The sequence below is a fragment of the Exiguobacterium sp. s46 genome, assembly GCF_018618875.1.
Lineage (GTDB): Bacteria > Bacillota > Bacilli > Exiguobacteriales > Exiguobacteriaceae > Exiguobacterium_A > Exiguobacterium_A abrahamii.
In genome coordinates, this window is the sequence record NZ_JACSMY010000001.1 from 804,883 (window position 1) to 858,714 (window position 53,832).

Consider the following 53,832-nt stretch of genomic DNA (forward strand, 5'->3'; position numbering starts at 1 on the left):
CTCATGATGTGTTCCTCCTTTTTCGTTTGCCGATTGGCTACGTGATTAGAATACGCCCAACTCTAACGAAAAACAAATTAATAAAAATGAGCTTATCGATAAATAAATTTATACATAAAAATAAAAACTGCTTCCTACCATGATGGCGGAAGCAGTTTGAAAGATAGATTAACGTACGTCAGAAGAATAGTTAGCTAACATCGAGTGACTTCGTACCGTCACGATGACACTGGCAAGACTCGCGACTGTTCCGAGGACGGCGACGATGATCGTCGAGGAACCGTTCGGAATCAAGAAGCCGACCGGAATTAGTCCGACGAAGCTAAAAACGATCAGTGATTGATAAATGACATTGACGATCTTCAGTACAGGGTGTTCGAAAAACGATAGGACGAGCGGTGGTAAGAATAAGAAGACAATTAGTCCAATCGCGATGTAAACCGATAACGGCTCTTCAAACGAAATGGTGTTTCCAGTTGAGTGGCGTGCAGCGACAAGGGTGGCGACGATCGCGACGCATAAGGTCACACAAACGAACGTTAGCCGTTTTAACATATGAACCCCTCCTTTTTACTTTAATTCCATAATAAACCATTTTTCAAATGGAAGACAATCTTTTTCCGGACGTCCAGTAGTGACGAATCGCTTCGATGATGACGTCAGGACGATCCCAGTGTAATAGATGTCCTGTCTCGGGGACGAAATGGACCGTCGCTTGCGTCATCTCATGTAATAGATCCGTCGCATGCTGACGGATCGATGCTTGATCTGTCGGTAACGTAGCGACGTACAACTGAATGTCCACTGGTGGAACGTCCGGGAGGAAATCAAGAACATCCTCGTAGTGAAGCGCGCGTACGATCGCAGCAGCCGTCTCTCCTCGCGCATGCCAGTGGTATCGTCCTTGCTCCATCCGAAGAAGATCGGCACCAGCTAGATCGAGGGAGGGCGAGCGACGTGCATCCGGAGCATAGACGGCAACATCCAAAAATTCGTCCCATGTTGAAACGGAATCCTCGAAATCTTGTTCATAAAAGGCGACTTCTTCCTCTACAGAACGACCGTAAAGTCGTTTACTGTGATAGCCGCCGTCAATTAAAATCGTGCCGAGCACACGATCCGCATGTTCAATCAAATAATAGAGCGAGAGTACACTGCCCCACGAGTGCGACAAGGCATAGCACCGCTTGATATCAAGGATGTGTAAGACTTCGTCGATCCAGCCCGTAAAGGGTTTCATGCGATAGTGTAGGGGATCTGAGAAAGCTGGTGTTTTGCCGTGACCGGGTAAATCAATCGCAATCAGACGGAATTCGTCCGCGAGCGCTTCAGCGATTTCGATGAAGCTGAGACTCGTACTGCCGAGTCCGTGCAGACAGACGATCGTCGGAAGCTGTTCGTTTCCCCATTCCGTAATATGAACGGATTGATGCTGACAGGTGATCGTATAACGTTTCATTTGCCGTCTCCTTTTTTCTTTTTACTGTACCATGAGGAGAATATTGGGAATTGAAAAATAAGGAAACTTTCTTCAAAGAGTAGCGTAGAGTAAGATGACACGTCATTTACATAGAGGAGAATTCACATGGAAACCATCATCACGATGTTCTTAACAGCCGTTACCTTATATGGACTCGGTGTCCTTGTCACGAAAGTAAAAGAACGCTTGCGTTAATCAAAAATATGTCCGAAGGAGTCCGTTATGTTTCCAATCGTAAAACAAGAATTCACGAGCAGCTTCAAAAGCGTCAAAGCGATTCTATTGATTCTTTTTCTGACGATCACGTCTGTCTTCACAGCATCGTATTTGACGAGACATCCGGAACTGCTTGCTGGCGTTAATCAACCGTCTGCTTATACTTCAAGCATTAAGTTCTTCATCCTGTTCTTCGGTTTTCTGTTCGTGGCTGCGTTATCACACGACATCATCAATCGTGAAATCGAGACGCGGACGATTCGTTTACTGGTCACGAAGACGTCGCGTCTGCGAATCGTTTTGGAGAAGTTTCTCGGTTCATTGTTGTTCTGGTGCGCGACGCTTACGATCAATTTTCTGATTGTCTCGCTCTATGCGCAGCAATGGTTCTGGATCGATTATCTGACGGTTCTTATCGTCATCCTATATATCACCAGTTTCAACATCTTTTTATCTACGATGATTGCGAAGCCTGGTTTGACGATGTTTCTCGGTATTTTTCTCGGGATCGTCGTACCGATCATCGGTCTTTGGTCAGCGTTCTCAGAAAAATGGTATCTGGTACCGTTTCAATACATCTTGCCGTACCATGCCGTCATTATGTCTGGAACGTTATTACTGTTACCTGTTTTATGGAGTGGATTGTTTTTGACGATCTCCTATCTCACGTTAAAGCGAAAGGATTTGTAACATGAAAGCGATTGAAGTAAAAGGGTTGAAGAAATCGTTCGGTGCGAAGGAAGTCTTACGAGAAGTGAATTTGACGGTCGAACGAGGAGAAATCTTTGGTTTTTTAGGTCGTAATGGTGCTGGGAAATCGACGTGCATTCAGATTATGACCGGAATCACACAAGCGACAGGCGGAACTGTCGCACTTCTCGGTGAACCCGCTGATCAACTGGATGCCATCAAACAACGGATCGGGGTCATGCCGGATACATCAAATTTGTATCATGATATGACGGCACGTGCGTTTCTTAACTATATGGCAGGATTATCAGGAGTTCGCATCACGAAGCAAGAAGTTAGAAAATTGCTTGAACAAGTCGGATTAAGCGGGACGGAGCGACAAAAAATCGGGAGCTTCTCGTTCGGGATGAAGAAAAAGATCAGTATCGCACAAGCGCTCACCGGAAATCCGGAATTACTCTTTTTAGATGAACCGACGTCCGGTCTTGATCCAGAATCGGCGATCGAGATCCAGCGATTGTTGCTTGCATTAAAAGCGGACGGAAAAACGATTTTCTTAACCTCGCATAACTTGAATGAGATCGAAAAGATGTGTGACCGTGTCGCCATCATGACGGAGGGAAGAATCGTCCGCTATGGAACCGTTGCGTCCTTACAAGAAGCAATGAGGCAGGAGATTAAAATCCGTATTCGGACTGTTCCGCGATTAGAGCCATCGCATCTGCCAGCATACGCTCGGCTTTTGTCGCAAGCTGATGATTTTACACGGCTTGATTTATCGACGGAAGAAGATATTCCAGAGTTACTCGTCATGCTTGCGAAACAAGACGTCAAAGTCTACGAGGTGCAGATCGAACGCCAATCATTAGAAGAGATTTTCTTAGCGGTCTGACCGACTAGCCTCTGATTCCGTCTCCGGAACATCTTCGAGTAAAAGACGACCCCCGTCATTCCACTGACCGTACATCTGATTCCGTTTCGTTTTTTCAATCAACGTTTGCAGACGTTTTTCATAGAGAACGGGATCCTTGCGTACACTTTGAATCGTATCAATCCGGATCCGTCGATAGAGCTCCGGGAAGTCATTAAACTGTTCATAGACGATCGGGTCTTCTTGTAGACGCGCCTGAATGGCGTCATCGATGACGAACGCATCAGTGCGCATGTCTGGTAGAACCTGTCGTCCGGACGGTTGCATCAAGCCGAGACGTTCCAAGCGGCGGACCCGTTCCTTGTTCAGTTCGGTCCAGTTGCTGTTCTTTCGTCGCGGAGTGAACCGTTGCGCCAGTTCACCGTCTTCGGTCTTTTTTGCAATGCCATCAATCCAGCCGAAGCAAAGTGCCTCTTCGACGGCATCGAGATAAAGTAACCCGTCCCCGATTTGTTTTCGACTGAGAATCACCCAACAGAAGGCCGCGTGATCTGCGTGTTTCGTCAGCCACTGTCGAAAGCCATCGCGATCGGTAAAGCGTAAGACATTCGTGATTTCCACGTTCGTTCCTCCATTTCAGATAGCAGTGCCCCCTTCACGTCACGCGAGGGGGCACTTTTTTTCTTTAACGTAACGGGTCATGATGAAAGACACAATTCCGACCACTCTTCTTCGCTTGATAGAGGGCAGCGTCTGCCTGCTGGATCGTCTGCAGAAAATTATGGGTCTCAGACGGTTGATGAGTTTGGCGAGACACACCAATCGATAACGTCACTTGCAGCGGTTCTGTCGCTGATAACTCATACGTCCGTTTGGCACTGGCTTCACAGATTTGTTCCGCGAGTCGACGCGTCTCCGGCAACGAATGCTCCGGCAACAACATCATGAACTCTTCGCCGCCGAATCGTCCGAGCACACACGTTGGGGGACAATACGATGCAAGCAAAGAGCTGATTTGCCGTAAGATATGATCACCGCGGTCATGACCGTAAGTATCATTGACCTGTTTGAAATGATCGACATCGATGATCATGATTGAAAAATCCGTTTGTTGTGATTTGTACCGTTGGACGGTCTCTTCTAGACGACGTCGATTATCAAGCCCTGTCAATGTATCCGTCAAGGCAAGACGCCGATGCATCCGGACTTGATTGAAGTGCCAGCGGACTTGATGCAAGATGCTGTGCAAGAGAAAACCAGCGCAGCCATTCCCGACGAGAAAGATCGTCATCGCTGTCACGTCATTCGGTTGAACATGTTGAACGCATGGTAAACAGAGAATGAGTGCAATCGTGAAGATGACCGGAAACGAGATGAATCGATCCGGTGCTTCATTTTGTAAGTACAAGACAACGATGCTGACGATCAGATACGTACCGATCAGCCAATAGGCATGAGCGGAATCAAAAACGAACGTTTGAAGGGAAGCGAAGACGAGGGTCGTGATGAAGCCGCTACTGATACCTCCATAAATGAAAGCGATGACGATCAAGGTAATCGACAAATCGAAACGGAATCCCTCATAGGTGATGGCGTTATGGATGACCCAGTAGCCGGCACCTGTCGCAAGGATCAGTACTAACAGATTTTTCTTCAACCAGCTGTCGAACGTGTTTCGAAACTGAAATCGTTTAAAAAAGAACAGGGAGATGAGCACGAAGAAAAAAGTCAGAGCGACGTTGAGGATTAGATGGTTCAGTATATTCCACATATTCGTGTTCCTCTCAAATGAGTTCTGAAAAATAACTACAAAAAAATGTTTCATTCAATGAATATTTATTCTATATAGCCAACGATACCCTAAAGATGTATGAAAATATCTTGATTTCCGTATATTTTAAAAAAGATTAGATTTCTTCAACTAAATCAATAATACTCTGAGATTTTTTCACGTGAAGACTCGACGAGATAATCAAGTGAGACGAAATTGCGAATGAATGCATACGAGCCAATTTCCTCGATGGATACGCCTAATCTCTCTGCCTGGTGACTGCGGTCATCTTCTTGCGATTGCAGCATCTCGAAGCCTGCTGCTTGCATCCGCTCCCCATCGAATTCGAGTGTAACGACATCTCCATCCTGCCAATCATTTTTTAATTGATGAAAGTGCGTTTGATACGCTGCGCTTGGAGGATCCACTTCAAAGGCGATCCAGCCTGTTGGTGCATCGATTTGGAATGTTGGTGACAATCCACCGCGTGTCACGATTGATTTCATGTGATGCCGATGTGTCATATGGCGTAATAGCATGGTCAGACCACTCCTTTTTTTATCTATTATTACGCGACAGCGTCAGAATATCGAGAAAAATTTTCAAAAGAGATGGAAGACTATTGGATTTTTCTGGTATACTACGTTTTCGGAAAGCGTTTGCACAAAAGGGGGAGAATACATGCAACCATATGCCGTCAAAGCAACAGGACTGACGAAACACTATCAAATCCTACAACGGGAACCGGGACTACGTGGAGCGATCAAAGCGTTATTTCACCGGACATATCGGACGAAAGAGGCAGTCAAAGCAATTGATTTGACGATTGCGCCAGGAGAACGGGTCGGCTATATCGGTTTTAATGGCGCCGGGAAATCAACGACGATCAAGATGCTCGCTGGTGTCCTGCGTCCGGATGCGGGGAACGTCCGGGTGTTCGGACTTGATCCACATGCCGACCGCGTCAAGAACGCGTCGCAAATCGGAGCCGTCTTCGGTCAGCGGACGCAACTGTTCTGGGACATTCCGGTCCAAGAATCGTTTGAGCTGTTGAAGGAAATCTATCAAGTGCCGACGTCAGAGTTTGCCGAGACGCTCGCGTGGTTTCGGGAGAAGCTCGATCTCGCACCGCTTCTAGACGTACCGGTCCGACAACTGTCGCTCGGACAAAAGATGCGCTGTGAACTAGCCGCAGCCTTCCTGCATCGACCAAAAGTCGTCTATCTCGACGAACCGACGATCGGACTTGATATTGAAATTAAGGAGACAATCCGTCACTTCATCCGCGAGATGAGTGATCGCTGGGGAACGACCGTCATCTTGACGACGCACGACATGCAGGACATCGAGGAAGTTTGTGACCGGGTGATCGTCCTCGACGACGGCAAAATCATCTATGACGATACGATCGATCAGTTAAAGGCATCGTTCAGTCACGAGCGAACACTTCGAATCACGCTCGAAGAACCGGTGCCGTTCGTTTTACCGACGGCATTGATCAATCGTGTGATCATGTTTGAGACGGATGAACTAACGTATGAGCTCGCCTTCGACGACCGAGAACTGTCAAGCGGTCAAGTCATCAAGGAAATCGTTTCGCTGTACGCCGTTCGGGACGTCTCCGTGTCCGTACCGAAGATGGAGACGTTAATCCGCAAGCTCTACCAAGCGGGGATCAGTGCATGAGAATCCGTAAATATACCGCGTTGATGCGGTCCCAAATCAAAGTTGATCTCGCCTATACAGCCTGGTACTGGGCAAGCATGTTTAGCGTGACGATGCGTCTGTTCATCCTCTATTTCTTCTGGCAAGCCGTGTATGCCAATAAGACCGATGTTTCCGGTATCTCGCTGTCAACGATGCTGACGTATGCGGTGCTTGCGACGATGATCGATCAGTTCCGCGGGGGTGCCGGACGCGATCTCGCCCGGATGATCAAACAAGGGGCAATTGCGATCGAGTTACTCCGTCCGTATCACTTGCTCGATAAGTTACTCGCCCAAGACATCGGCTCAAAAGTCTCGGTTTTGTTCCGCTCGATCCTGCCACTCGTCCTCGTCTCGATTTTGTTCATCGGCGTGGATCGACCACAGTCATGGCTAGCTGGCATTGCCTTCGTCGGTAGCGTGATTTGTGCCGTGTTGCTCGCGACATTGATTGATCTGCTCGTCGGCATCTTTGCCTTCTATACCGTCAACATTTGGGGACTATCCGTCTTACAAGACGCCATCATCACGATCATGTCCGGTGCAATCGTCCCGTTGACGCTGTTCCCGGACTGGTTTCAGACGATCAGTCTGTACTTACCGTTTGCTTCACTCGTCTACGTCCCGGTTGCGATCTATACGGGAGAAATTGGCGCAAGCGGTATCCTGCAGGCGTTACTGATTCAAATCGGCTGGTTGATTGGATTCTTCGTCATCTTGCGAATCACGTTCGCGCTCGCGATCCGGAAAGTGACGGTGTTCGGCGGATGAAACGATACATAAAACTCTACTGGCTATATGCCAAAAGTCATTTTAAAGTCATGATGGAATACCGGATTGATTTCCTGATCGGTGTCTTGTCAGTCTTCGGTCAACAGTTCGCCTCACTCTTTTTCCTGTCGGTCGTCTTTCAGCATATCGAGACGCTAAACGGTTGGGACTTTTACGAGATCCTATTCATTTACGGGATTGCCTTTTTAGGACGAGCCTTACACCATATCTTCTTTGATAACTTGTGGACGATCGGCTGGCAGTACATCCGGACCGGGAATCTGGATCGGTTGTTGATGCGCCCGGTCAATCCACTGTTTCAAATCGTCGCTGAGCGCGTTCAGCAAGACGGGTTCGGTCAACTATTGATTGGCGGTGGGGTGCTCTATGTTGCTTCCGATCACCTCGACATGATCTGGAGCTTCGGTGATGTCTTGATGTTAATCGTACTTGTTCTTTCGAGCGGATTGCTCTATATCGCGATCAACCTGTTTTTTGCGACGTTCTCGTTCTGGATGGTCGACAGTTTACCGGTCGTCTCAGCGGTCTTCAGTCTGAGTGATTTCGCCCGTTATCCGATGACGATCTACTCGAAGGTGTTGATGTTCGTCTTGACCTACATCATCCCGTTCGGATTTACTGCCTTTTATCCGGCGATGTATTTCTTTGATGGAAAAGGCTATGGAGTGATGGCGATTGCGACACCACTTGTCGCGATCATCGCCTGTTTGATTGCTTATCGGTTCTGGTTGTTCGGACTGAAGGCATTTGCGAGTACGGGATCATGAAAGAAGGAGAACCTTGAAGTGTTGCGACGCTTCAAGGTTCTTTTTGTTTCTAATCAATTTAGATATGGATTTCTTTATGTAAAATATGAAACTTTTGTTATTAAATGACAGTATAAAATATTGAAACATGAATCTGAGGGAGGGGTTATATTGAAAAAGGGATGGCTCGTATTACTGTGTTTGGTCTTGGTTACCTTATCGGGGTGTACCGTTTGGGAAAGGACAGAAAACTTTTTTTCACCGAACGACGAAACGATTAAAAACAAGACGATCAAGATTGGTCAAGAGGATCAGGTCAAGATCGTTCCGCTCTATACGCAATACAATCAGTACTTAGAAGAAGCGATGCAGACAGGAAACTCAGACGACAACACGAACAGTTACCTAAATCATGTCTTAGGTTACATCGATGAAATCGGTGAGCAACAAGATCTCGATCTAACATATATGAAAAGTTACTTTATGCTACAAGCAACTGAGTATAAAGAACAATTGGTGAGTCGGACGAAAGAGCTGATGAAACAAGATACAGAGATCAAAAAAATCATTGAAAAAAGTTACACTGCTTCACATCGGGCATTACCAAAACAAACGAATACGATATTCATCGTGCCTGTTAACACGGAATTCATGGAGCGTATAGATGTCATGGGAGGGGTCGCAGGATTGGCAACTAGAGATTGCTTCATGCTATTCCTTACCGCTGACTACGATAAGAAAATGTTGGAATATGCAGTAGCCCATGAATATCACCACACTGCTTTATATGATCGGATGAAGCTAGATACTTCCTTAGGAGAGGAAGCTAGTCCACTGATCCATTCACTCCTCCTTGAAGGGAAAGCGGATCAGTTCGCGAAACGCGTCGTTAAAGGTGTGACACCAGCTTGGGTCGAGCCATTAGAAGAAGAGACAAAACAGCGTGTTTTACGTTTAATGAAAAATGGTGAGTTAACGCAAGAAGATATCATGGACGGCAATAAGGATCAGGATGTTCCTATGTGGAGTATGTACCGATTAGGTAAAGATATCATGGACGCCTATCTTGAAAAACATCCTTCAGAATCGATAGCAGATTGGACGACTAAAGACGCGGAAACGATTTTAAAGGATTACAAGTATAAAAATGATCTACTTTGATTCAAAAAATAGACCCGTCAGCATAAAGAAGCTGATGGGCATATTTTTATACTTTTGAAATTTTTCGAAATTAAGTCGAACGCTTTTGAACGATTGATGAACAGAAATAAAACGGCTGATGAACAGAAATAAAACGGCGAACGTGTTTTTTAGGAAATATCAGTTCGGGCGAGTGAACGGATAGCGTTTGACATGGCAGGGGAGACAGGATGAATCTGTTCGATGTAATCGAGGATCACTAGTGCAGCCGTTTTATTATGTGAATAGCCTGGCATCATCTCTGAGAATCGGTTGACCATTTCTGGGAAACGTTGCTCAATCCGACGTTCCGGAGCAAACGGATCAACAGATGTCGCTTCCTCTTTTTCAAATGAGGACAGAACGTGTAACAATTGACCAACGGCAAATTGTTGAATCAAACGGAAGGCTGATAATGTTTCGCCACGTGCTTCGCGACAGAGCCCGACATATAGATTCGTCAGTGCTTCATGGATGGCGTAATCGACGGATGGATGTTCGCTCGAACTGTTACGTGGTTGTGGGACTAAGCGTTCAAACGCGTCGAAGGAAGGATCGCACCACACGATACGACCAGCGGAAAATGCAATTTCAGAAAGTTCATCTAGTTCGAAGATGGCGAATTCGGCATAGATACCGTCGTCAAACATGACTTTATGTCCATCCTGCGTATTTTGAAATTGAAAGTGTAAAGGGTATGTGTTTTCTAACCAGTCGAGTTGCTCGATGAATCGAGCCTTTTTACCGGGCTTTGCGATGATGAAAAAGTCTAAGTCCGAATAGTCATCGAGTCGTTCAAGTTCTTGACCGACAGAACCGAGTCCGAGCAGGACAAGCGCATCATCTGTTTGTGCAACCGTTTGCCCAATTGCGTCTAATCGTTCCAATAATACGTCTCTATGTGTCATCTCTGTTGCTCCCTCTTTATGGTGTTTATATGTAAGAATTGCGGACACCTCATTAGGGAAGCGTCCGCGAGTGTCGGTAGGGCGATCAAAAATGATCGCTTTGCATCTTATGGAGCAATTGATCGAACGTCTCGTGGTCCTTTGATGTAAAGGCACGGAAATAGCGATCATCAATCTCTTCGATCTCTGGAGCTGAGGTCTGAATCAGCGCTGCACCATCCTCCGTCAAGAGAATCCGTTTTTCCCGGTTGATTCGTTTTCGGATGACGAGGTGTTCCGCCAGCAACTTCTTGACCGTTTGCGAAATGGCACCGCTTGAGAGTTCAAGCGTGCGTTCAAGTGATTTTTGTGTCGCACTCTCTTGATGATAAAGGGTCATCAATAAATCGAATTGGGATTTTGAGAGCCCTTTTGGTTTCAGTACATCGTTGACTTCTTTCGAATAACGAGAATGGATTCGCTGAATGGCGTTCCAGTGTTGCATTGAAGATTCGAATGTGAAGGTCATGATTTTTCCTCCTCTTCTGTCATGCAGGGTTGAGCTTATCGAAGAAACGGATTAATTCTTCCTGTTGTCGAGCCGTCAAAGCGGCGAATTGTTCTTGTTGAAAACGTTCGTAGGCGGGCAACACTTCTTGCAGAATGGCTGTTCCTTTTTCCGTCAATAGCAGATAGTTCGTCTTCCATTTGCGCTTGCGGGTGATGAGTTGCCGATCAAATAAACGTTTGATTCCGTGTGAAATCGTGCCATCGGTCACTTGGATCCGTTCCGCGATTTCCTTCTGGCTCGTGCATGAGGTCGTTTGTAGGCAACGCAATACTTCAAGATTCGTATGGGAGAGATCCCATTGTTTCAAGAAAGCATTGACGCGCTTGATTTGTTGATTATGATACGTCGAAATCGTATGCCAGCATGTCATGGGATATGTCTCTGTCATTGTTGTCATGGGGAACCTCTTAAATGTAGAATGTACTGCTGATAAATTACTTTTACCATACCATATTAAAAATATGTAGTGCTACTAGTTTGAACGCAAACCCATCACTTCCCATCATTGCCTAGGAACTGTACAAAAAAAGACCTGAACGTATCAGGTCGGTTCAGGAAGGAATCTCATTCGAAAGCGTGAGATAGGAATCCGTTAACTGGAATCCATATTTCGTAAAACATTGATCTGAGACGCGTCCTTGTAAGGTGATCGTCGCATAATCGCCACGAATCGAGTAATGAGTGTACTTTTTTTCAATATCATGAATCAATGACTCAAGTAACAGACCACGCTCGCCGAGTCCTTCCTCGCGAACGTTGATCTCAAGTAAACAGAATGTACCGTATTCGGTGAGGGACGTGCGTTCCGTTCGTTCATGAAGCACGGTTAAGAACGAACGTTTTGAGATGAGAGATCGACTATGGGGTGGCTCAAGAATCGTAACGTAATAACTGAGCGCTGGGGGGCGCATGTTGCGCGTGACTTCGACGACTTGCCGCTGATTGTTGTACGCGAGACCAACAAATTGTTCTTGCGGATGATGCGGCACGGTCAGTCCTTCTTGCTCACAAACGGTTTGCCACTCGGCTTCTGGAATCCAGACAGCCTCTTCGGTTTTCGCTAAAGCTTTAAAGAACTTCACGTTGAACGGATGACCTCCTATAGGGTATGTAAAATGACTATTCCCATCATGCCTGATGGCTAGACAAAAAACGAGTTACAATCTGACGACAAATGATCTTCCTTTGCTATAAGTATACCGTGAAATTTCGTTTTGAAACAGACTACACCTGAATCAATCGACTGTCTATACTAAATGTATCCAGTCAGGAGGCGAGCGTATGAAACCAGTCGAAGGTCCGTTTTTCCATGGCACGAAAGCCACGTTGCGAATCGGTGACGAATTGAAACCAGGGCACGCGTCGAATTTTCGTGAACGACCGCTCCAGCACGTCTATTTCACAGCAACACTTGATGCAGCGAAGTGGGGCGCGGAGCTCGCACAATCTGACGCTCCGGAGCATATCTACCTCGTCGAGCCACTCGGAGCGTATGAGGATGATCCGAACTTGACGAACAAACGGTTCCCAGGCAATCCGACTCGGTCGTATCGGTCGACAGAACCCGTGAAGATCATTGCTGAACTCGGAACGTGGGAGCGGCACACAGATGAAGAGATTGAGACGATGAAAGCATCCTTGCAGCGGTTACGCGCAGAAGGGAAGGATATGATCATTGACTAAAAGAGCGGGGGGAGAAAAGCTTGCCTGTACATGATTTTAAATCGATCCAACCGACGAATGTGAACGTCATTGATCAATTATTAGTCAATCACTTGCACGCCATCCGCCTGAATCAACAGGACGAGCGATGGATCACGATCCTTGGAGATCCGTTCGTTCCACCCATTGAAACGATCGTTGGCGTCTATTGTGTCTACCGGAAATCAATTCTTGATCTGTTGCAAGGTAGGATTGCCTCTATCGAATCGTATGACTTTCAGAAGGCATCTGCGAATGACAAACTCATGACAGCAGAAAGCGTCGAAGGAGTGCTTGATATGGCGACATTCGTCGTCATTGCTTCAGAAGACGACACCTATATGTCTCACTACTTCATCGGTGGTGATGCAAAGAAACTCAATTCGATCTTAAACGTATGCTTTGGTCATCCGAATGCGTTGGACGAACAAGCATCAAAACATTCTATCAAACGCTTCGAGCAGGATGTTTTGATCGTTGAAAAGATGGGATTCATGAAATTGCTTCGAAATGAATAGAGAAACGAATTGAATGTAAGATAAGCACTACCACGTATTTTTTTGTCAGAATGTACTGCAAGGTGAAGATGGAATGGTACAATATGTAAAAAGGGGGCGTTTATATGTCTCGCTTCAAACAAGAAAAGAAACAACCACTCGATCATCTCCGCGATGGTGTCGATCAAGGTCTCGGTAGTGCCGTACCACGTGGGCAAAACGACGGGATGCGTGGTCTGGAGATGCTCGCAGTGCTTGTCGTCCTCGGTGGAGGATATCTACTATATCAATGGTTTTTCTAAAGCAAGAAGCATCGCCCTTACGAGGACGATGCTTCTTTTTGTTCGATTTCACTGACGATATCATCTAATGTGACGTGAGCGAGTACCTTCTCAAGCGCGGATTGCGCAAGCTCAAAGATGGGTGTGACTGTCGATTGGATGTTTCGTCCGACTGGGCAGTCTGGGTTCGGTGCGGCATGGACGCCGAACAATTCCTTGTCCGGTACGACAGCAACGGCGTGATAGACGTCAAGCAGCGTAATCTTAGACAACGGGCGGGCGAGTCGCGCACCGGCGACACCCGGACGGACCTCGATCAAATCAGCTTTCTTCAACATGCTCATGATTTTACGGATGACGACCGGATTCGTATTGACGCTGCCAGCAATCAAGTCGGATGTCATCTTCTCGTCGGTCGCGATCAACGAGAGAATATGGATGCCGACGGAAAAACGTGTACTGATGGCCAACGGATGACCCTCCTTCTTAAAAACATTGTTCTCTCATTATACGTCGTATTGTTCATTTGGCAAGAAACGGGGAATAGGAACAACACTGTTGACAAACAAAGTAATTGTAACTATATTAGTTACATGTAATCGAAATAGTTACATATCAAAAGGAGGAATCATCATGAATATCGGAATCATCGGCGCAACAGGAAAAGCAGGGCAATTGATTTTACAAGAAGCAATCACACGTGGTCATGACGTCACGGCAATCGTCCGTAACGCGGCAAAAGTGACGGCAAACGTCACGATTCTCGAGCGTGATGTACTCGCACTGACGAAAGATGACTTAAACGGGTTTGACGCCATCGTCAATGCGTTTAACTCAGCACCGGGTGAGGAGACGAAACATATCGAAGTCGGGCGTCATTTAATCAACGTGTTAGCAGGAAGCAAGACACGACTTTTCGTCGTCGGTGGGGCGGGAAGCCTATTCGTCGATGCCGAGCATACAGTACGTGTCATGGAAACACCGGATTTCCCGGAAGCGTATTATCCGACAGCCTCGAACATGGGAAAAAACTTGATCGAACTGCAAGGGCAGCAAGACGTGACATGGACGTATCTCAGCCCCGCTGGATTCTTTGATCCGAGCGGTCAACGTACAGGAGCGTATACAGTCGGCGGTGAGCAGATAATTTTAAACGCAAAAGGGGAAAGCTACATCAGTTACGCGGATTACGCCATCGCGGTAGTCGATGAGCTAGAAAACGCGCAACATCTCAACGAACGATTCTCGGTCGTTGGCGAACAAGGGTGATGGTGTCAGACCGACTTACGTAGTCGGTCTTTTTTAATGGGCGGAGTGAGAGATACAGCGGAGGACGGATGGCATAGTAGCATGGTTTGTTTAATATGAGAATAGAAACGACTAAAGGAGCTCAAATCATGATGCGACGATGCTTTAGTATCATCAGTCTATTAGCTGTCTTGATCGTCTGTACGACATCAACACAACCGTCCCGGTTCGAACGTTCGGAACCGGTCGCGACGATCGAGGATCATTACGAGGGACAAATCAATTGGCCGAGTGAAAGCGATCCATTGCTGGAGCTTCATGCCAAACCGTGATCTACATATTGCCGATCAAAGCCCGTCTCCTTCAAGAAGACGGGCTTTTAGTGACGTTAAATGACAGTCATTGCGTTCAAGAAGACGAACAAGAACGTAATGCCGCTCGTCAAAATCAAAAAGGGGAGGACGATCAGTAATTCAAGATGCGGACGAACACCGTGGTAGAACAGAAAGAACAGTGTCAAACAGGCGGTCGTGATCGTCAACGCAAGTGAGGCGATCAATTCATGAAGGGGTTCAACGAACGGAATGAGGGACGCTCCAGTGATCGTGTCAAAAGCGAAACCGAAGGACAAAAAAATGAGTAAGTACAAAAGTGATTTTTGACGAAACATGCGGCATGTCTCCTTTACTGAACGATACATTCAGTATAATGCCCAGCTTGTCATTCTTATCTAACAAAAATGTAAGAATGTGGCTGATTTCAAACAACTGAATCGTTTTTGTATAGTAATGTCAAACGTGTCAACAAAAAATAGAGGAAGGCGGCGCTACTCGCAATCGCCTGAAAATAGAGCGGTTGAAACAGACCATTGAAGACGATTAATAAGATGCCACCAATAAGGAAGGCGATGCCTTGATTCAGAAAGAGATGTGATGTAAAGGAAAGTGGACGCGTTCGGAAGCCGAAGTAACGAATCGCGTCAGTCAGGATGCCGCCGACCGTGATGACAATCATAAACGACAGCAATGTCTCGAAAACACCTGAATAATACCCAGCGTCCGTCTCGGCCATAAGGCGTGGTGACGACGGGAGATGTTGATACAGCATCAAAAAAATCCAGTTAGTCATCAGTAGTCGAAATGACAGACGGATCATGGTGTTCCTCCTTCCCGGTTTTCATGACGATGAATAGACGGGTGACCATCACATATAAAAAGGCAGCGACTACGTTTCCGATGAAAAATAAAGCAGGAAGTGAAGTGAACAAAATGAACGCGCCAGCAAACACGAAGACCGTGCCTTGATGAACGAGGAGATGCGTCGTCCACGGAAGCGAACGCTTCGTGAAACGGACAGCTAACAGCATATCAGCAATCGCAATGCTGCTGAAGAACAGTAGCATGACAGCGTCTAACTGTTCATTGACCAACTGCTCCGTATAAGACAGAAACGGAATCATCATCGTCATCGATCCAAACAAATGGAGAAACAAAAAGAAGCTGAGGACGGTCCGACCAAGCCACCCGAACAGATAGGGGAGAAATGACGGATACTTCCGTGCCGACTCGGAGACAAGAAGATACACTAATGCTACTCCAGAACAGAACAAGACAAAATAGAACGAAAATGGATTGGGTTGCACAAGTAGATAGAGGACGATACTTGCGAACAACGCGACGACCTGATTGAGGATGATCCGTTGTGCGAATGAGATAGTCGAACGGAATAACAGGCGCGGCAGCCCTTCTGTCAAGAGTGCGCCGATTAGGATGACTGGACCGGCAAACAGTAGACCAATCAGGAAGAAGTCAGTGAAGGACGTGCCGTAGATTGCTGGATCCCCCATCTCATGCCCAGCAATCAGTGCGTACAAGAAAGCGAACAATATCGCGGAAATGAAACTGTTCTTTACGATTGATGCCATAGAAATAAGTCCTTTCCGTTTGTTGCTCAAAATAGTTTGTACCAATACAGCGTCAGATCGATGTCTGGATTGGCGGATTGTTTTAGGCTATCGACACCACCGAGCACGAAGCCTTCTCGCGCGTAAAACCGGCAAGCTATCAGATTATCGTCCTGTGCTTCAAGGGACAGACCGATCAACTCACGTTGCTGTGCCCACTTCGTCGCAGCGGCGAGCAGTTGGTGTCCGACGCCTAGTTTACGAAACGATTGTTTGACGGCGATGTTCTCGATGTAGGCGAAACGGTTCCAGTCACGTACGAGACGAATCTGACCGATACAAGAAGTGCCGGAGAAGGCGAGTAGGACGATACGATCTTTATGATCAATATAAGTAGACCAATCGAGACGGTCGTCCGGGAAATGGGTCTCGGTAACTGTTTCATAAAGTTCTTCCGTGTAGGACCAGGTGGTACCGGAAAACTGCGGAACGATGTGTCCGATGATTGGAAACGGATCGTTGGCATCATTGACGAGTGGAATACTCTCGATCGAGAGAGGGCGAATTTTCAATTGTTCAGTCTCTTTCATCGTCATCCTCCTTCTATCTTTAAAGATATAGTTCACTCTCTTCATCATCTCCTAAATGCTGAGAACTGTCACGAGGAGAGGTACGAGAACAGGTCAATTTTTAGCTGAAAACGGGTTTTAATTTTTCTAAAAAAGGAATTGCATGAACAGGAACGAATACATAGTCAGAAGACGATGAAACAGTACAGAGAGACAGCAGTAGAGGACGTGACAACATGAACATGGATACGGTCAACCAGTATCTCGATGCCTATGGATATGGCGTTATTTTCATTTTTTTATTTTTTGGCATCGTCGGGATCCCGGCACCGGAAGAATCACTACTCGTCCTGATTGGTATCTTAAGTGGTCAGAACGAAGAACGTTTGATTTATTCAATCTTGACGGCATTCGCCGGAACGTACGTCGGCATGTTGACGGCATATGGCGCGGGGCGCTTCTTTGGACCGACCGTCTTACGATACGGTCGGTTCATCGGATTGACGAGGGAGCGCTGGGAGCGGGTGTCAAACGGCTACATGGGACGCATCAATCGGACGATCATCGCCGGTCTTTATATTCCGGGCGTGCGACAAATCAATCCGTATTTTGCGGGGATGAAGCGGATTCCGTTCGGTCGTTATTTCTGGGTGTCGGCACTTGGTTCCGCGCTATGGGTCGTTCCTTTCGTCTTACTCGGTCACTTTGCCGGAAAGACGTTCCATATCAAGCCGGAAGTCGTACCGTATTTCGGACTTGCCTTACTCGTATTGTTCCTGCTCGGTGTACTCGTCAAATGGCTCAAGCGTAAACGGCTTGAAAAACGCGTCGTTTCAGGGAAAAACCAAGCGGGAAAAGAAGACTAAGCGATACTTCTTTTTAAAGGATTTTTGCGGATAGTTTGAAGGAGTGGACATACGATGCAAAAAATAGTGATCTTTCCTTTTTTAAGGATGCGATCCGGTCATCATCTCGTCGCGGAAGCCATCGCCGAACGATTGCAGGGACCAGATGTTGAAGTCAAGGAAGTAGAGTTACTCAGTACGATCAGCCCGTTCGCGGAATGGGTGACATCGAAGTTTTATCTGAACTGGATCCGACATTTCTCAAACGGTTATAGTCGTTTTTACCATCGGCATATTGCCGGGCGTTCAAGTAACGCGCGCTCAAGGGGATGGACGTCGCATTATTTCCAACAGCAGATGTTACGAATCATCCGAACGGAACAACCGGATGTCATCATCTGTACGCATGCATTTCCGTCCTATCTCTTGAATCAATTGAAGGAACGAAACCTTTGTGATGTACCCGTCATCAATGCCTATACCGATCTATTCGTCAGTCGCGTCTGGGGAAAGAAGCATATCGAGTATCATCTGTTGCCGAATCGTGAGGCGAGGCGGGAATTGCACGCGCACCATGCTGTACCAAAAGAGCGGTTGTTCGTAACAGGAATCCCTGTCCATCCAGCAATTTCTGGTGGTTCCATCATTCGTTCGACGCAGTCCCGCAAACAAATTCTTGTTGCTGGCGGAAACGGTGGACTCGGTCAACTCGAGACGTTGCTGACGCAAATCGAACAGTGTGCGGAAGCAGATTTTCATGTCTTGTGCGGGAACAATCAGACGCTCTATAAACGACTAGCCACGCGACGTCATCCACATATCCATCCACTCGCCTATATCGATTCAAGGGATGAGATGAATCAACTGTATGAACGGATGGATGCGATCGTCACGAAGCCGGGTGGCGTGACGGTTAGCGAAGCGTTCGAAAAACGTATACCGCTGTTCATTCAACACGTCCTACCGGGGCAAGAAGAAATCAATCGCACGTATTTGATGGAGAAAGGGCTTGCGTTCTCCTTTAATCAAACGGATACACTCGCGGACGTCATCCGTCGGACGCTTGAGAATCCGGACGTCATGCACGCTTGGCAACAAGCGGTCACACAGTATCAAAATGATCGCGTCATGGCCGATCAGCGATTTTTCGCTGAACGGATTGCGGGTTGCCTGCAAGATCGTCGTCAAAAAGTAAATGGATAATAAGGGAGTTAGTTTACATGCGTTCACGTCTTGTCACAGCGGGAGTTCTCGCGACACTCGCCTATACGGTCGTTCCGTATATGGCGTCACGCGTCTTTGGATGGCGCGTGACGAAATCACTGGACTCACGATCCGTCGCCTTGACGTTCGATGATGGTCCAGATCCTGTCTATACGGCAGAACTTCTTGATCTCTTACAACAAGAAGGCATTCATGCGACGTTTTTCGTCGTGGGTCATAAAGCAGAAGAACATCCGGACCTCATTCGCCGGATGCACGAAGAAGGGCATCAAGTCGGTATCCACAATTATATCCATCGTCCGAACTGGTCGATGCGACCGTCGACCGTCCGGACAGGCATCGAGCGGACGGCTACAATCATTGAACGGATCACGGGCGAACGTCCGACGGTCTATCGTCCACCGTGGGGTGCGCTTAATGCTGGAGATGTCCTTTGTCCTCCTTCTTACAACATGATTCTCTGGTCGAAGATGGCAGAGGACTGGAAGCTAGAGGGCGGAAAGGCAAAAATCAAACGGCTGCTATCAAATGTGTCAGAAGGAGACATCATCTTGCTCCATGATAATGGGGATACGTTCGGTGCAGATCCACAAGCACCCGTGCAGACGATTGCGGCGCTGAAAGAACTCTTGCCGGAGTGGAAAGCACGCGGCTTACAGTTTCGGCGAATCGATCAAGCATAAAGAAAGAGGACTTACCGGTTTCATGGTAAGTCCTCTTTTGCATGGATTAAGCATTGCGTGACATGTCGTCCTCGTCTGCTTGACTATGATGGAGGATCAAGCGTCGTACGACGAACGAGCGTAAGAATAAGATGAAGGTGATGAGCGGAAGTAGTAACCACCACGATTGTGTTAAAAATAAGTCATCAAACGTCGTGATCATGACGAAATGACGCCCAATGTACAGCCACATGAACAAGGAACTGACGAATAGAATCGCTTCTGATGTCGTCATGAACTCAAAATCGGATTTCATTGCTTCACTCCTTATGGATGGATGATCTGTTTTTGCATCATCCAGCGCAATCTACTCAATAATCGAATGCGTATGATAAAGATTAAGAACGGACCGGTTCGCGGTCTTGTGTCGTCATGGCTGCCTCAGCATCGACCTCGTACAGAATGACACGGTTCCGCCCTTGTTCCTTGGCGGCATATAACGCTTCGTCGGCAAGGATATTCATCCGCTGGGCAGCAACGTGTTTCCCATGGGCGATGCCGACGGATGCTGTGATCGAGATGGCGGGAAAACCGTCGAGCTGAAAGCGCGTGTTCGCGATTCGCTCCCGGATTCGGTTAGCGACCTTCGCGACTTTCGAAGGCGTCAAATCATAGACGAGGACCATGAATTCCTCTCCACCGATGCGCGCCGTGATATCGTGCGGACGCGTTTCTTCCTGTAAGATCCGTGCGAATTGTTGTAAGACGAGATCACCGTTCGCATGCCCGTATGTATCGTTGACATGCTTGAAGTGGTCGATGTCGAGTGCGAGCACATTGTAGACACGTCCTTCTGCTTCGAGCAACGCCGTCCGTTCGTCCCAAACACGGCGATTGTACAGTCCTGTCAAATGATCAAGTTCCGCTGATTGTTTGTAGCGCTGCACCTGTTCGTTGAGCAACTGAAAATCAATCGTCAATAGACTCGATAACAGTCCGACTGCGAGTCCGATCGTCCATGTCGAAGCGAGCAAGCGAAGAGCGGCGTCACTAAAGCCGAGATTGATTGAGACAGCAATCGAGATCATGAACAAGGCCCAGACGTTCATGATGAGATTTTGCAGTAACGGTCGGTGGAGCAACCGTTTATGGATGAAGTACATCCCGGAGCTGATGCCAAGGACTGCAAGAAAGGCGACGACTGCTTGTGGTGTCCAACCGAAATAGAACCGGGAACAACCGATGATTAGCGTCGCGATGATCAGTGGCGAGCGGACGCCATAAAAGGCGAGCAGAACGAGTGGCAAATGTCGCAAATCCATTCGTAACGACTCGTTAACGGCGATCCCCTTAAACATCAATAGCACCCCGAGCAGCCCGGTCGCGAGACCGACGATGAGGGATTTCAAGCTACTTGACGCGAGACGTTGACTATAAATGATTTTGGCGATCAAATAAAAGCCGGTGAAGGCGATGCAAGCATTCAATAACAACTCGGCAATGAACATCGGTTCCACATCCTTGAGTATGATACCTTCACGATAGCAGTTTGATAAAGGATGTCAACGAGAGACTCTCAAAATTTTAGTAAATCAGGTAAAGACTTGCTTCGATATGATCATTTGGTAAAATAAGAGAGCTTTAGGGAAAGGGAGGGATGAGGTTGGAACCGAAACATCTAACGATTGAAGCGCGGAAGTTTGACGGACGTCCGCACTACTCGTGGGACGGAGACGTTCTTGTTCAGACGGAAGCGTATCTGCTCGTCGCGAATACGCCAGGACGGACACTTTTACATCATCGTCGCGAAGCCGTTTATACATATGACAATTATAGTCTGGAATTCTATCCGCTTGATGCTGATTTTACGGTCGGTCTCGATATAGAGCGGACGGGAGAAGTGACGTACTACTGTAACATTTGCTTACCGCCGGTACTTCAAGGAAATACCTTATCGTTCATTGATCTGGATCTCGATCTCGTCCATCGAGAGGGAGTGTGGACGGTCGTCGACGAGGACGAATTTTTAGAGAACCAACAATTGTACGACTATCCGACTGATGTGATTAAACGAGCTCGTGCATCGTTACTGAACCTACAACAGCGAATCGCGCAGCAGCAGTTTCCGTTTGACGGCTTTTTGGATCCATTCATCCCGACCGTCCTGCAGATGAAGAGAAGGGGGAATGACACATGAAGACGATTCGTTGTCACCGGGCATTCGGTGTCTATGGATTATTGTTGAAGGATGATGCCTTACTCGTCATCGACAAGAATGGTGGACCGTATATCAATCGCTATGATTTACCAGGGGGGAGCCTTGAAGAAGGGGAGACGCTCGCTACGGCGATGCGCCGGGAATTCACGGAAGAGACAGGGCTCGAGGTGGCACTCGAACGGCAGATCGGCGTCGCGGACTTCAAGCTTCCGTGGGACTGGCGCGAGTTCGACGAAGTCCATCACATCGCTGTTTTTTATCTCGTCCGACAGACGGGGGGAACGCTTAGTATCCCTGAACAATTTGTCGGACAAGACTCGCTCGGTGCGCGCTGGGTCAAGGCGAGTGACGTCTCGATTGATAACGCGTCACCGCTCGTACTCGAAGCGTTTCGCTGGATCGAGGAACAGCAACTCGATCTCGAGGCACGACACTTTTCGAGTTGGGACGTCTTGAAATGAACAGGAGCGCTCTTCGTTAACGGAGAGCGCTTTTTCTTATGGGAGATTCGCTAATGCGGCATCAAGCCGTCGTTTTTGATGGCGATGGTGCGCGAGATGATACATGACGAGAGCATACCACTCGGCGGCATTCAACCAGCCCATCCCACCGTGTTGCGTCTTTTGGTCAGCGGGTGCCGACTTTGCGATGGAAGCAAGTGCAGTGTGACGATCGGTCAACTCAAGCCAACGCGTCCGTAATCGGTCGACGTGAGCCGTCTCGTCCGGTGGTGCGTTCATCGCATCCGGTAACCGGATCGGTGTCGCCGGAAACGCACCGGCAGCAAACAGTACCTCGCCAAAAGGTGACTTCCCGGACGTGGTCATGGGTGCGAACTGGCACGACTCGACCTCATCCAAATACTCATGACTGACGACGATCAGATGATCGTACATCTGACTGATCGACCATGTGTCATGATCCAGATGATGAATCAAGGAATCCGGTTGATAGTGATCAAGCTCCTGTAGATAATAGGTGAATAGTTCGTTCATCCTGTCACTCCTCTCAAAAAACATCTCCCTATTCTTTTCGAACAATCCTCGACTTCTTCCTGTCATATTTCCTAGAAAGGAGGAATCACCATGCAAGTTCCATATCTCCCGGTTCCCCATACGCTCTTACGGAGCGGGACGGCATTTGCGTCCGTCCATGAAAAGATGATCTATCTGATCCTTGAAAGCTTCAGTGGTCAGGATGGTCAAGCATTCCCGTCCTATCAAACGATCGCCGACGCTGTTCCGTGCAGTAAATCGACGGTCAAGTCGTGTATCCAGTCCTTGATCGCAAGCGGTCGGATCGAGAAAGTCGAACGGTTCACGAAACACGGGGGACAGACCTCGAATGCTTACCGTGTCCTGCCCCGTGCCGACATACCGTCCCCGGCGAGTCACGAGACGACTGCCCCCGAGGTTTCTGCTGACTCCGAAGAAGAAGTCTTGAAGAAAACGACTTTAAAAAAGGAACTGGTGCAGCAGTACGAAACGAATCTAGGTAAAGCGACACCACGAATCGAGCAGGAATTGCTACAGCTGGCAACAGACCATCCGATCGAGCGAATCCAGTATGCGATCGAAGAGGCAGCGCGGGCGAACAGTCGTCATTTTGGTTACATCGAGCAAGTCGTCAAACGCCTTGCGACCGGATCTGCGGCAGTACGTCCGAAACAAGGAACCAAACGTTCAAGAAGAGAAACTTCATTATTTCAATTACCGAATTGGATGGAACGAGAAAAAGCAGCGCAACGAGCATATGAAGCACACCATAAAGAGAAACAGACCATACCTGACGACGCCGAAATTGCAGAATTATTACAAGCACTGACAAGGGAGGGAGCTTTATGCAACTAGAAGAATTACTCCGACGTGCCAATCAAAAACTATCCGCTCCTGGCATGCATCCGTCTGTCATCCGGATCGCGCGTGACGTGATACGAGAGCTTTATCCGCATGGAATCAAGCTCGGTGTAGCGCAAAGCTTTCGGAGTATCTCGGAACAGAATGCGTTGTATGCAAAAGGACGGACGACACCAGGGCCCATCGTGACGCAAGCCCGCGGCGGACAATCGAACCATAACTTCGGTGTCGCAATCGATGTCTTCCTTTACGAAGACGGAGCAGTATTCCTTTCTCCACCAGATGCGCGACTCCGGCGGATTGTTGCAGCGATGAAACGACGCGGAATGGACTGGGGAGGGGATTGGTCTCGTTTTCCCGACTACCCACATTTTGAACTGTACGATCATGTCAGTCTTGCCCGCCATCATGTGCCAAAACCGGGACACTATCTACGGGAAAAAATCCAAGCACCGGAACTCGTCCGAGCCCTTGAAAAACGCTTGGGACTTGTGGTGACGGGAGTCTTTGATGCCCGATTGACGCACGCCGTTCGAACGTTCCAACAGACGTGTCGTCTAGTCGCTGACGGGATCGTTGGTCCGCAAACATGGCGTCGTCTCTTTCCGGTGTCACCATGATTCGTCTTCAGGCGTGGATCCGTCTCTTGATTCCGCTCTATGTCTTTCTTGAGTTACTCTTACCGACGCTCGGTTTTACAGCATTGCCAGTATCGTCAAGTGACGTCGAACGGTTCGTGACGGGTCTGATCGGACTGGTCGGTCTACTTGTCGCTTGGTGGAAGAACAATGATGTGACAGAACGAGCACTGAGACGAAGGCAGTCACAGGAACAGCTGGAAAACACATCCCTGACCGATTAAGAAGGCTGGAAGCGTTTGGAATGTTCTAGCAACGGGCATTATTTCATACAAACGACTAACAGTTTGATTTCAAGACACCGATATAAGGGATAGACTTTAGTCAATTAGATAGAGAAAGAAAGGTCGGTCTTTTTGTGAAATGGTCAACGTTGCAGCGCTATTTGTTTTTGGCACTCTGTGCGCTTTTATTTACAAGCGTCTGGAGCTATCAAGCTTTCCTAAAAATCGAACGAGAGAATGCACGCATCTTAAACGAGGCGATTCCGATCTCGACGGAAGCAGCAGAGTTGTTTCCGGCGTTACTAAATCTTGAACTGGTCGTTCGCAGTTACATCCTCTCACCGAACGAGGCGGATCTAGCCCAGTATGATCGGACGATTGATCGGCTTGATCAAACGGTCAAGCGACTCAATCAACTCGATGAGAATCATCCGATCATGCGAAAGCTCGTCCGGACGGAAGCGATTCCCCGGATCGAGACAGCCATCCGATTTTATGATGCCCAACTGGCACTCGTTCGAAACGGGGATCAAGCAGCCGCTGAGGCAAAGCGTTATCAAGGGATGCAGTTCATCGAGACGTTTCGCCCGATTGATGCCCGTCTACGGACGGACGTCAACCGAATCATCGCCGAAGCAACGAATCGTTCCGAGCAAGCATCGAGTGCTGCGAAATGGGTCATCGTCGTTGTCGCAAGCATTGCCGTTCTTGTCTTGATTGCCTTCATCCAGACGTTTCGGATGGAACGCAGTAAACGAGCCTTGATTCATCGTTCGCTTCACGACGCCTTGACCGGTATTCCGAATCGGCGGGCGTTCGATGAACGATTGGAACATCTCCTCGAAGAAGCCAAACAACAGCAGACACCACTCTCCCTGATTTTGATCGATGTCGATGCCTTTAAATCGTATAATGATACGTATGGTCATTTAAAAGGGGATGAATGTTTAAAGGAAGTCGCCCGCGTCTTGAAGCGTCAAGCACGGCATGGACAAGTCGCTCGGTATGGAGGAGAGGAGTTCACGGTCTTGTTGTCGCGTGGAGCAGAAGAAACCCGGCACATTGCAGAACGAATCCGTCAGGACATTCTCGATTTGAATATCGTACATGAACGGTATGAACCACTTTGCCGGGTCAGTGTCAGTCTTGGCTTGACGTCGCTCGTACCCGGAGCAGAGACGACGGAAAAAGAGGTGATCGATCAAGCCGATCAAGCGTTGTATCGGGCGAAAGAGAATGGTCGGAACCAAATCGGTGACATGGCAGGCTGAAAATATGAATTCGACAAAAATCCCTCACGTGAGATGCGATGCTCACGTGAGGGATTTTTTCATTGTAAGATGACGCAATATGATCGATCGGAAATGAGAGGCGCCGATATGACATAGACCGCTTTGACGGGAACACCACCGACACGTGCATCGAGTTGTTTGAGCTGGGACCGAATCTTGCGGCTTAAGCCATAGCGTGTTTCAGTACTGAGCTCATCGACATCTTCTTGGACGTGCAAGAGAAGTTGGAACGGTTCAAGTGAAAAGATTGAAAAATCACAGGAAATCCGCGGATCCTCGAATTTTTCATTCAATTCCTTCTTGATGTAATAGGCTTCTTGTGCACTGATCATCTTCTCTCACCTCACTCTCCTGGTTGAACGACTTTTTCTCTACTATAGTCTATATTACCCAGTTTTCTGGCAACTAATCGTCTGATTTTGAAAAATAGTCAATCCAAACTTTAAAAACACTTGAAACGTTTTTTTAAGATGTCATCCTACTCGACAGCAAAAGAAAAACCGCCGAGCTTCAATGAGCAGGGCGGCAGGATTCAAGAGATCGATGATTGAACTTGGCATGTCCGAAGATACTGCTCCATCGCTTGGGCGAAGAAGGTCAATTGATGCGTCGAGATGACCGGTACCTTCCCATACCGCACTTCAAAGTAGAGCGGATCAACAGGAGATGGGAACGCAATCCGATCAAACCATTCCGTTACCGTCTCGTGGGTCCGGCGTTGTAAGGACAGCGGCAATTGTGCATTAAAGTGAGCGAGTTGTTTTCGAATCGAGTCAGCAGGCAGGTCTTTTGTCTCATAAATGAAGATTGGAAATCGTGGCGGAAGCACATACCCTGATGGATCGATACGAGGTCGACGCAACCACTGGAGATAATACCAGAAAAACCAGCTACAAAACAGGAGAATGAGACATAGTATGAGAAGATAAGGAGGTGTCGTCACCGAAGAATCGAACCCTGTCCGGAACCATGGAGCTGGTGGATCGACTTCGCTCATCGTGACCGTGCTTTCACCATAAGACGTTCCTTCTTCGATCGTATCGATGATCGATTCCTTTGGACCGCAACGGTCGACGCAATATGTATTCGTTGCTGGATCAATTCGTCCAAGAAGTGACGTATAGAGCGGCGGGACGAATTGTTGCATGGTGAGTAGTAGTAGACAGACAAGTGGAATAAGAAGCAATAGGCGAGTGCGAAGCGTTTTCACGATAGGAACACCTCCTTTGACGAGTACGTTTAACAGACTTTCGCTACACAGTATAGCAAAAGTAGAGAGGGAATATTTTGATTTTTTCAAAAAATAGTCATTGATTTAGAAGGGAATGAAAGAGATGGATTTACGATCGAGTTACCAAGAAACGACGAAACGTTTAGATGGACATGGTAGTCGGACGGTCGGCGTGTTACAAGAAGCGCTCCGAACTGTCTCGGCTGATCAACCAAGTGATATTTATGGCAACGGCGAATTAATCAAGACGTTCGAGCGCAAGATGATAGACTTACTCGGGCACGACGATGCGGTCTTTTTTCCGAGTGGCACGATGGCGCAACAGATTGCGCTACGTATCTGGTCGGATGAACAGAACATTCGTAAGGTCGCTTATCACCCGCTCTGTCACCTTGAGATTCATGAACAGGACGGCTTAAAGAAATTGCACGAGATCGAACCGATACTAGTCGGAGAAGCCGATCGATTAATGACGATAGACGACGTCAAAGCTTTACCGGACGTTAGTTGTTTGTTACTCGAACTACCACAACGCGAACTCGGCGGATTGCTTCCGTCGCGTGAAGAACTCGAAGTGATCTGTGCGTATGCTCGTGATCGAGGAATCCGTCTTCACTTGGACGGTGCCCGTTTACTTGAGGTCTTACCGTATTATGAGGCAGAAGCAAAGGACATCGCGCAACTGTTTGACAGTGTCTACATCTCTTTTTATAAGGGACTCGGCGGCGTCGCAGGAGCAATCTTAGCTGGACCAGAACCGTTTTGCCAAGAGGCACGGATCTGGAAACGTCGCTACGGCGGTGACTTGATTAGTCTATATCCGTATATTCTGTCTGCCGATCATAATTATGAACAACGAAAAGACCACATGGCAGAGTACCATGCAGCCGCAAAGGAGCTTGCGAGCCGATTGAATGCGATCTCAGGCATCTCAACTCGTCCCCTAGAGCCGGTCTCGAACATGTTTCATCTCTACTTCGAGGCAGAAAAAGCAGTCGTCGAGGAAAAATTGATTGAAATCCAGTCGCACGGAAAAGTTGGTATCGCTGGCTATCTCGTTGAGAAAGATAGTGGCTGCGCGACGGAAGTCAACATCGGCGATAGTTTTCTTACGTTGACGCCTGACGAACGTGAAACGGTCTACCGTCATTTGACGGAGGCGTTCTCAGAGGATTGAACAACATCAGGAGCGGGAATTGTAGGATGGAGGCGACGATAAGTGTCGACTTTTTCTGCAATCATTCGCTCCGTTTCCTGTAATGCTGCTAGTTGTGCTAAGACGTTCGCATGGTGGGCTTCAAGCAATGCGAGCCGTTCTTGCGTCGTATCCTGCTCGCCGTGAGCAAGGAACAGCGTCACGTAAGAACGGATTTGCTCGATCGGCATATGCGTTTCGCGCAAGCGAAGGACGAACCGAAGCCACGTCACATCTTGGTCGTCGTATCGACGTTGACCGTTCTGGCGCTTCGGAAACAGTAGCCCTTCTTTCTCGTAATAGCGAATCGTATGGGCACTCGTATCGGTCAATCGACTGATTTCAGAAATCGTATACATACATCTCACCTTTCTGCTTGACTTAGAGTTCACTCTAAGGATTAGACTCTCACTATACCAAATCAAAAAGGGGATATGCTACATGAAGTACACGGTCATTACAGGAGCAAGTTCAGGAATTGGATATGAGACGGCAAAACTACTCGCAGGAAAAGGAAAATCACTCGTTCTCGTCGCGCGACGGACGTCTGAGCTCGAAAAACTTCGGGATGAAGTCAAACAAATCTCACCAGATAGTGATGTCATCCTCAAGTCGGTCGATCTCGCAAATAACCAAAATGTCCATGATTTATATGAGGGACTAAAGGAACTCGACATCGAAACGTGGATCAACAATGCTGGATTCGGCGATTTTGATCTCGTCCAGGACATTGAGCTCGGGAAAATCGAGAAAATGCTTCGCTTGAACATCGAGGCGCTGACGATTCTATCGAGTCTGTTCGTCCGCGATCATCATGACGTTGAAGGAACGACGCTCGTCAATATCTCGTCAGCAGGTGGCTACCGGATCGTTCCGAACGCGGTCACGTATTGTGCGACGAAGTTCTATGTCAGTGCCTATACGGAAGGGCTAGCGCAAGAACTGCAAAAAGGTGGGGCAAAACTCCGGGCGAAAGTACTGGCACCAGCTGCGACTGAGACAGAGTTTGCGGATCGTTCGCGCGGCGAAGCAGGATTCGACTACAGCAAGAACGTCAAAAAGTACCATACGGCGGCTGAGATGGCAGGCTTCCTGCATCAGTTGATCGAAAGTGACGCGATCGTCGGCATCGTTGACGGTGAGACGTATGAGTTCGAATTGCGTGGTCCGTTGTTCAACTACGCAGGATAAAATAGAACAAGGTCCCTTTTTCGAATGAGAAAGGGACCTTGCTTATGTAATCATGATCGATACGAATTTCAAGAATGAATCAAAAAAGGACATCCATCATTTATTTTTTAAAGAGTTTTTTTGCTAATTTCCATACGACATAGACGACTGCGCCAATGATCAGAAGATTCATCAAGGCACTAAAAATCATGAATTGTCCCACGAGTTAACCACCTTTACATACTTTTTTTGGAGCTATAAGCATCCTATTTACTTTTTCGTTTGAAGAACCTCAAACTGATAAAAAATAACGCCATCAGCACGATAGCGATGTTCACGGCTAACGTTAATCGCTCATTTTCAATCACTCGACCATTCAAGAGATTCAAGATGATAACAAGCAACATCAATGACAATAAAAAGTATTTTATGGATTTTTTTATCATGAATGACTTCCTTTTTTTGTGTTATTGTATTAGTTTAAACATATCTAGTTTTTAAAACAAGGGGAATCAAGTTGGACGGAACTTATCAGAGTATTGAAAGTAACGTCAGACGACCATTGGAAAAGAGGTGATCGAATGAAAAACATGATGTTCTTAGGACTCGTCGTTCTTCTGCTCACGACGCTCTTTTCACTGCATTACGGGCTACAGCTCATTAGTGATACGACGCTGAAAATATCTTTGTTGGCTTCACTGATCGTAGTATTGATTGCGCGGAAAAAATGGGAGATTACGTTTTCTACTCCGGAATGATCTAGAGAACGGATGAAGAATTGGGAGAGAGAGAATGAGCGTCAGTGAATTTTTTGACTGGAAAATCAACTTAGATGATGAACTGTATGCTGTCATTGATGAGAAGGCGAGAAAAATGGTAGTGATGGGGGACTTCATCGAACTGACTGCGGTCTTGTGGTTGGATCGAAATGATGTCCTTCAGTTAAAGCCGACATGGGATTGTGTCATATCCATCGATGATGCTACAAAACAAATTACGATTCGCTCGGCAGAATCACTGAACATGAAAGAAGAATGTTAAGAGGTACATAAATCGAGTCCATTCGTGCGATCGCTGAATGGGCTCGATTGTTATTTAAAGTACGATGTCTACTTTAATTCATGTTGAACGGAGCCAGTCACTTCAACATGATGCTGGTCGTATACAGTCGTCAGTACATGATCTTCGACGATTTCATAGTTGTATGTATAGTCTGGTTCATTCGTGTATTTGATTTCCAGCACGTATCTTCCGGTCTTCGACTCAAAGACCGTTTCCTTTTTTGAAATATCTTGGTCGTATCCTGATTCAACTAACATTCGTTCAATCTTGATTTCGGTCATCGTTTTAGAAACGAAGAGGTAAGTCGGATAGGCAGCTATCAAGATGACGAGAACGATAAGTGTATAGATGAGTGGACGTACTTCTTTTTTCATACAATCACATCCGTTCCTATGAAATGAATAGAGAAGCTAGGTATTCTATATTGAAGATGAGGAGAGATATGTGATGGGAAAAAACAAAGACGAGATACCGTACTATATGAGGAACGTTCCGTTCTTCTTCCTAACGGCACTCCTCGCACCCGTCGCGGTACTACTTGTACTGCTCAATTGGGATAAGCTCTCTACACAAATGAGAAATAACCATTTAACGTTTTCAATCCTAATGACCATGTTATATATCTCAAAAATACTGCCTGACGGCCTATTTAAAATCATATTCGCGGTTTTTACATGGACGTTGATTCTTTTAGTGACATACATCTACTTCGGTGGCGGTAGAAAAGGAGGGAAATCATGAGTAAGTATCATTTATCGAGCATTCGGTTAGTTCTCATTGTCGTCATCACATCGTCAATCTTGTATTTTGGCTTCGATTGGGAACTCGGGTATGGCATCATTTTTTTAATAGTAACAGTAGAGTATACCATATATCTCAACTTCAAATCAGCCCAAATCGAAAAGGCTGAAGCAGAGACGAAGAACGATTGATTTCATTTGAAGTCAATCGTTCTGTTTAAATATGACCCCACCGAACTAAATCGTCGAGATAATCACGATACGATTCCGATTATTATCTTTTTCACCGACGCACTGGAATTCACCTGCTTTTACACAAATAGACCGTTGGACGAGTGACGAGTCCAATGGTCTATTTGTGTTATTTGTCGTCCTGTAGAACACATTTCATCGCCTTAGATCATTTTATATCCCATTCGTCTCGCCTCGATGAAAGCAGCAGCAAGAAAGGCGAAGACCCCCCAAAGGATCCATGCTGCCCCACGTCCGACGAGCAAGGGATCCGTTCCATACAGCGATGTGCCCCACGTTAGAACGATTCCGTCTAAAAACGTCGCCATTAACAGTCCGAGACTGACACCCGGCACCATCTGTTCAGCATTTAAACGAGCGACTTTTTTTATGATGATGACGGAAATCCACGAGACTGGTAAACCGATCAGGAAGGCAATCACGTTTCCAACGTTTTCGAACATACCGATTCCAGATCCAAATCTGACTGACAGGGCACCGACGAACCAGAACGCTACACCGAGTACGACCAAGATGATAACTTGTCCTTTCGAAAATAGAGGGGGCTTATCATGTGTCATTTATATTTCCTCCTTAAAGGTGTAGTATTTACTACATAAATAAATGTAGCATCTACTACGCTTTTTGACAATGCCATGGTGTAACGTTTGTAACTGTCACAAAATTTTTATAGAAGTGATTTCGTTTTCGCGAAAATCAACTTGGATAATCGCCATTTCAGCTATAAAAAAGGTCAATCGATGACGATAGATAGGTACAGATTGTTCTTGTATAAAACTGTCATAGAACATGAATGATACATAGAAGGAGTTAATGACACTATGAATGAAACCTTACCGAGACTATTACGCTCTCCAGCAATTTTGTCGAGCCTTGAAGCAAACGTCGCGATGATCTATTTTGATCGCCAACGACGCGTCGTCGACGTCAATGACTTGTTTGCGAAAACGATGAAATATAAACGAGACGAGATGATTGGCTTACAGCACCATACGTTTTGCACACCAGAATTCGCGAACAGCCGTGAGTATCAGGACTTTTGGACACGTCTGTTTTCGGGCTTCAGTACAGCGGATAAAATCAAACGAGTCGATGCCCGGGGCGACATCTTGTGGCTTGAAGCAACCTACATGCCGATTTTTGAAGGAGAAGAGGTCGTCGGTGTCGTCAAGATTGCGAGTAACATTACGGACCGGATTGACCGCGTGCAAGGATATGCGAAAAGCTTCCAGACGCTTGCTGAAGGACTGAATCTGCAATCGGTTCAAGGATCGAAAGAGGGCACCCAGCTTCAAGAGACGATGACTACGATCTCGAGTGAAACGGCAGAAAACCAACAGACGTTCGAAACACTGTATGACCAAGCCATCGAGATCACGAAGATTGCTGATACGATCAAGGAGATTGCGGCCCGGACGAACCTGTTGTCTCTGAATGCGGCAATCGAAGCGGCACGGGCTGGGGAGCACGGTAAAGGCTTTACCGTCGTTGCCAGTGAAGTCAAAAACTTATCGGATTTAGTCGGCAGTGCAGTTGTCGAAGTACGCACGAATACGGAAACGATGAACCGTCAAATCATGGCGATGATGAAAAAGATTGAAGCGTCCCATCTCGAAGTCGCGTCGAGCCTTGCTACGGTAAAAGAAACGATGCAACGCTTTACCGCAATCGAAGAGGTCGCACGACAACTCGAGCAGCAAACAGAGGATTTCAGGTCGTTTATTTGAAAAGGATATGGAAGAAGCGATGGCAGTGGGTCATCGTTTTTTTGGTTTAGTCAGATGAGTCGTTTTGGAAGAGTAAAGGCGTGGGATATAACAGATGAGCCCGTTGACCACAGAACGGAGGCACGTTATAATTCAAATATACGTTTGAATGTAAGGTAAAAGGAGGCAACGTCATGGCACATGATCATCATCACCACCATCATCATACCGACAATAAAAAGGTACTGGGCCTGTCGTTCCTGATCATCACCGCGTTCATGGTCGTCGAGGTCATCGGCGGGATTTGGACGAACAGTCTCGCGTTGTTATCTGACGCTGGGCACATGTTAAGTGATTCGATTTCACTTGCGATTGCTTTGTTAGCCTTCCAGTTTTCGAGTCAAGCACCGGATGCGAATAAGACATTCGGTTCAAAACGCTTTGAAATCTTAGCCGCCATCATAAATGGTGTGACGCTGATCGTCATCGCCCTCTATATTTTCATTGAAGCCATCCAACGCTTCATCGATCCACCCGCTGTCGCAACGACCGGGATGCTGATCATCAGTGTCCTCGGGTTGCTCGTCAACATTCTCGTTGCCTGGATCATGACGCGCGGCGGAGGGCATGAGCACAACCTCAACATGCGTGGTGCCTATCTGCACGTCTTAAGTGACATGCTCGGATCCGTTGGTGCGATTGCAGCTGCTCTTCTGATCATGTTCTTCGGTTGGGGATGGGCGGATCCCTTGGCGAGTGTCATCGTGGCGATCCTCGTCTTACGGAGTGGCTATTACGTGACGAAGGCATCCGTTCACGTCTTGATGGAAGGAACGCCGAGCGACGTTGATATCGATGAGGTCGTTTCGACGATTCAGACGAACGAAGCTGTCCTCGGACTACATGATCTACACATCTGGTCGATCACGAGTGGGTATAACGCGTTGTCGTGTCACGTCGTCGTCAAGGAGGACATGACTGTCCGGGAATCGGAGTCGATTCGCGAACAGATTGATCACGATTTGAAACACGTCGGGATTAATCACGCGACGATCCAGGTCGAGACGGATCAGCACGCACATGGCAATACGTTGTATTGTGACGGCAAACACGAATCGCATACGCATTAAAAAAACGAGCACGCGTCCAAGTCGGACGGGTGCTCGTTTGCTTATGCTCAAATGATCGGCACCGTTGGTAGAAACAGCGTCGCGAACAGACTGATACTCAAGAACATCGAGTATCCGAAAAAGGTCGTTTTGGCATTTCCAGCAGCTCGGTTACCTAAGTACATGAATAAGACGATGGATAAGAACGTCAAACCCGTCAATACGGACGAGTGGTGTTGATCCGGCGAAGGAGCAAGCGACTGGACAAGATGCGCGAGACCAAGCGGCAGGACGATTAAGAGAAAGTAGTAGCCTAGACGTGCCTCGGATGGGACGTCGACCTGTTCCTGTTCGGTTTCATAGTCATAACGCGTTTGCGTTTTCATGGATCTTCACCTCCCTATGCGTTTTAGTATAGCGAATGAACATGTCGGCTCTGTTACAGACGGGTAAGAATGCCTTAACAGACGATGACGATGTGATGACGAAAAAAGAATGGGCAGCAATTGAGAAAAATTGTAAGATAGACAAGAAGTCGTTTTAGGAAAGGAATAAAGCATCATGTCACGTGCGTTTCGTTTTATGTATGTCTCGGATTTGTTATCGACCGTCGGGACGAGTTTCGTCTATATCGCGATCTACTGGGTGAGTGCGGAAGAGATCAGTGCTTCTGGCGTTGCCCTGATTGCGACTGGTGTCTTTTTAATTCGTTTTCTCGTCTCAACGTTCGTCGGACCATGGATCGACCGATTCGTCAGTGCATCGTTGTATCAAACATCAGTACTCATTCGCTTGCTTGCGCTTGGGATCGCGTTAGCGGGAATCGGCCTGACAAACGTCGTCCTACCGTGGTTACTCGGCTTACTCGTCGTTCAAACGATCTTACAAATCATTGGTGGCAATGCCGTCTTCACATGGGTCGTTGATTTAGTCGAAGATGACCAATTGCCGCAAGCAAATGCCTATCTCGCAACGATTGAACGAATCGGTACGTTGAGCGGATTTTTACTCGGTGGGATGATGGTCGCCCATTTCTCGATCGCGAGTATCTTATGGCTTGACCTTGGATTGCATCTCGTCGCCTGGTTACTCGTTCGACATATGTCAGGGCAAGTCGCAGAAGGGGCGCGTCAAGGATCGTATCGCGAAGCGTTGCTCGAAGGGATTCATCACGTCGTCCGTGACGGTCGCCTTAAATGGATCCTTGGTTGTGCGATTCTCGCAAACTGGATGATCACACCGATGAATACCTTACTTGCGCCATATGCCAAGAATGTCTTATCGGGAAATGCTCAGACGTTTTCTGCACTCGAACTGGCGACGGTGATCGGGGGAATCGCGATGTCGCTCCTTTACGGGAAATGGATCGCCTCCGTACGACAGGATAAGCTGTTTCGTTTTGCCGTCGTCTTGCAAGGTCTTGCGATTGCGATCGTCGCCTATGTCTCATTCGTTCCAGTGGCAGTTGGTGGGTTCGTCTTACTCGGAATGGCACTGACGTTGTTCGGGATTCCATTTGCGACCTTATTACAGCGCTCGACGCCTGCGCATTTGCTCGGCCGGGTCCGGACGGCGATGGTCGCTGCATCAACGGCGTGTTCTGCGCTCTGTTACGGTTTGTCGTCGTACTTGACGTCGTTCTTTAGCATCTCATTCGTTTTCCTGTTCTTTGCCTTAAGTGGTCTTATCATGACCAGTATCTGGTTGCTCTTTAATCGTACCGTTTCCTTTGCTGAAGAACGACAGGACAAGGTCGGATGAAATATCCGCCTTGAGGTGGAGGTAAGCGGTTTCGCACTCTTATACACTAGAGATAGAAATGAACGATGAGGAGTGGAGTCGATGGAGAGTTTATGGATTACAGCGTTATTGTTTTTGATTCCGATCAGTGGGATGACGGTCTTCTTGAATGTACTGTGGCGACGAATGGAGACGGAAGGCGTTTCGGAGTAATCATGAACTAAATAGTGCGTCTGCTTACCGATGTTAGTTCGGACAGCGGACGTTTTTTTCATTTGAGGCACAGATGGTCGTAGGAGAATCACCTCAGACTCGTTAAATCAACACTTCCCGTGTAAACTGATGTAGTAAGTAGTTTTATGATGTTTCGATTAAACATAAGGGGGATGAATCACCATGAAAGCGATCATTACAGGTATGAACGGAACGGTAGCGCCTGTCGTTGCGGATGTCTTAGCAAAGCACGACATCGAGACAGTCGCCTGGGACCGAACGAAAGTCTCGACGACTGACGAATCCGCGATGCGCACGTTTTTAGAAACGGAACGACCAGATTATTTTTTACATATCGGGATGGGGTCTGTTAGTTGGACGGAAGCGCTCGTCCGCTTGTGCCAGGAATACGAGATTCCGTTCTTTTTCACGAGTACGGTGTCTGTTTTCTCGGACGACGTGCCGGCACCGATTGACAAGGACGCAGTACCGGATGCGACCGACGAATACGGTGCCTATAAGATTGCCTGCGAACAAGCGATTCAAGCACTCGATCCACAAGCAAAAATCGTTCGGATCGGCTGGCAGATCGGGACGGAAGCTGGTTCGAACAACATGGTTGATTTCTTCACGAACGAGATGAAACAGCACGGCGTCATTCGGGCGAGTCGCGAATGGTATCCGTCAAGTTCGCTACTTGAGGACACGGCGGAAGCGCTCGTTACGATTTTACTTGAACACGAAGCAGGTCTCTATCAGTTGAATGGTAACGATCGCTATTCGATGTACGACTTAGCGCGTGCCTTGAATACGCTTCACGCAAAAAACTGGACGATCGAACCGGTCGATGAACCACGCCGCGATAACCGAATGGCGACGGACGTCGTTTTGGTCCGCCTGTTGTCAGAACGATTGCCCCTCTAATCAAACATCCCGCTCTCCTTGACACGTGTCAAAGAAAGCGGGATGTTTTTTTACTGCGTTACCGGTGTTTCTGCCGCAAAGGCAAGTGCAGGTCCGAAAATTTCGTAATGCAGTTTGTCTGGTGACGCCGTGAAGTGTTCGATCACATATTGAATCATTGCTTCCGGGCCACAGACGTATGTCGGATCTGTGATGCTTGCGATGACGTCTTTCGGCAGGCGACCTGCTTGATCTATCGCCTGATGCTCCGCGTAACGAATGACTCGCGCGCCGCGCTGTTCAAGCATAACGAGTTGTTCGTTAAATGGACGATTGCGTTCGTCTTGGACGGCGTGATGTAACGTTACCTGTCGACCAGCAGCTAACGCTTCGTCTGCCATCGCAAGCATCGGTGTAATCCCGATACCACCGGCAATCAGCACGACGGGTTCGCCTGATGCATCAAGAGTGAAAGCACCCGCTGGCGCACTAATTAACACCGTGTCACCGACTTGCGCTTCATGTAAATAGTCCGAGACGATGCCTTCTCGTTTGACACCAATCGTATATGTCTCCGTGTTCGATGCCGTCGTCAGACTGTATTGACGATTGTGCCATAAGCCATCTTTGTCTTGAATCCGCACCGTAATGTATTGTCCGGCTTGGTAAATGGGGAGTGGACCGTCCGTGCGGAAGGTCAAGGCGCGAATCCCATCCGCTTGCTCCTCGACATCCGAAATCTCGACTGTCTGATATCCGGAAAAACCTTTTGCTTGTTCGTCCTGTGCGTAAAGTTCGGCTTCAAGCGTGATGAACAGATTGGCAATCTCCCCATATGCTTCTCCCCACGCGCGCAAGATGTCTGGCGTTGCGGCTTCTCCTAAGACATCTTGCATCGCCCCGAGTAATTCGTGTCCGACGATGGGATACATCTCCGGTTTGATTTGTAGACTACGGTGTTTATGGAGCACCGGTAATAAGACCGGCTTTAACGTCTCGAGTCGATCGATGTGAGCAGCAGCGGCATACACGGCGGTCGCGAGTGCTTGCGATTGGCGGTCGCTCCGCTGATTCGATTGATTGAAGACGTGCTTCAGTTCCGGATGAGCCTGAAACAAGCGCTGATAAAAGACTTTCGTGATCGCGGCACCGTGCGACGCAAGGACGGGAACAGTCGATTGAACGATTTGAATGGTAGAGGTTGATAACATAAGACCACTTCCTTTTCACTAAGTAATGAAGACAGTCTTAGTATTTCGCAGCCCCACCTTTAATACAACATTTAAAATACTAGATTAAAGAATACCGTGCGTTTTGTCACAAGCAGGTCAAGATTTCGTCAACGATTCGTCACGATTGGTTGGAAATCCAGAGCTTCGAGAAATCAAAGTAACCGAACGAGTCAATCGTGATGTTTTGCAGCTCGATCGGATACGGAATCAGTCGTGTATCGTGATAGAACGGGATGAAATACGATTCGTCGATCAAGTAACGCTCGATCGTTTGATGAATCGGGAGCCAGTCTTCGAACGGTGTCGCGTCATATTGTTCGATCGATTTCAACATCTCTGGCATCTGCTGAAACAGTCGGATCGGTGGTGAGAACGTGTTCGTCATGAACTGATAAAAGGCGTACTGGATATTTCGCTCAAACACTTCGGCATGGATGGCGAGATCAATCGTATCGTAGACATGAAAATCCGTGATGCTCTCTTCAAATCCGACCTCGACGAACTCATACGGAATCCCGTCTTGATCAAATCGCTGACAGAGCCAGCGTGTCACCTTGTCCGTAAAATCAGTTAGCTTGATTCGGATCGGTTGCGTGAACAAAACGGCAGGACCATCCGGGACAGTATACGGTTGACTATAGGACTCAAGAAAACCACAGTCGTTCGGTTGTGCCCGTTCATGGAAGTCATGAATGCCATTACGGACTTCCGCGACGAGCCGATGGACATAATGTCGCGCAGCTTTGGATTCAAACGGACCACCGGCGCGTGGATGGAGCAAAACGAGACCAAACCCGGATTGTGTCGCGATCGTATCAATCGGACTGGAGTCAGATGCCGATGTCCGGTAGACCGGGTCATATTGCTCCGGCATCTGGATGAACTCAATCCGGTCGAGCAGGGCACGGATACCAAAGTAATTCGGGAACGCCGTCAGAACGGTTTTCTTGTCGTCATGTTGCGTCAGTTGGAACGGTCCCGTTCCAATGCCGTCCTTGATGATGCTCGTGTGAATCGAGGCAAGCTGCGGAAAAATCGAACTCCGGCGCTGATCGAGTGTGAGATCGACCCGGTACGGACCGTTCGAGACGATCTGCTTTACGTGCCGGTAAGAATAGGCGTAAGCCGGATAGGCAATCAAGGCACGCAGGCTCTTCGTCACTTCCTTACTCGTCAGGAGCGAGCCGTCATGAAATCGGACGTCCTTCCGTAAGAAGAGACTGAGCGTCGCCCCGTTCCAGACATAGTGATGCGCCAGTTCACCTTGAATGTTGCCGTCGACGTCGATCGTAAACAGCCGGTTGAAGACGTTCTGGACGAGGTGGGCACTATGGATATCGGCTGCTTCTAACGGGTGTGTCGTCAGGAAATTTCGTTTTCGCGGAATCAATAACGCGTCAGCCGTCGTCTGTGTATAGCCGAATTTTCGTTCCAGTTGCCGCATGAAGCGTCCTGCTTGCGCCGGCGACCAGTCCCACGTCAATTCCTCCGTCACCGATTCGATCGAGTCACGGTCAATCCGCTCGAGCATCTGTTTCGCATACTCCCGTTCGACATGGCGCAACCAGACGAGTTCACTTAAGTTGCCTCGTCCGCGACCGCTCGTGTAACCAATCCAGCCGTCTTCCTGCCATTTATTGAGATATCGTTTCGTTTGTTTAGGACTGAGATGGATGGCGTCGGCAAGCGTCGCAATCGAGTAGTGTCCATTTCGGCAAGTCTTCCATAACATAAAAAGATAAGCATCCATCGTCCTTTTCCTCCTTAAAAGGGGACATCTTTTTTGAACGACGTCCATTTTTCCTGCGTCTTGTCTTGTTTATGATACAGGTAGAGAATGGAAGGTGACAATATGAAATGGAAAGAAATACCGAAACCAATTAAAGTACGTCTCATCACATCGTTTTTCAACCGGGCTGTTTCGTTCTCGATCATGCCGTTCATGGCCCTCTTGTTCGTCCAGGCATTCAACGAAGTCATCGCCGGTGCATTTTTGATCGCGATGGTCTTCGTCAGCTTCATCACGAATCTACTCGGCGGATATCTTGCCGACCGCTTTTCCCGTAAACGTCTGCTTGTCACGACTTCTGCGCTCACGGCGCTGACATTCATCACGATGACGATCTCGTTGACATTCGATTGGATGCTGTTGTTCATGGTCATTTACGCTGTCTTCTCGGTGACAAGTAATCTTGGTCGACCGGCAATGAGCGCAATTATCATCGATGCAACGACGAAGGAAAACCGCCAAGCGGTTTATGCGCTTGACTACTGGCTGATCAATCTCTCGATCGCCATCGGTACGGCGCTCGGGGGCTGGCTCTACGTCAGTAATCAACTGCTGTTGTTCGGGATCTTAAGCTTCACGTCGTCCGTTTTACCGATTGCGTACTACCTGTTTCTTGACGACACGCCACGGACGTGGCAGCGCCAAAAACTACGTGGTGTCCTCACGGATATCTTCACGAGCTATCAACTCGCTTGGCGGGACCGTCCGTTCGTCAAGGTCGTTTTCGGTTCGATGTGTATCTTAGCGGCTGAGTTTTCGATGGGCAGTTACGTCGCCGTCCGACTCGCCGATTCGTTCGAACCGCTATCATTTGCCGGGTGGTCGATCAACGGGGTCCGGATGATGAGTGTCATCAACATCGAAAATACGTTGCTCGTCGTCACGTTGACGTTCATCGTCCAGCGACTAGCGAAGCGTTTGTCTCCGCGCCGGACGCTCGCTGCGGGTCTCATGCTGTACACGATCGGTTACGTTGTCGTGACGAGTGCCAATAGCATGACGGCACTGATGGTCTTCATCTTCATCGCAACGATTGGCGAGTTGCTCTACTCCCCGGTCTTGAACACTCAAAAAGCAAACATGATGCCAGCCGATCAACGCGGAGCGTACTCAGCGTTCGCGGGAACGTCGTTTGCTGGAGCGGACTTACTTTCTCGATCGACGATTCTCGTCGGGACCTTCTTGATCCCGTCGATGATGAGTGTATATCTCGGATTGATCCTCTTAACGGGCTTTGGATTAGTCTATACGAGTCTGTTCGTGAAGGAATCTGTCGAACGAGAGCGAAACGTATCTTAATAAGGGGGAATACAGATGAACTTACCAGATACTATCGAAACGCCACGGCACCTGTTACGCCGCTGGCAAGAAGACGATGCAGAAGCATTGTATGCTTACGCCAAGGATCCAACTGTTGGACCAAAAGCAGGCTGGGCGCCGCACGCGTCACTTGACGAAAGCCAGGAAGTGATTGGCATTTTCCAAGCGTCACCTGGTGAATATGCCGTGACCGATAAGGAAACGGGGGCAGTCATCGGGAGCTTCGGATTTCACTTCAATCGTCGGCCGGACGATTCGATCACCCATGACCGTCAAGTCGAGATCGGCTATGTCCTCGCACCTGATTACTGGGGAGAAGGGCGGATGCCGGAAATCGTTGAAGCAATACTTGATTTCATCTTCCGGGAACTACCGATCGATATCGTCTGGTGTGGTCACTTTGATTTTAATGACCAATCACGCCGTGTCGTTGAGAAACTCGGGTTTACGCCTATTCTTGACCGACCATTCGTCTTAGAACGAATCGACGGACGGACCGTGACGAGCCATGTCTACAACTGGACGCGTGAGCGGTATGAAGCAAAGAACGGGATGAAGAATACGTAATACATCAAAAACGACCTCAGCGCTGAGGTCGTTTTTTGGTATCAGAATTAAATAGATTCTTTAGAGTTTTGTATTTTTTGACTAATCTTGCTTAGATGTTCGGAGAAAGATAACTGCAATCGTAATCGAGGTCAAAACATAACTCACGAGGACGGCGGTAATCTCTGACAAATTAAATACAAACAAAAGCAGCAGTTGAGGCACGAAAAAGACGGACACTGCAATCGGTAAAATCCATGTCTTCGTCTTCCATGCCGTGACGAGAATCCAGGCAATTAGAAGGGCGCCAATTAACCAACCGACACTCGGAGATAACGTGATTTTGGGCGAATCAATGAGTCCGTTGACGATCAATAGTCCAATGATCAGGAGAATATGAACACTTCCATGAATCCCGTAACGCATGATGCGAGGGCGAGCGCCATCACGTAATGCGTCTTGACGGAATAAAAACGCCAGGGTCGTCAAATAAACAGCGCTAATCAGCAGGAAGCCACCAACTAGCAAGATACTGAATGTCGTTGTTCCATTCAGCAGATTTTGGAGATAGAGAAAACTCGATGCACCGAGAAAGACTTGCATGACGATCCAAAATGCTTCTATCGGATCGAACGCCATCTCTTTAGAAATCGACTGGATGTAGTCAGCCGGACTGTCACCTGTGATCGCGCGAACCGATTTGCCATCCGCTTCCGCTTCAATCAGATGGTCTTCGAGTTCAAGGACGATCTCGTTCGTCGCTTGTTCATTTTTTCCCGAAGCAAGCAGGTAGACCTTCAAGTCTTCCAAAAATCGGGTTGATTCCGTTGATAGGGTCATCTCAATCATCCTCCTTTAAAATGCTTTCAACACTTGTCGAAAGGTGTTGCCATCTTTCCTTGAAGGCGGTGAGTTCTTCTGCACCGCTCGTCGTGATCGAATAATACTTCCGTTTTGGACCGGACGGAGAGACGCGTGAAGTCGCTTCGATCCAGCCCAGTTTTTGCATCCGGATCAACAACGGATAGATCGTTCCTTCGCTGATGTCAGCGAAACCGTATGCTTTGAGTTTCGTCGCCAGTTCGTAACCATAAATCTCTTCTTCCGCGATCAGTGCAAGTAAACAACCGTCGAGAATCCCCTTTAACATTTGCGTCGATGACATCCGCATCATCCTTTCGCTACTTGGTATTACAAGGTAATGATATACCAAGCTATTTTGTATTGCAAGGTAGCTGGAGGAAAAAGATTTATTTCCCTGAAAAAAAGGTAAATAAATCATAAAGTAGATACGTCGCTTGTTTAGAAAAGGGAGGTATTGATCGTGGATAAGCGGAATACTGTCGTCTCGGCAACCGTCGTCTTCATCATCATGGGTATCGTCATGGCTGTCTCTGCGTTTGGTTTCGGCATTCGTTATGGTGAACCGGAGTTGTTACGTATCGCGATCTTCGGTGAAGTCGTTACAGCGATTTTTCTCGTCTGGTACATTCGTCGTCATGCCACGTTTGCTGCCGTCGGGTTTTCGAAATTGCAGTCGCGGGGTCTAATCTGGTACATTCCGTTACTGCTGATCGTTCTCGTTCAAGTCGGATTGATCGTCAATGCGTTGTTCACGTCCTCGATATCATCATCGGCACTTCAACTTGTCGGAATCGTCTTCCTGACGACCTTATTCGTCGGTTTCAATGAGGAAGTCTTGTTTCGCGGCATCATCTTACGCTATCTCAAACCGAACGAACATCCGTATCGTGCCGTCCTCATCAGTGCGCTTCTGTTCTCATCTTTCCACTTGCTTAATTTGATCGCCTTGATTCCGCCGGCAGCGATGTTGTTCCAACTTGCGAACACATTCGTCTTTGGTGTGTTCTTAGCGATCATCGCACTGAAGCTGAATAACCTCTGGCCATTAATCATTTTCCATGCGCTGTGGGATTTCGCGAGCATCGCAGCGGATGTCGTGAACGTCAATTTAGGCATCACTCCTCTTTTGACACAAGCTTATCTACTCGTCGCGATTGTCATTCAATTGATCTTGTTGAAACGGCACGATCTCAGTCACCTGAATGGACCGATGAATCCACGTAACGTTTGAATAGCTGACTCTCCGTTGTTTGACGGGGAGTTTTTATTTTTGAATAAAGCTAGTATCAATGATTAATATGTAATATATTACTTGTATGAAACCTACAGATGATTTAGCCATTGCACGACTTCCTCTCAGTGAGGAAGTATATCGACGTTTACAGCATCACATCATCACTTTACGCCTCGCCCCAGGCGAGAAGGTGAACGATCAAGCGCTCGCGGAAATGTTCGGAGTCAGCCGAACACCGGTCCGCGAAGCCTTGAAACGACTCGAGGAGGAAGGATTGATTTTTGCGAAACGGGGCTCGCGGACGATCGTGACAGAGCTTGACGCTGAACAGGCACAGCAAACCTATCCGATTATCGCGACACTGCACGGGCTAGCAGCGCGTCTAGCGGGACCGCAATTGACGGAAGACGACTTGATGGAACTTCAAACGATTCACCAACAGTTCACGACGGCAATCGACCAACAGGAGACGGAGACAGCGCTGACGCTTGACGATGCCTTTCACGATGTTTTTGTGTTGCGCAGTCAGAACGCTCAGCTACGTGAAACGATTCGCCGATTGACGCCGCTGATCCGCCGGCTCGAATACGCCCAGTTCGATCGACTCGGTCGTCAATCGATTGCCGATCATGCGGCGATTTTGATTGCATGTCAACAACGGGATGTCGAGCAGCTCGTCCAGGCGACGGAACATAACTGGAACGGGCTTGGACGTTTACTCGTCTCGACACTAAAGGAGGAGCGCTGATGCGACCAATCATTTATGGGATCTTGGCGGCGATGTTCTTTGCCTTCACCTTCATCTTAAATCAATCGATGCAAGGAGCAGGGGGGCACTGGATCTACAGTGCGTCGCTTCGCTTCTTCTTGATGTTGCCGTTCTTCGTCGTCATCGTCTTGATGCGTCGGGGAATTGGTCGCGTCTTACAGGCACTGCGAGCCGACTTCGGTTTTTGGTTACTATACGGAACGATTGGTTTCGGACTGTTTTACGGTAGCATCTGTCTTGCTGCCGATCATGCGCCGGGCTGGCTGATTGCCGGAACGTGGCAATTGACGATCCTAGCCGGACCGCTGCTTGCTCCCTTGTTCAAGCAACGGATTCCGTGGTCGGCCCTTAAGTATTCCGTCTTGATCGTCCTTGGGGTCGTCGTCATGCAGTTATCCGTCGCAGGAAGTCTATCGCTACAGTCGCTGTTGTTCGGTGCCTTGCCGGTGCTCGTCGCTGCGATTGCCTATCCGCTTGGTAACCGGAAGATGATGGAACGGTATGGGGATGAGCTCGATGTATTCGAGCGGATCCTCGGAATGACGATCGCGAGTCTACCGTTTTGGATCGTGCTTTCCGTAATTGCTTACATACAAGTCGGCTTACCGAGTATCAGTCAAGTGACCCAGTCCGGCTTCGTCGCCTTATTCTCGGGCGTCATCGCGACATCGCTCTTCTTCTACGCGACGTCTCTCGTCCGGACGGAACCGGTCCGGTTAGCCGCGATCGAGGCGACCCAGTCGTTTGAGATCGTCTTTACCGTTCTCGGGGAGATTTTGTTTCTCCATGCGGCACTACCGACGGGACTCGCGACATTCGGGATCATCCTCGTCATGCTCGGGATGACGTTGCATAGCTTGAATCAGGCGGAGCGGACGGTCGTCCGTCCCGCTAAAAGAAAAATCAATTGAGAAAGTAGGCTGTCAGATGGTTTTAACAGGTACACTCGTCAATACCGTCCTGATCATCGTCGGGACGTTGCTCGGATTGATGTTCCACCGGATTCCGGAACGGATGAAGGAGACGGTCTTGCAAGCGATTGGTCTAGCCGTCGTCGTCCTCGGGATCCAGATGGGAATGAAAAGCACGAACTTTTTGATCGTCATCGGTAGTCTTGTTCTCGGAGGTGCGATCGGGGAATGGTTCCGTCTCGATGAGAAGCTCGACCGGATGGGGGCTTGGCTCGAGCGTAAGATCAGTCGCGGTCGTCCATCAAATATCGCCGAAGGCTTCGTCACCGCGACGTTGATTTTCGTCATCGGAGCGATGGGTGTCCTCGGTGCGCTCGACGGTGGACTGCGTCAGGATCACGATGTCCTCTATACGAAAGGGTTGATTGACGGCTTCACGGCGCTCGTCCTCAGTTCAACGCTCGGGATCGGCGTCATGTTCTCAGCGATTCCCGTCTTTATCTATCAAGGGGCGATTGCACTGAGTGCCGTTGCCATCACGAAGTTCATTCCCGACGCCGCGCTGCAAGAATTCATCTTGGAGATGACGGCGACCGGTGGGGTGATGATTGCAGCGATCGGTCTCAATCTCGCCGGAATCACGAAGATCCGCGTCGCGAACTTGTTACCGGGCATTGTTATCGTCGCTGTCATCGTGACGGGCTTACATCTATTATAACGAGACATCCCCGCCTGTCCGAAAGGACAAGCGGGGATGTTGTGTTATGTCTCAATTAATTCATGTGTCTCGTATGCCGTGATTGTATGTCCATCGTAATGGAAGTCATGCAGTAACGGGTGTTCGGTCGACAGAACAATCGGTAGGTAGTGCCGGAGGTTGCTGATGACACCCATGTTATCGTCGCCTAAAATCCAGTCGAGTGATTTCCAATCGAGGATTCCTTCAACTGTCATGACCGGTGTTGGAAACGGACGATCTTCTAAATCAGCCAGGTAGAGGTACATGCCAGATGTCTCTTCCCCATGTAAGCGAACGATGCCTTTTGATGTCACTGAGGTGAGCGTGATGCCTGTCTCTTCAAACGTCTCGCGGATGACGGCGGCTTCCGGTGTCTCGCCCGGTTCGATCTTACCACCGACACCATTCCACATGCCCATCGCCGGACGTTTTTGCCGATTGACGAGTAAAAAGTGGTCTGCGTGTCGGATTAAACAAAGTGTATAACGATCCATGATTTACGACTCCCGTCCTAAAAAGTGTGTGTTGTACAGCATCTCGAATTGGGCGGGACCTGCGACCGGTAACTCGGTCGTCGTCGTTTCTTCAATCCGTAACGTCCGCTCAGTCAACGTCTTTTGTCCGCGCGGCGTCCGCATTGCAACGAGGCGACCTTTATTGAACGGCGAAGCGTCGCTCTGCTGGATGATCTGTTCCATCTTCGATAAGTCATCTGTTGTAATGGGTGTCTCTTGGTCGAACCGGTAACCTGTCACAAATTTCGCTTGTCCCGTCCGCTTCATCTCAAGTGTGTCATCATTGATGATCCGGTAACTGCCGCTTGCGGAATCAACGGTCTCCCCACTCAACGGAACAGGAACGAGCGGTAAATTGACGCCGAAGCCGGTATCGAGCAAGTGCGTTTCATTCCAAATGATCGCAACATGGGTCGGTCCGGTCGCTGACCAGGCGTCCGACTTCGTATCGTAAACAGTCGCTTGAACGAGTCGAACGGGACAATTTAGTTCCTGCAGGACCCGGTGCAGCAGTCCGTTTAAGTCATAACAGACACCACCGCGTCGTTCTGTCAGAAACGTCTCGATGAAGCGCTCGTCGCTAAACGGACGGATGCGCTTCTCAAGGACGGTCGTATTCTCGAACGGTAACTGGTAGGCGAAGGCTTCGAGTAAGTCAGGTAACTGATCAAACGTGATTGCATCGAGCGGAAACTCAATTCGCTGTTCTAAGTCTTTCATCCAATCCATCTCTGATCCCTCCTTTGTTCACTACCTGATTATCCCATATTGCTTCAGAGAATGTGAATGTTAGCCTATATTATCTGAAAATAAGGATTTCCCTTTTGTTCGATGGAAATCTTTGATATGCTGAGACAGGATTAATTAAGAATGATTCTCAATGTCGAATCACGAATCAAAGGAGGTCTCACCATGAGACGGAAAACTTGGATGACAGCGTTGACGCTCCTCGTGTTGAGCAGTTTGATGCTTGCGGCTTGTTCTAGTCAAGCAGAGCAATCGAACGAAAAGACGCGGACGATTACGCACGAAGCAGGAAAAACGAAAGTACCGGAAAAGCCGAAGAAGGTCGTCGCGCTCGAATTCTCGTTCGTTGATGCGTTAGACGAACTAGGCATCACACCGGTCGGGATTGCACAAGAAAACAAGACGGATGTCTCTGGATTACTCGGAAAAGACATCGAGTTCACGGAAGTCGGTACACGCCAACAACCGAATCTTGAAGTGATCAGTTCCTTGCAACCGGACTTGATCATCGGCGACTTCAATCGTCATAAAGGAATTTACAAGCAATTGCAAGAAATCGCACCGACGATCATCTTGAAGAGTCGCAATGCGACGTATGAAGAGAACATCGATTCGTTCAAGACGATTGCGGAAGCGGTCGGCAAAACGAAACAGATGGACGATCGCCTTGCGCTTCATGAAGAGCGCTTGCAGGCAGCGAAGAAGAAGGTTGATCCAAAAGATGACCGGAAAGTCATGGTCGGTGTCTTCCGCGCCGATTCACTGACAGCACACGGTGAGACGTCGTTTGACGGTGAGTTGCTCGAGAAGATCGGTATCGAGAATGCTGTTACGAAAACAGCGGAACCGACTGTGACGATCACGTTAGAGCAGATGGTCAAGTGGGATCCGGACGTCATCTTCATGGCGGAAGCCGATCCGAAGTTACTGAAAGAATGGAAGGATAATCCGCTCTGGAATCAGATCACAGCGGTCAAAAACGGAGAAGTCTACGAAGTCAATCGTGACCTCTGGACACGTTACCGTGGTCTGGACGCTGCTGAACAAATCGTTGACGAAGCAATTCAATTGCTCAAACAGAAATAACGAACGACAAAAAGCCGGAGCAATCTGGCTTTTCGTCTTGATGAAAGGGGAAAGATCCGGTGCAGCGGAAACGTCTGATTTTCGTACTTATCTTACTCAGTTGCTTGGCCGTTTATAGTAGCTTGTTCTTTGGTATCACACAGATGAATCCGGTCCACTTAGTGCAGGAGTGGATCAGTGGCACGACCTCTAAAGCGGGACTCGTCCTGACGAATCTGCGGTTGCCGCGTCTCTTACTCGGGTTGTTGCTCGGAGCAAACCTTGCCGTCGCTGGAGCGATCATGCAAGCTGTGACGCGGAACCCGCTCGCTTCACCACAAGTCTTTGGGGTCAATGCCGGTGCGTCGTTTCTCGTCGTCTTAAGCCTGCTCATCTTTCCGTCACTCGGAACGGCGAACTTGCTTTACTTCGCTTTTGCTGGTGCCTTACTCGGTGGCGTGCTCGTCTTTTCGTTCGCTTCGATTCGCGGGATGACGGCGTTAAAACTCGCCCTCGTCGGGATGGCGATCCATCTCTTGTTGACGTCGCTAACGAAAGGCTTGATTTTGTTCAATGATCGAATCACGAACGTCTTGTACTGGTTGTCTGGTTCGCTCAGTGATGCAAGCTGGCTCGAACTCCGGATAGTCTTACCGTGGTCGCTCGCCGGTTTGATTCTTGCGGCAAGTCTCGCGAAGTCGCTCGCCGTTTTCCAACTCGGGCAAGACGTCGCGGTCGGACTCGGACAAAAAGTGACGCGGATCCGTCTGCTTGCCGGTATCAGTGTCGTGTTACTCGCAGGGGTAACGGTTGCCGTTGCCGGAGCGATCGGCTTCATCGGTCTGATGGTGCCGCATATCACGCGTCGCCTTGTTGGTGAGGACTACCGGATCGTCTTACCCGTCTCTGCCGTCATCGGTGGTCTGTTGTTGACGTACGCTGATGTCCTGGCGCGCTTCATCGCCTATCCGTATGAATCACCAGTCGGCATCGTGACATCATTGCTAGGGGCACCCTTCTTCCTTATCTTGGCACGCCGCCAGATGAAAGGGGGATTACGATGAGAGATATGCGTCGGATTTTACTTGTCGCAGTTTTAGTTCTTGTCACAAGCTTCGCCTTACTGTCGGTCGGTTCGATTCAATTGTCGTTAACGGAACTCTGGCAGTCGTTCTTTAGTGGAAAGGATGCCTTCATCGTCCAAAATTACCGGCTGCCGCGAACGGTCCTCGCCTTTTTAGCAGGAGCGAGTTTCTCTCTTGCTGGAGTCATCTTACAAAGCGTCATCCGTAATCCATTGATCTCACCGGACGTGATCGGAGTGACGAACGGAGCGTCTCTGTTCGCTGTCTTGACGATCGCCCTCGTGCCGGATGGTCCGCTCTTGTTGACACCAATCGCCGCCTTCATCGGAGCAGCACTTGTCATGCTGGCGTTGATGATGCTTGAACGGGGAGGAAACGTCTCCCGCAGTTCGTTTGCGTTACTTGGTATTGCCGTTAGTGCGATCTGTGCCTCGGGAACAGAATACCTGTTGATTAAATTTCCACTTCAGACGAACGATTCACTCGTCTGGCTTGCTGGAAGTCTGTTCGGGAAAGGGTGGCAGGAAGTGTTGATCTTAGCGCCTGTGCTCGTCGTGATCGGTGCGATCCTCTTCTATCGCCATCGTCAACTCGATGTCTTATCACTTAGTGAGGAAGTCAGCATCGGTCTCGGCTTACCAATTCAGCGAACGCGGCACGTCTTCTTGGCGCTCGCTGTCGTCCTAGCCGGTGTTGCCGTCGCGACGGTCGGTGCAATCGGCTTCATCGGTTTGATTGCTCCACATATGGCACGCCGTCTCGTCGGACATAAACACCTCGCCGTCTTACCGATGGCGCTTTTACTCGGCGGTGGGTTACTCGTCGTCGCTGATGCGCTCGGTCGCGGGATTCATCCGCCGCTTGAAGTACCAGCCGGATTGATCACAGCAATCATCGGTGTACCGTACTTCCTGTATCTCTTACGAAGAGAGCGGGCGGCTTGAACGGATGAAAGAAAACAAAACAATCCCCCTCATTTCGTAATTGGAATGAGGGGGATTGTTGTATAGAAGTTTTTGTTTAATTCATCATGAGGCATGTTTTTCACTTTATGCTGAGCGGACTTCCGAACCTAGATTCAAGAAGATCTCTTCCAACGACGCTTCCTCGACTTCGAGTCGATACACGTTAACGTGTTGCGAGACGAGGTAGCTATTGATCGTAGCAATATCGTGTTCACTTTGGACGATGAACGTCGAATGAGTAGAGGAGACGTTGACGTCTTTCGCAAGTGTCGACAACTTGGTCTGCAGATGTTGTTGTGTATCATTGTCGAGCGACGCATGTTTTACATGAACGGTGATGTTCTTCTCATGTTGTTCCCGTAACTCTTCCATCGTGCCTTGCGTCTGAATCGTTCCGTCCTGCATGATCGCAATCTCCGTACACAGTTTTTCGACCTCGTCTAAGTTATGAGACGTTAAGAAAATCGTCGTTCCGTCTGCTGCGATCTTACGAATCAAAGTATGAATCCCGAGAATCGAGTTCGCATCAACGCCAGACGTCGGTTCATCTAAAAACAGGATTTCCGGTCGATTGATCAGAGCTTGGGCGATCCCGAGCTTTTTTTTCATCCCGAACGAGTAGTTCTTCGTTTTTACATCGATGGCGTCTTCGAGTTGTACATCACGGAGGAGTTGCTTTAACTCGTCCGTTGTCGTCTTCAGACCGAGGACTTTGCTGAAATACTTCAAGTGATCGAGCGCCGTGAAGTTTTCGTAAAAGGTCGAGTAATCCGGCAGGACGCCGATTCGAGTTCGGACGTCCTTCAAGGATTCGTTCGGTGCTCCGAGTAACTCGAACGTTCCGGATGTCGGGCGGACAAGACCCGTGATCATGTTGATGAATGTTGATTTACCGGCGCCATTTTGACCAAGGAAGCCGAAGATGGCCCCTTGTTTGATTTCGAGATTCAACTGATTGACGACGGTCTTATTGCCGTACTGTTTCGTTAGATTGGTTGCGCGAAGGGCTAGCATCATAAATCTCTCCTTTTAAAGATCATCAAGCTCGCGATGACGAAGACGGCGATATGGATCAAGACAAGATACGTGTATGCAGTGTTTTCTTGCGTGTAGTAATAATAGGGCGTCAAGTAAGACAACGTATCAACGATGACATTCTTCGAAATAAGACTCCACATCCCAATGACCGGAAGCGCGATCGAGATGAAGATGCCGACGAACATCGTCATTGCAGAGCTGTTGACGACTGTCGAAAGAAACAGCGACAGACCGATGAAGTAAGAGACGAAGATGATGCTTTGAATCAAATCGACGATCGGGAACGATTTTGAAAATGGAACGATCAACAAAAGGGCAACTGTCAGACAGAGGACCCAAAACGAGACGTTGCCTAAAAACTTTCCGAAAATGATGTTTTCACGAGATGTTTTCGTCGCGAGAAAACGAATTGTCTTCGATTCGATCTCTTTGTTGACGCTACTATGAGAAATACTCGTCACGAATAAAGGAGATGCTAAGAACAGAAGCAGCATCAAACCGATGATATAGGCATTGTCACCTAGACCGAGATCACTGAGTTGTCCTTTAAACTGGCTTACGAGTTTAGCAGAACCAATCGTCACACCGAACAAGACGACGATGATCAGAATGGCTCGAATACTTTGGAAAAGCGATTTAAATTCTCGAAGTGTAATCGCGAACATTTCGACACACCTTTCTGTTTGAGTTTAGTATTGCCGTGCTATCTTTTTATTCTTCGTGAGGTTAGTAATACCGGCGATCAAGTAAGCGATTGAACCAAAGACACCGGCAAGTAATGTGAAAATCCCACCGAGAATTGCAGTAATGATCAACATCTTTCCTGCTGAACCGTTTTTGCGAATCCGGACGATTGAGACGATTCCGCCTATCGTACATAAGAGAGAGACGGCACCAAGGTACAAGAAGAATTGTTGGAAGGATGTGAGGATTTGGGTAGACGTGACATCCGTAATGTTCTCATCCTGGATGAATTGATCGACCAACTCCCTCATGCCAGCGTGATCCGCAATCGATCCAGACAATAGAAACCCACCTAAACATAATGATCCAAACAAGACGATACCGATGACAGCAAATATGTATTCCGTTGTTCTTTTCAAGTAAAACACTCCTTTTCCTTATTTTTCCGATTTGACAATCCTAAACTACCATGACTCGAATCACTATGACAAGCGAAATAATGAATATATTTTAATTATTTATTGGTTAAATGTTTAATTAATATCAAAAATACTTTAACTTTATTTAATTGGATGCTATTATGGTGACATGGGAGGGAAATGGTAAATGAAAAAATATGATGTTCCAGATTGGGTTTTATCTCTAGAATTGGAAGAGATGGAATTCGTTAAAAAATTCATCATAAGCTCGGGTTCTTTGAAAGAACTGGCGAAACATTATGATGTCTCCTATCCCACAGTCCGGATTCGCGTCGATCGGATCATTCAGAAAATCGAAGTGAATGAGAAAATCGAGAATGAACCGTTCATCGCATACATTAAACAAATGGCCATCGAGGACCGGATCACGATTGAAGATGCCAAAAAAATCATCGAAAAATATCGACTTGAGAGGGGTAACAACCAATGAACTTTTTCATTTCTGCTCTAATTATCAGCATC

At 48.1% G+C, this 53,832-nt stretch carries 73 protein-coding genes (2 of these 73 cut by a window edge); 40 read left to right on the forward strand and 33 right to left on the reverse strand.

Translation table 11 applies throughout. The features are described 5' to 3' along the window. From KNQ08_RS04140 to KNQ08_RS04150, 3 genes are all read right to left on the reverse strand, one after another. Positions 1-5 carry the beginning of a type 1 glutamine amidotransferase domain-containing protein gene (locus KNQ08_RS04140; protein ID WP_149427273.1) on the reverse strand. Its footprint begins 658 nt before the window's first position, so 5 of the gene's 663 nt are visible here — the first part of the coding sequence; the start codon lies at positions 3-5; its stop codon lies beyond the left edge, outside the window. A 163-nt stretch (positions 6-168) separates the two neighbouring features. Next, positions 169-555: a hypothetical protein gene (locus KNQ08_RS04145; RefSeq protein ID WP_214804842.1), complete on the reverse strand. Its 387-nt coding sequence runs from the start codon at positions 553-555 to the stop codon at positions 169-171. A 43-nt stretch (positions 556-598) separates the two neighbouring features. After that, positions 599-1,459, reverse strand: coding sequence for an alpha/beta fold hydrolase (locus KNQ08_RS04150; protein WP_214769840.1), 861 nt, complete (start codon positions 1,457-1,459; stop codon positions 599-601). Positions 1,460-1,702: 243 nt separating this feature from the next. Between KNQ08_RS04150 and KNQ08_RS04155 the strand changes: the two genes are divergently transcribed. Together KNQ08_RS04155 and KNQ08_RS04160 are read left to right on the forward strand one after the other, a co-directional pair. Further along, entirely contained in the window at positions 1,703-2,386 is a 684-nt protein-coding gene (locus KNQ08_RS04155) for an ABC transporter permease (protein WP_058704043.1), read from the forward strand. A gap of 1 nt (position 2,387) precedes the next feature. Continuing rightward, on the forward strand, positions 2,388-3,278 hold the full coding sequence (locus KNQ08_RS04160) for an ABC transporter ATP-binding protein (protein WP_214804844.1): 891 nt from the start codon (positions 2,388-2,390) through the stop codon (positions 3,276-3,278). On the opposite strand, the gene KNQ08_RS04165 is transcribed toward KNQ08_RS04160, so the two are convergent. The 3 genes from KNQ08_RS04165 to KNQ08_RS04175 form a co-directional block, all read right to left on the reverse strand. After that, positions 3,267-3,878 carry a YdeI/OmpD-associated family protein gene (locus tag KNQ08_RS04165; RefSeq protein WP_214804846.1) on the reverse strand — a complete coding sequence of 204 codons (612 nt, stop codon included), beginning with the start codon at positions 3,876-3,878 and terminating at the stop codon, positions 3,267-3,269. The genes KNQ08_RS04160 and KNQ08_RS04165 overlap by 12 nt on opposite strands. A gap of 64 nt (positions 3,879-3,942) precedes the next feature. Continuing rightward, the gene (locus KNQ08_RS04170; RefSeq protein ID WP_167507558.1) at positions 3,943-5,028 is read right to left on the reverse strand and encodes a diguanylate cyclase; all 1,086 of its coding nucleotides are present in this window, start codon (positions 5,026-5,028) and stop codon (positions 3,943-3,945) included. 155 nt (positions 5,029-5,183) lie between these two features. After that, positions 5,184-5,567: a hypothetical protein gene (locus KNQ08_RS04175; RefSeq protein WP_023468155.1), complete on the reverse strand. Its 384-nt coding sequence runs from the start codon at positions 5,565-5,567 to the stop codon at positions 5,184-5,186. Positions 5,568-5,709: 142 nt separating this feature from the next. On the opposite strand from KNQ08_RS04175, the gene KNQ08_RS04180 reads away from it, so the two are divergent. The 4 genes from KNQ08_RS04180 to KNQ08_RS04195 all read left to right on the forward strand — a co-directional run bounded on the left by KNQ08_RS04180 (position 5,710) and on the right by KNQ08_RS04195 (position 9,433). Then, positions 5,710-6,714, forward strand: coding sequence for an ABC transporter ATP-binding protein (locus KNQ08_RS04180; protein ID WP_149427279.1), 1,005 nt, complete (start codon positions 5,710-5,712; stop codon positions 6,712-6,714). Next, positions 6,711-7,505, forward strand: a complete 795-nt coding sequence (locus tag KNQ08_RS04185) for an ABC transporter permease (RefSeq protein WP_208796383.1) — start codon at positions 6,711-6,713, stop codon at positions 7,503-7,505. The genes KNQ08_RS04180 and KNQ08_RS04185 overlap by 4 nt, the downstream gene beginning before the upstream one ends. Further along, positions 7,502-8,293, forward strand: a complete 792-nt coding sequence (locus tag KNQ08_RS04190; protein ID WP_058704049.1) for an ABC transporter permease — start codon at positions 7,502-7,504, stop codon at positions 8,291-8,293. Before KNQ08_RS04185 ends, KNQ08_RS04190 begins: the two co-directional genes overlap by 4 nt. 186 nt (positions 8,294-8,479) lie before the next feature. After that, positions 8,480-9,433 carry a DUF2268 domain-containing putative Zn-dependent protease gene (locus KNQ08_RS04195; RefSeq protein ID WP_167507559.1) on the forward strand — a complete coding sequence of 318 codons (954 nt, stop codon included), beginning with the start codon at positions 8,480-8,482 and terminating at the stop codon, positions 9,431-9,433. A 149-nt stretch (positions 9,434-9,582) separates the two neighbouring features. On the opposite strand, the gene KNQ08_RS04200 is transcribed toward KNQ08_RS04195, so the two are convergent. From KNQ08_RS04200 to KNQ08_RS04215, 4 genes are all read right to left on the reverse strand, one after another. After that, positions 9,583-10,359: a hypothetical protein gene (locus KNQ08_RS04200; protein WP_149427281.1), complete on the reverse strand. Its 777-nt coding sequence runs from the start codon at positions 10,357-10,359 to the stop codon at positions 9,583-9,585. Between the two features lie 85 nt (positions 10,360-10,444). Then, positions 10,445-10,867 (reverse strand): MarR family winged helix-turn-helix transcriptional regulator, encoded by a 423-nt coding sequence (locus tag KNQ08_RS04205; protein ID WP_023468160.1) that lies wholly within the window; start codon positions 10,865-10,867, stop codon positions 10,445-10,447. 19 nt (positions 10,868-10,886) lie between these two features. Further along, the gene (locus KNQ08_RS04210) at positions 10,887-11,279 is read right to left on the reverse strand and encodes a MarR family winged helix-turn-helix transcriptional regulator (protein ID WP_052017139.1); all 393 of its coding nucleotides are present in this window, start codon (positions 11,277-11,279) and stop codon (positions 10,887-10,889) included. A 181-nt stretch (positions 11,280-11,460) separates the two neighbouring features. Then, on the reverse strand, positions 11,461-11,991 hold the full coding sequence (locus KNQ08_RS04215) for a hypothetical protein (protein ID WP_214804848.1): 531 nt from the start codon (positions 11,989-11,991) through the stop codon (positions 11,461-11,463). 199 nt (positions 11,992-12,190) lie between these two features. Between KNQ08_RS04215 and arr the strand changes: the two genes are divergently transcribed. The 3 genes from arr (at position 12,191) to KNQ08_RS04230 (ending at position 13,409) form a co-directional block, all read left to right on the forward strand. After that, positions 12,191-12,592: an NAD(+)--rifampin ADP-ribosyltransferase gene (arr, locus tag KNQ08_RS04220; RefSeq protein WP_064299934.1), complete on the forward strand. Its 402-nt coding sequence runs from the start codon at positions 12,191-12,193 to the stop codon at positions 12,590-12,592. A 20-nt stretch (positions 12,593-12,612) separates the two neighbouring features. After that, entirely contained in the window at positions 12,613-13,128 is a 516-nt protein-coding gene (locus tag KNQ08_RS04225; protein ID WP_149427283.1) for a hypothetical protein, read from the forward strand. Positions 13,129-13,232: 104 nt separating this feature from the next. After that, positions 13,233-13,409: a hypothetical protein gene (locus KNQ08_RS04230; RefSeq protein WP_156501836.1), complete on the forward strand. Its 177-nt coding sequence runs from the start codon at positions 13,233-13,235 to the stop codon at positions 13,407-13,409. Positions 13,410-13,426: 17 nt separating this feature from the next. Here KNQ08_RS04230 and KNQ08_RS04235 read toward each other — a convergent pair whose 3' ends face one another. Further along, entirely contained in the window at positions 13,427-13,858 is a 432-nt protein-coding gene (locus tag KNQ08_RS04235) for an Rrf2 family transcriptional regulator (protein WP_058265849.1), read from the reverse strand. 163 nt (positions 13,859-14,021) lie between these two features. Here KNQ08_RS04235 and KNQ08_RS04240 point away from each other — a divergent pair, with 163 nt between their 5' ends. Together KNQ08_RS04240 and KNQ08_RS04245 are read left to right on the forward strand one after the other, a co-directional pair. Further along, positions 14,022-14,657 (forward strand): NAD(P)-dependent oxidoreductase, encoded by a 636-nt coding sequence (locus KNQ08_RS04240; protein WP_214804850.1) that lies wholly within the window; start codon positions 14,022-14,024, stop codon positions 14,655-14,657. 128 nt (positions 14,658-14,785) lie between these two features. Continuing rightward, a complete protein-coding gene (locus tag KNQ08_RS04245) occupies positions 14,786-14,968 on the forward strand; it encodes a hypothetical protein (RefSeq protein ID WP_029341587.1) in 183 nt (60 codons plus the stop codon). Positions 14,969-15,024: 56 nt separating this feature from the next. Here the strand turns inward: KNQ08_RS04245 and KNQ08_RS04250 are convergent, their stop codons facing one another. From KNQ08_RS04250 to KNQ08_RS04265, 4 genes are all read right to left on the reverse strand, one after another. After that, positions 15,025-15,306 (reverse strand): hypothetical protein, encoded by a 282-nt coding sequence (locus KNQ08_RS04250; RefSeq protein WP_149427284.1) that lies wholly within the window; start codon positions 15,304-15,306, stop codon positions 15,025-15,027. Positions 15,307-15,395: 89 nt separating this feature from the next. After that, positions 15,396-15,764, reverse strand: coding sequence for a hypothetical protein (locus tag KNQ08_RS04255; RefSeq protein ID WP_167507560.1), 369 nt, complete (start codon positions 15,762-15,764; stop codon positions 15,396-15,398). Further along, entirely contained in the window at positions 15,757-16,560 is an 804-nt protein-coding gene (locus tag KNQ08_RS04260; RefSeq protein WP_149427286.1) for a hypothetical protein, read from the reverse strand. The genes KNQ08_RS04255 and KNQ08_RS04260 overlap by 8 nt, the downstream gene beginning before the upstream one ends. Before the next feature lie 26 nt (positions 16,561-16,586). Then, positions 16,587-17,129, reverse strand: coding sequence for a GNAT family N-acetyltransferase (locus tag KNQ08_RS04265; protein ID WP_064300890.1), 543 nt, complete (start codon positions 17,127-17,129; stop codon positions 16,587-16,589). A 215-nt stretch (positions 17,130-17,344) separates the two neighbouring features. Here KNQ08_RS04265 and KNQ08_RS04270 point away from each other — a divergent pair, with 215 nt between their 5' ends. The 3 genes from KNQ08_RS04270 (at position 17,345) to KNQ08_RS04280 (ending at position 19,860) form a co-directional block, all read left to right on the forward strand. Then, positions 17,345-17,974: a DedA family protein gene (locus tag KNQ08_RS04270; protein ID WP_149427287.1), complete on the forward strand. Its 630-nt coding sequence runs from the start codon at positions 17,345-17,347 to the stop codon at positions 17,972-17,974. An 87-nt stretch (positions 17,975-18,061) separates the two neighbouring features. Then, positions 18,062-19,156, forward strand: coding sequence for an MGDG synthase family glycosyltransferase (locus KNQ08_RS04275; protein WP_208796384.1), 1,095 nt, complete (start codon positions 18,062-18,064; stop codon positions 19,154-19,156). Between the two features lie 17 nt (positions 19,157-19,173). Beyond that, positions 19,174-19,860: a polysaccharide deacetylase family protein gene (locus KNQ08_RS04280; protein WP_064300892.1), complete on the forward strand. Its 687-nt coding sequence runs from the start codon at positions 19,174-19,176 to the stop codon at positions 19,858-19,860. Between the two features lie 46 nt (positions 19,861-19,906). Here the strand turns inward: KNQ08_RS04280 and KNQ08_RS04285 are convergent, their stop codons facing one another. Further along, positions 19,907-20,155: a hypothetical protein gene (locus tag KNQ08_RS04285; protein WP_064300893.1), complete on the reverse strand. Its 249-nt coding sequence runs from the start codon at positions 20,153-20,155 to the stop codon at positions 19,907-19,909. A gap of 82 nt (positions 20,156-20,237) precedes the next feature. Next, positions 20,238-21,347: a GGDEF domain-containing protein gene (locus tag KNQ08_RS04290; RefSeq protein WP_214805705.1), complete on the reverse strand. Its 1,110-nt coding sequence runs from the start codon at positions 21,345-21,347 to the stop codon at positions 20,238-20,240. 155 nt (positions 21,348-21,502) lie between these two features. Between KNQ08_RS04290 and KNQ08_RS04295 the strand changes: the two genes are divergently transcribed. Next, positions 21,503-22,036 (forward strand): DUF402 domain-containing protein, encoded by a 534-nt coding sequence (locus tag KNQ08_RS04295; RefSeq protein WP_050677833.1) that lies wholly within the window; start codon positions 21,503-21,505, stop codon positions 22,034-22,036. Then, positions 22,033-22,518, forward strand: coding sequence for an NUDIX hydrolase (locus tag KNQ08_RS04300; protein WP_214723071.1), 486 nt, complete (start codon positions 22,033-22,035; stop codon positions 22,516-22,518). Before KNQ08_RS04295 ends, KNQ08_RS04300 begins: the two co-directional genes overlap by 4 nt. Positions 22,519-22,554: 36 nt before the next feature. Here the strand turns inward: KNQ08_RS04300 and KNQ08_RS04305 are convergent, their stop codons facing one another. Then, on the reverse strand, positions 22,555-23,052 hold the full coding sequence (locus KNQ08_RS04305; protein ID WP_214804852.1) for a DinB family protein: 498 nt from the start codon (positions 23,050-23,052) through the stop codon (positions 22,555-22,557). Between the two features lie 90 nt (positions 23,053-23,142). Between KNQ08_RS04305 and KNQ08_RS04310 the strand changes: the two genes are divergently transcribed. The 4 genes from KNQ08_RS04310 to KNQ08_RS04325 all read left to right on the forward strand — a co-directional run bounded on the left by KNQ08_RS04310 (position 23,143) and on the right by KNQ08_RS04325 (position 26,046). Further along, positions 23,143-23,907, forward strand: coding sequence for a helix-turn-helix domain-containing protein (locus tag KNQ08_RS04310; protein WP_214804854.1), 765 nt, complete (start codon positions 23,143-23,145; stop codon positions 23,905-23,907). Further along, positions 23,898-24,533, forward strand: a complete 636-nt coding sequence (locus KNQ08_RS04315; RefSeq protein ID WP_214723077.1) for a M15 family metallopeptidase — start codon at positions 23,898-23,900, stop codon at positions 24,531-24,533. Before KNQ08_RS04310 ends, KNQ08_RS04315 begins: the two co-directional genes overlap by 10 nt. Beyond that, complete coding sequence (locus tag KNQ08_RS04320) at positions 24,530-24,775, forward strand: phage holin (RefSeq protein ID WP_023468184.1); 246 nt, start codon at positions 24,530-24,532, stop codon at positions 24,773-24,775. Before KNQ08_RS04315 ends, KNQ08_RS04320 begins: the two co-directional genes overlap by 4 nt. A 149-nt stretch (positions 24,776-24,924) precedes the next feature. Further along, positions 24,925-26,046: a GGDEF domain-containing protein gene (locus tag KNQ08_RS04325; RefSeq protein ID WP_251133616.1), complete on the forward strand. Its 1,122-nt coding sequence runs from the start codon at positions 24,925-24,927 to the stop codon at positions 26,044-26,046. A 59-nt stretch (positions 26,047-26,105) separates the two neighbouring features. Here the strand turns inward: KNQ08_RS04325 and KNQ08_RS04330 are convergent, their stop codons facing one another. Together KNQ08_RS04330 and KNQ08_RS04335 are read right to left on the reverse strand one after the other, a co-directional pair. Next, a complete protein-coding gene (locus tag KNQ08_RS04330) occupies positions 26,106-26,399 on the reverse strand; it encodes a hypothetical protein (RefSeq protein ID WP_029341604.1) in 294 nt (97 codons plus the stop codon). 200 nt (positions 26,400-26,599) lie between these two features. Next, entirely contained in the window at positions 26,600-27,277 is a 678-nt protein-coding gene (locus KNQ08_RS04335) for a hypothetical protein (RefSeq protein WP_214804858.1), read from the reverse strand. Positions 27,278-27,401: 124 nt separating this feature from the next. Between KNQ08_RS04335 and KNQ08_RS04340 the strand changes: the two genes are divergently transcribed. Then, positions 27,402-28,475, forward strand: a complete 1,074-nt coding sequence (locus KNQ08_RS04340) for a threonine aldolase family protein (protein WP_214804860.1) — start codon at positions 27,402-27,404, stop codon at positions 28,473-28,475. Here KNQ08_RS04340 and KNQ08_RS04345 read toward each other — a convergent pair. Next, positions 28,445-28,852: a MerR family transcriptional regulator gene (locus KNQ08_RS04345; RefSeq protein WP_214804862.1), complete on the reverse strand. Its 408-nt coding sequence runs from the start codon at positions 28,850-28,852 to the stop codon at positions 28,445-28,447. The genes KNQ08_RS04340 and KNQ08_RS04345 overlap by 31 nt on opposite strands. Positions 28,853-28,934: 82 nt before the next feature. Between KNQ08_RS04345 and KNQ08_RS04350 the strand changes: the two genes are divergently transcribed. The 3 genes from KNQ08_RS04350 (at position 28,935) to KNQ08_RS04360 (ending at position 30,704) form a co-directional block, all read left to right on the forward strand. Further along, the gene (locus KNQ08_RS04350; RefSeq protein WP_214804864.1) at positions 28,935-29,684 is read left to right on the forward strand and encodes an SDR family NAD(P)-dependent oxidoreductase; all 750 of its coding nucleotides are present in this window, start codon (positions 28,935-28,937) and stop codon (positions 29,682-29,684) included. Between the two features lie 560 nt (positions 29,685-30,244). Then, entirely contained in the window at positions 30,245-30,421 is a 177-nt protein-coding gene (locus KNQ08_RS04355; protein WP_214804866.1) for a hypothetical protein, read from the forward strand. Between the two features lie 34 nt (positions 30,422-30,455). Beyond that, on the forward strand, positions 30,456-30,704 hold the full coding sequence (locus tag KNQ08_RS04360; RefSeq protein WP_149427300.1) for a hypothetical protein: 249 nt from the start codon (positions 30,456-30,458) through the stop codon (positions 30,702-30,704). Between the two features lie 68 nt (positions 30,705-30,772). Here the strand turns inward: KNQ08_RS04360 and KNQ08_RS04365 are convergent, their stop codons facing one another. Continuing rightward, complete coding sequence (locus KNQ08_RS04365) at positions 30,773-31,099, reverse strand: DUF3139 domain-containing protein (RefSeq protein ID WP_149427301.1); 327 nt, start codon at positions 31,097-31,099, stop codon at positions 30,773-30,775. Positions 31,100-31,462: 363 nt separating this feature from the next. Here KNQ08_RS04365 and KNQ08_RS04370 point away from each other — a divergent pair, with 363 nt between their 5' ends. Then, positions 31,463-31,657: a hypothetical protein gene (locus KNQ08_RS04370; protein ID WP_149427302.1), complete on the forward strand. Its 195-nt coding sequence runs from the start codon at positions 31,463-31,465 to the stop codon at positions 31,655-31,657. A 203-nt stretch (positions 31,658-31,860) separates the two neighbouring features. Here the strand turns inward: KNQ08_RS04370 and KNQ08_RS04375 are convergent, their stop codons facing one another. Next, complete coding sequence (locus KNQ08_RS04375; RefSeq protein ID WP_149427303.1) at positions 31,861-32,277, reverse strand: hypothetical protein; 417 nt, start codon at positions 32,275-32,277, stop codon at positions 31,861-31,863. Positions 32,278-32,538: 261 nt separating this feature from the next. On the opposite strand from KNQ08_RS04375, the gene KNQ08_RS16950 reads away from it, so the two are divergent. Together KNQ08_RS16950 and KNQ08_RS04385 are read left to right on the forward strand one after the other, a co-directional pair. Further along, positions 32,539-33,444 carry a methyl-accepting chemotaxis protein gene (locus tag KNQ08_RS16950; RefSeq protein WP_149427304.1) on the forward strand — a complete coding sequence of 302 codons (906 nt, stop codon included), beginning with the start codon at positions 32,539-32,541 and terminating at the stop codon, positions 33,442-33,444. Between the two features lie 173 nt (positions 33,445-33,617). Then, the gene (locus tag KNQ08_RS04385; protein ID WP_149427305.1) at positions 33,618-34,553 is read left to right on the forward strand and encodes a cation diffusion facilitator family transporter; all 936 of its coding nucleotides are present in this window, start codon (positions 33,618-33,620) and stop codon (positions 34,551-34,553) included. Positions 34,554-34,600: 47 nt separating this feature from the next. On the opposite strand, the gene KNQ08_RS04390 is transcribed toward KNQ08_RS04385, so the two are convergent. Further along, positions 34,601-34,918, reverse strand: a complete 318-nt coding sequence (locus KNQ08_RS04390) for a hypothetical protein (RefSeq protein WP_064300912.1) — start codon at positions 34,916-34,918, stop codon at positions 34,601-34,603. A gap of 175 nt (positions 34,919-35,093) precedes the next feature. On the opposite strand from KNQ08_RS04390, the gene KNQ08_RS04395 reads away from it, so the two are divergent. Then, positions 35,094-36,293, forward strand: a complete 1,200-nt coding sequence (locus tag KNQ08_RS04395) for an MFS transporter (protein ID WP_149427306.1) — start codon at positions 35,094-35,096, stop codon at positions 36,291-36,293. A 375-nt stretch (positions 36,294-36,668) separates the two neighbouring features. After that, entirely contained in the window at positions 36,669-37,409 is a 741-nt protein-coding gene (locus KNQ08_RS04400) for a sugar nucleotide-binding protein (RefSeq protein ID WP_149427307.1), read from the forward strand. Positions 37,410-37,459: 50 nt separating this feature from the next. Here KNQ08_RS04400 and KNQ08_RS04405 read toward each other — a convergent pair whose 3' ends face one another. Continuing rightward, a complete protein-coding gene (locus KNQ08_RS04405; protein ID WP_149427308.1) occupies positions 37,460-38,599 on the reverse strand; it encodes a globin domain-containing protein in 1,140 nt (379 codons plus the stop codon). 139 nt (positions 38,600-38,738) lie between these two features. Then, positions 38,739-40,370, reverse strand: a complete 1,632-nt coding sequence (locus KNQ08_RS04410; protein ID WP_149427309.1) for an ABC transporter substrate-binding protein — start codon at positions 40,368-40,370, stop codon at positions 38,739-38,741. 102 nt (positions 40,371-40,472) lie between these two features. Here KNQ08_RS04410 and KNQ08_RS04415 point away from each other — a divergent pair, with 102 nt between their 5' ends. Further along, entirely contained in the window at positions 40,473-41,708 is a 1,236-nt protein-coding gene (locus KNQ08_RS04415) for an MDR family MFS transporter (RefSeq protein WP_214723101.1), read from the forward strand. Between the two features lie 15 nt (positions 41,709-41,723). Beyond that, complete coding sequence (locus tag KNQ08_RS04420; RefSeq protein WP_149427311.1) at positions 41,724-42,296, forward strand: GNAT family N-acetyltransferase; 573 nt, start codon at positions 41,724-41,726, stop codon at positions 42,294-42,296. A gap of 81 nt (positions 42,297-42,377) precedes the next feature. Here the strand turns inward: KNQ08_RS04420 and KNQ08_RS04425 are convergent, their stop codons facing one another. Continuing rightward, positions 42,378-43,115 carry a hypothetical protein gene (locus KNQ08_RS04425; protein WP_149427312.1) on the reverse strand — a complete coding sequence of 246 codons (738 nt, stop codon included), beginning with the start codon at positions 43,113-43,115 and terminating at the stop codon, positions 42,378-42,380. A gap of 1 nt (position 43,116) precedes the next feature. After that, entirely contained in the window at positions 43,117-43,440 is a 324-nt protein-coding gene (locus KNQ08_RS04430) for a PadR family transcriptional regulator (protein WP_035397512.1), read from the reverse strand. Positions 43,441-43,599: 159 nt separating this feature from the next. Between KNQ08_RS04430 and KNQ08_RS04435 the strand changes: the two genes are divergently transcribed. The 4 genes from KNQ08_RS04435 to KNQ08_RS04450 all read left to right on the forward strand — a co-directional run bounded on the left by KNQ08_RS04435 (position 43,600) and on the right by KNQ08_RS04450 (position 46,771). Further along, entirely contained in the window at positions 43,600-44,370 is a 771-nt protein-coding gene (locus KNQ08_RS04435; protein ID WP_214804868.1) for a CPBP family intramembrane glutamic endopeptidase, read from the forward strand. A gap of 85 nt (positions 44,371-44,455) precedes the next feature. After that, on the forward strand, positions 44,456-45,121 hold the full coding sequence (locus KNQ08_RS04440; protein ID WP_174316277.1) for a GntR family transcriptional regulator: 666 nt from the start codon (positions 44,456-44,458) through the stop codon (positions 45,119-45,121). Beyond that, positions 45,121-46,053, forward strand: coding sequence for a DMT family transporter (locus tag KNQ08_RS04445; protein WP_214804870.1), 933 nt, complete (start codon positions 45,121-45,123; stop codon positions 46,051-46,053). The genes KNQ08_RS04440 and KNQ08_RS04445 overlap by 1 nt, the downstream gene beginning before the upstream one ends. A 16-nt stretch (positions 46,054-46,069) precedes the next feature. After that, positions 46,070-46,771 (forward strand): DUF554 domain-containing protein, encoded by a 702-nt coding sequence (locus KNQ08_RS04450; RefSeq protein ID WP_214804872.1) that lies wholly within the window; start codon positions 46,070-46,072, stop codon positions 46,769-46,771. 44 nt (positions 46,772-46,815) lie between these two features. On the opposite strand, the gene KNQ08_RS04455 is transcribed toward KNQ08_RS04450, so the two are convergent. After that, complete coding sequence (locus KNQ08_RS04455) at positions 46,816-47,286, reverse strand: NUDIX hydrolase (RefSeq protein ID WP_149427316.1); 471 nt, start codon at positions 47,284-47,286, stop codon at positions 46,816-46,818. A 3-nt stretch (positions 47,287-47,289) separates the two neighbouring features. After that, on the reverse strand, positions 47,290-48,036 hold the full coding sequence (locus KNQ08_RS04460) for an arylamine N-acetyltransferase family protein (protein ID WP_149427317.1): 747 nt from the start codon (positions 48,034-48,036) through the stop codon (positions 47,290-47,292). Positions 48,037-48,273: 237 nt separating this feature from the next. On the opposite strand from KNQ08_RS04460, the gene KNQ08_RS04465 reads away from it, so the two are divergent. From KNQ08_RS04465 to KNQ08_RS04475, 3 genes are read left to right on the forward strand one after another with little or no spacing between them, the layout of a single operon-like run. Further along, complete coding sequence (locus tag KNQ08_RS04465) at positions 48,274-49,140, forward strand: ABC transporter substrate-binding protein (RefSeq protein ID WP_371743245.1); 867 nt, start codon at positions 48,274-48,276, stop codon at positions 49,138-49,140. A 59-nt stretch (positions 49,141-49,199) separates the two neighbouring features. After that, the gene (locus tag KNQ08_RS04470; protein ID WP_064300928.1) at positions 49,200-50,183 is read left to right on the forward strand and encodes a FecCD family ABC transporter permease; all 984 of its coding nucleotides are present in this window, start codon (positions 49,200-49,202) and stop codon (positions 50,181-50,183) included. 5 nt (positions 50,184-50,188) lie between these two features. Then, on the forward strand, positions 50,189-51,148 hold the full coding sequence (locus KNQ08_RS04475) for a FecCD family ABC transporter permease (protein ID WP_214805707.1): 960 nt from the start codon (positions 50,189-50,191) through the stop codon (positions 51,146-51,148). Between the two features lie 105 nt (positions 51,149-51,253). Here the strand turns inward: KNQ08_RS04475 and KNQ08_RS04480 are convergent, their stop codons facing one another. From KNQ08_RS04480 to KNQ08_RS04490, 3 genes are read right to left on the reverse strand one after another with little or no spacing between them, the layout of a single operon-like run. Continuing rightward, positions 51,254-52,183 (reverse strand): ABC transporter ATP-binding protein, encoded by a 930-nt coding sequence (locus tag KNQ08_RS04480; RefSeq protein WP_214804874.1) that lies wholly within the window; start codon positions 52,181-52,183, stop codon positions 51,254-51,256. Beyond that, on the reverse strand, positions 52,183-52,872 hold the full coding sequence (locus tag KNQ08_RS04485) for an ABC transporter permease (protein WP_149427320.1): 690 nt from the start codon (positions 52,870-52,872) through the stop codon (positions 52,183-52,185). Before KNQ08_RS04485 ends, KNQ08_RS04480 begins: the two co-directional genes overlap by 1 nt. 24 nt (positions 52,873-52,896) lie before the next feature. Next, complete coding sequence (locus tag KNQ08_RS04490; RefSeq protein WP_167507563.1) at positions 52,897-53,310, reverse strand: DUF4064 domain-containing protein; 414 nt, start codon at positions 53,308-53,310, stop codon at positions 52,897-52,899. 187 nt (positions 53,311-53,497) lie between these two features. Between KNQ08_RS04490 and KNQ08_RS04495 the strand changes: the two genes are divergently transcribed. Next, positions 53,498-53,800, forward strand: coding sequence for a DUF2089 family protein (locus KNQ08_RS04495; RefSeq protein ID WP_214804876.1), 303 nt, complete (start codon positions 53,498-53,500; stop codon positions 53,798-53,800). Next, a protein-coding gene (locus KNQ08_RS04500; protein WP_050677872.1) for a hypothetical protein crosses the window boundary here: on the forward strand, positions 53,797-53,832 show its 5' portion. Its footprint extends 249 nt past the window's final position; 36 of the gene's 285 nt are visible here — the first part of the coding sequence; it begins with the start codon at positions 53,797-53,799; its stop codon lies beyond the right edge, outside the window. The genes KNQ08_RS04495 and KNQ08_RS04500 overlap by 4 nt, the downstream gene beginning before the upstream one ends.

Coding starts and splice junctions, on each gene's coding strand:
- KNQ08_RS04160 (WP_214804844.1), top strand. CDS start 2,388: ATGAAAGCGATTGAAGTAAAAGGGTTGAAGAAATCGTTCGGTGCGAAG.
- KNQ08_RS04400 (WP_149427307.1), top strand. CDS start 36,669: ATGAAAGCGATCATTACAGGTATGAACGGAACGGTAGCGCCTGTCGTT.
- KNQ08_RS04275 (WP_208796384.1), top strand. CDS start 18,062: ATGCGATCCGGTCATCATCTCGTCGCGGAAGCCATCGCCGAACGATTG.
- KNQ08_RS04350 (WP_214804864.1), top strand. CDS start 28,935: ATGAAGTACACGGTCATTACAGGAGCAAGTTCAGGAATTGGATATGAG.
- KNQ08_RS04145 (WP_214804842.1), bottom strand. CDS start 555: ATGTTAAAACGGCTAACGTTCGTTTGTGTGACCTTATGCGTCGCGATC.
- KNQ08_RS04365 (WP_149427301.1), bottom strand. CDS start 31,099: ATGAAAAAAGAAGTACGTCCACTCATCTATACACTTATCGTTCTCGTC.
- KNQ08_RS04155 (WP_058704043.1), top strand. CDS start 1,703: ATGTTTCCAATCGTAAAACAAGAATTCACGAGCAGCTTCAAAAGCGTC.
- KNQ08_RS04340 (WP_214804860.1), top strand. CDS start 27,402: ATGGATTTACGATCGAGTTACCAAGAAACGACGAAACGTTTAGATGGA.
- KNQ08_RS04305 (WP_214804852.1), bottom strand. CDS start 23,052: ATGAACGAACTATTCACCTATTATCTACAGGAGCTTGATCACTATCAA.
- KNQ08_RS04265 (WP_064300890.1), bottom strand. CDS start 17,129: ATGAAAGAGACTGAACAATTGAAAATTCGCCCTCTCTCGATCGAGAGT.
- KNQ08_RS04485 (WP_149427320.1), bottom strand. CDS start 52,872: ATGTTCGCGATTACACTTCGAGAATTTAAATCGCTTTTCCAAAGTATT.
- KNQ08_RS04370 (WP_149427302.1), top strand. CDS start 31,463: ATGAGTAAGTATCATTTATCGAGCATTCGGTTAGTTCTCATTGTCGTC.
- KNQ08_RS04175 (WP_023468155.1), bottom strand. CDS start 5,567: ATGCTATTACGCCATATGACACATCGGCATCACATGAAATCAATCGTG.
- KNQ08_RS04280 (WP_064300892.1), top strand. CDS start 19,174: ATGCGTTCACGTCTTGTCACAGCGGGAGTTCTCGCGACACTCGCCTAT.
- KNQ08_RS04440 (WP_174316277.1), top strand. CDS start 44,456: ATGAAACCTACAGATGATTTAGCCATTGCACGACTTCCTCTCAGTGAG.
- KNQ08_RS04310 (WP_214804854.1), top strand. CDS start 23,143: ATGCAAGTTCCATATCTCCCGGTTCCCCATACGCTCTTACGGAGCGGG.
- KNQ08_RS04405 (WP_149427308.1), bottom strand. CDS start 38,599: ATGTTATCAACCTCTACCATTCAAATCGTTCAATCGACTGTTCCCGTC.
- KNQ08_RS04480 (WP_214804874.1), bottom strand. CDS start 52,183: ATGCTAGCCCTTCGCGCAACCAATCTAACGAAACAGTACGGCAATAAG.
- KNQ08_RS04270 (WP_149427287.1), top strand. CDS start 17,345: ATGAACATGGATACGGTCAACCAGTATCTCGATGCCTATGGATATGGC.
- KNQ08_RS04445 (WP_214804870.1), top strand. CDS start 45,121: ATGCGACCAATCATTTATGGGATCTTGGCGGCGATGTTCTTTGCCTTC.
- KNQ08_RS04390 (WP_064300912.1), bottom strand. CDS start 34,918: ATGAAAACGCAAACGCGTTATGACTATGAAACCGAACAGGAACAGGTC.
- KNQ08_RS04150 (WP_214769840.1), bottom strand. CDS start 1,459: ATGAAACGTTATACGATCACCTGTCAGCATCAATCCGTTCATATTACG.
- KNQ08_RS16950 (WP_149427304.1), top strand. CDS start 32,539: ATGAATGAAACCTTACCGAGACTATTACGCTCTCCAGCAATTTTGTCG.
- KNQ08_RS04200 (WP_149427281.1), bottom strand. CDS start 10,359: ATGACACATAGAGACGTATTATTGGAACGATTAGACGCAATTGGGCAA.
- KNQ08_RS04205 (WP_023468160.1), bottom strand. CDS start 10,867: ATGACCTTCACATTCGAATCTTCAATGCAACACTGGAACGCCATTCAG.
- KNQ08_RS04245 (WP_029341587.1), top strand. CDS start 14,786: ATGATGCGACGATGCTTTAGTATCATCAGTCTATTAGCTGTCTTGATC.
- KNQ08_RS04450 (WP_214804872.1), top strand. CDS start 46,070: ATGGTTTTAACAGGTACACTCGTCAATACCGTCCTGATCATCGTCGGG.
- KNQ08_RS04190 (WP_058704049.1), top strand. CDS start 7,502: ATGAAACGATACATAAAACTCTACTGGCTATATGCCAAAAGTCATTTT.
- KNQ08_RS04255 (WP_167507560.1), bottom strand. CDS start 15,764: ATGACTAACTGGATTTTTTTGATGCTGTATCAACATCTCCCGTCGTCA.
- KNQ08_RS04285 (WP_064300893.1), bottom strand. CDS start 20,155: ATGAAATCCGATTTTGAGTTCATGACGACATCAGAAGCGATTCTATTC.
- KNQ08_RS04420 (WP_149427311.1), top strand. CDS start 41,724: ATGAACTTACCAGATACTATCGAAACGCCACGGCACCTGTTACGCCGC.
- KNQ08_RS04495 (WP_214804876.1), top strand. CDS start 53,498: ATGAAAAAATATGATGTTCCAGATTGGGTTTTATCTCTAGAATTGGAA.
- KNQ08_RS04290 (WP_214805705.1), bottom strand. CDS start 21,347: ATGTTCATTGCCGAGTTGTTATTGAATGCTTGCATCGCCTTCACCGGC.
- KNQ08_RS04430 (WP_035397512.1), bottom strand. CDS start 43,440: ATGTCATCGACGCAAATGTTAAAGGGGATTCTCGACGGTTGTTTACTT.
- KNQ08_RS04455 (WP_149427316.1), bottom strand. CDS start 47,286: ATGGATCGTTATACACTTTGTTTAATCCGACACGCAGACCACTTTTTA.
- KNQ08_RS04240 (WP_214804850.1), top strand. CDS start 14,022: ATGAATATCGGAATCATCGGCGCAACAGGAAAAGCAGGGCAATTGATT.
- KNQ08_RS04345 (WP_214804862.1), bottom strand. CDS start 28,852: ATGTATACGATTTCTGAAATCAGTCGATTGACCGATACGAGTGCCCAT.
- KNQ08_RS04465 (WP_371743245.1), top strand. CDS start 48,274: ATGCTTGCGGCTTGTTCTAGTCAAGCAGAGCAATCGAACGAAAAGACG.
- KNQ08_RS04375 (WP_149427303.1), bottom strand. CDS start 32,277: ATGACACATGATAAGCCCCCTCTATTTTCGAAAGGACAAGTTATCATC.
- KNQ08_RS04415 (WP_214723101.1), top strand. CDS start 40,473: ATGAAATGGAAAGAAATACCGAAACCAATTAAAGTACGTCTCATCACA.
- KNQ08_RS04385 (WP_149427305.1), top strand. CDS start 33,618: ATGGCACATGATCATCATCACCACCATCATCATACCGACAATAAAAAG.
- KNQ08_RS04460 (WP_149427317.1), bottom strand. CDS start 48,036: ATGGATTGGATGAAAGACTTAGAACAGCGAATTGAGTTTCCGCTCGAT.
- KNQ08_RS04185 (WP_208796383.1), top strand. CDS start 6,711: ATGAGAATCCGTAAATATACCGCGTTGATGCGGTCCCAAATCAAAGTT.
- KNQ08_RS04410 (WP_149427309.1), bottom strand. CDS start 40,370: ATGGATGCTTATCTTTTTATGTTATGGAAGACTTGCCGAAATGGACAC.
- KNQ08_RS04315 (WP_214723077.1), top strand. CDS start 23,898: ATGCAACTAGAAGAATTACTCCGACGTGCCAATCAAAAACTATCCGCT.
- KNQ08_RS04425 (WP_149427312.1), bottom strand. CDS start 43,115: ATGACCCTATCAACGGAATCAACCCGATTTTTGGAAGACTTGAAGGTC.
- KNQ08_RS04260 (WP_149427286.1), bottom strand. CDS start 16,560: ATGGCATCAATCGTAAAGAACAGTTTCATTTCCGCGATATTGTTCGCT.
- KNQ08_RS04250 (WP_149427284.1), bottom strand. CDS start 15,306: ATGTTTCGTCAAAAATCACTTTTGTACTTACTCATTTTTTTGTCCTTC.
- KNQ08_RS04300 (WP_214723071.1), top strand. CDS start 22,033: ATGAAGACGATTCGTTGTCACCGGGCATTCGGTGTCTATGGATTATTG.
- KNQ08_RS04230 (WP_156501836.1), top strand. CDS start 13,233: ATGTCTCGCTTCAAACAAGAAAAGAAACAACCACTCGATCATCTCCGC.
- KNQ08_RS04210 (WP_052017139.1), bottom strand. CDS start 11,279: ATGACATGCTGGCATACGATTTCGACGTATCATAATCAACAAATCAAG.
- KNQ08_RS04170 (WP_167507558.1), bottom strand. CDS start 5,028: ATGTGGAATATACTGAACCATCTAATCCTCAACGTCGCTCTGACTTTT.
- KNQ08_RS04395 (WP_149427306.1), top strand. CDS start 35,094: ATGTCACGTGCGTTTCGTTTTATGTATGTCTCGGATTTGTTATCGACC.
- KNQ08_RS04360 (WP_149427300.1), top strand. CDS start 30,456: ATGAGCGTCAGTGAATTTTTTGACTGGAAAATCAACTTAGATGATGAA.
- KNQ08_RS04475 (WP_214805707.1), top strand. CDS start 50,189: ATGCGTCGGATTTTACTTGTCGCAGTTTTAGTTCTTGTCACAAGCTTC.
- KNQ08_RS04320 (WP_023468184.1), top strand. CDS start 24,530: ATGATTCGTCTTCAGGCGTGGATCCGTCTCTTGATTCCGCTCTATGTC.
- KNQ08_RS04355 (WP_214804866.1), top strand. CDS start 30,245: ATGAAAAACATGATGTTCTTAGGACTCGTCGTTCTTCTGCTCACGACG.
- KNQ08_RS04330 (WP_029341604.1), bottom strand. CDS start 26,399: ATGATCAGTGCACAAGAAGCCTATTACATCAAGAAGGAATTGAATGAA.
- arr (WP_064299934.1), top strand. CDS start 12,191: ATGAAACCAGTCGAAGGTCCGTTTTTCCATGGCACGAAAGCCACGTTG.
- KNQ08_RS04180 (WP_149427279.1), top strand. CDS start 5,710: ATGCAACCATATGCCGTCAAAGCAACAGGACTGACGAAACACTATCAA.